The organism is Streptomyces sp. 3-6, from assembly GCF_056323165.1.
On sequence record NZ_JBWHZP010000002.1, the window covers coordinates 115,344 to 173,014 of the forward strand.

50 protein-coding genes and 1 pseudogene (2 of these 51 cut by a window edge) are annotated in these 57,671 nt (G+C 75.1%); 16 read left to right on the top strand and 35 right to left on the bottom strand.

Going from position 1 to position 57,671, the window contains the following annotated elements; translation table 11 throughout:
* The 6 genes from AC02VZ_RS04715 to AC02VZ_RS04740 all read right to left on the bottom strand — a co-directional run.
* On the bottom strand, positions 1-184 hold the beginning of the coding sequence (locus tag AC02VZ_RS04715; protein ID WP_476474591.1) for a beta-ketoacyl-[acyl-carrier-protein] synthase family protein. The gene continues 1,043 nt to the left of window position 1, outside the view; only the first 184 of its 1,227 coding nucleotides appear in the window; it begins with the start codon at positions 182-184; its stop codon lies off the left edge, out of view.
* Positions 181-531, bottom strand: a complete 351-nt coding sequence (locus AC02VZ_RS04720; RefSeq protein ID WP_432058346.1) for an acyl carrier protein — start codon at positions 529-531, stop codon at positions 181-183. The genes AC02VZ_RS04715 and AC02VZ_RS04720 overlap by 4 nt, the downstream gene beginning before the upstream one ends.
* On the bottom strand, positions 495-1,598 hold the full coding sequence (locus tag AC02VZ_RS04725) for an NAD-dependent epimerase/dehydratase family protein (protein ID WP_476474592.1): 1,104 nt from the start codon (positions 1,596-1,598) through the stop codon (positions 495-497). The genes AC02VZ_RS04720 and AC02VZ_RS04725 overlap by 37 nt, the downstream gene beginning before the upstream one ends.
* A 258-nt stretch (positions 1,599-1,856) precedes the next feature.
* On the bottom strand, positions 1,857-3,431 hold the full coding sequence (locus tag AC02VZ_RS04730; protein ID WP_432058344.1) for an AMP-binding protein: 1,575 nt from the start codon (positions 3,429-3,431) through the stop codon (positions 1,857-1,859).
* Entirely contained in the window at positions 3,428-4,369 is a 942-nt protein-coding gene (locus AC02VZ_RS04735; protein WP_432058343.1) for an alpha/beta fold hydrolase, read from the bottom strand. Before AC02VZ_RS04735 ends, AC02VZ_RS04730 begins: the two co-directional genes overlap by 4 nt.
* Positions 4,366-5,394, bottom strand: coding sequence for a 3-oxoacyl-ACP synthase III family protein (locus tag AC02VZ_RS04740; RefSeq protein WP_432058342.1), 1,029 nt, complete (start codon positions 5,392-5,394; stop codon positions 4,366-4,368). Before AC02VZ_RS04740 ends, AC02VZ_RS04735 begins: the two co-directional genes overlap by 4 nt.
* Positions 5,395-5,547: 153 nt before the next feature.
* Here AC02VZ_RS04740 and AC02VZ_RS04745 point away from each other — a divergent pair, with 153 nt between their 5' ends.
* Positions 5,548-12,918 carry an SDR family NAD(P)-dependent oxidoreductase gene (locus tag AC02VZ_RS04745; RefSeq protein ID WP_432058341.1) on the top strand — a complete coding sequence of 2,457 codons (7,371 nt, stop codon included), beginning with the start codon at positions 5,548-5,550 and terminating at the stop codon, positions 12,916-12,918.
* A gap of 50 nt (positions 12,919-12,968) precedes the next feature.
* Here AC02VZ_RS04745 and AC02VZ_RS04750 read toward each other — a convergent pair whose 3' ends face one another.
* Positions 12,969-13,340, bottom strand: coding sequence for a PIN domain-containing protein (locus AC02VZ_RS04750; protein ID WP_432058340.1), 372 nt, complete (start codon positions 13,338-13,340; stop codon positions 12,969-12,971).
* Positions 13,341-13,421: 81 nt separating this feature from the next.
* Between AC02VZ_RS04750 and AC02VZ_RS04755 the strand changes: the two genes are divergently transcribed.
* Positions 13,422-14,507, top strand: coding sequence for a PLL family lectin (locus AC02VZ_RS04755; RefSeq protein ID WP_476474593.1), 1,086 nt, complete (start codon positions 13,422-13,424; stop codon positions 14,505-14,507).
* 184 nt (positions 14,508-14,691) lie between these two features.
* Here AC02VZ_RS04755 and AC02VZ_RS04760 read toward each other — a convergent pair whose 3' ends face one another.
* The 5 genes from AC02VZ_RS04760 to AC02VZ_RS04780 all read right to left on the bottom strand — a co-directional run bounded on the left by AC02VZ_RS04760 (position 14,692) and on the right by AC02VZ_RS04780 (position 21,835).
* Positions 14,692-16,821 (bottom strand): 3-hydroxyacyl-CoA dehydrogenase NAD-binding domain-containing protein, encoded by a 2,130-nt coding sequence (locus AC02VZ_RS04760; protein WP_476474594.1) that lies wholly within the window; start codon positions 16,819-16,821, stop codon positions 14,692-14,694.
* Complete coding sequence (locus AC02VZ_RS04765; RefSeq protein ID WP_432058894.1) at positions 16,818-18,035, bottom strand: thiolase family protein; 1,218 nt, start codon at positions 18,033-18,035, stop codon at positions 16,818-16,820. The genes AC02VZ_RS04760 and AC02VZ_RS04765 overlap by 4 nt, the downstream gene beginning before the upstream one ends.
* A gap of 194 nt (positions 18,036-18,229) precedes the next feature.
* Positions 18,230-19,519, bottom strand: coding sequence for an HRDC domain-containing protein (locus AC02VZ_RS04770; protein WP_432058895.1), 1,290 nt, complete (start codon positions 19,517-19,519; stop codon positions 18,230-18,232).
* Positions 19,520-19,693: 174 nt separating this feature from the next.
* The gene (locus tag AC02VZ_RS04775) at positions 19,694-20,356 is read right to left on the bottom strand and encodes a helix-turn-helix transcriptional regulator (protein ID WP_006130493.1); all 663 of its coding nucleotides are present in this window, start codon (positions 20,354-20,356) and stop codon (positions 19,694-19,696) included.
* Positions 20,357-21,160: 804 nt separating this feature from the next.
* Positions 21,161-21,835, bottom strand: a complete 675-nt coding sequence (locus AC02VZ_RS04780) for a DUF3000 domain-containing protein (protein WP_432058896.1) — start codon at positions 21,833-21,835, stop codon at positions 21,161-21,163.
* A gap of 191 nt (positions 21,836-22,026) precedes the next feature.
* On the opposite strand from AC02VZ_RS04780, the gene hemE reads away from it, so the two are divergent.
* On the top strand, positions 22,027-23,094 hold the full coding sequence (gene hemE / locus AC02VZ_RS04785; RefSeq protein WP_432058897.1) for a uroporphyrinogen decarboxylase: 1,068 nt from the start codon (positions 22,027-22,029) through the stop codon (positions 23,092-23,094).
* Positions 23,095-23,462: 368 nt separating this feature from the next.
* On the opposite strand, the gene AC02VZ_RS04790 is transcribed toward hemE, so the two are convergent.
* Entirely contained in the window at positions 23,463-23,858 is a 396-nt protein-coding gene (locus AC02VZ_RS04790; protein WP_476474595.1) for a RidA family protein, read from the bottom strand.
* Positions 23,859-23,995: 137 nt separating this feature from the next.
* On the opposite strand from AC02VZ_RS04790, the gene AC02VZ_RS04795 reads away from it, so the two are divergent.
* Positions 23,996-24,970, top strand: coding sequence for a helix-turn-helix transcriptional regulator (locus AC02VZ_RS04795; protein WP_476474596.1), 975 nt, complete (start codon positions 23,996-23,998; stop codon positions 24,968-24,970).
* A gap of 275 nt (positions 24,971-25,245) precedes the next feature.
* Positions 25,246-25,602 (top strand): hypothetical protein, encoded by a 357-nt coding sequence (locus tag AC02VZ_RS04800; RefSeq protein ID WP_476474597.1) that lies wholly within the window; start codon positions 25,246-25,248, stop codon positions 25,600-25,602.
* Between the two features lie 345 nt (positions 25,603-25,947).
* Here AC02VZ_RS04800 and AC02VZ_RS04805 read toward each other — a convergent pair whose 3' ends face one another.
* Positions 25,948-27,348 (bottom strand): FAD-dependent oxidoreductase, encoded by a 1,401-nt coding sequence (locus AC02VZ_RS04805; RefSeq protein WP_432058114.1) that lies wholly within the window; start codon positions 27,346-27,348, stop codon positions 25,948-25,950.
* Between the two features lie 225 nt (positions 27,349-27,573).
* Positions 27,574-28,662 carry a DUF4349 domain-containing protein gene (locus AC02VZ_RS04810; RefSeq protein WP_432058115.1) on the bottom strand — a complete coding sequence of 363 codons (1,089 nt, stop codon included), beginning with the start codon at positions 28,660-28,662 and terminating at the stop codon, positions 27,574-27,576.
* 167 nt (positions 28,663-28,829) lie between these two features.
* Here AC02VZ_RS04810 and hemG point away from each other — a divergent pair, with 167 nt between their 5' ends.
* Positions 28,830-30,287, top strand: coding sequence for a protoporphyrinogen oxidase (gene hemG / locus AC02VZ_RS04815; RefSeq protein WP_432058116.1), 1,458 nt, complete (start codon positions 28,830-28,832; stop codon positions 30,285-30,287).
* Between the two features lie 5 nt (positions 30,288-30,292).
* On the top strand, positions 30,293-31,021 hold the full coding sequence (gene hemQ, locus AC02VZ_RS04820) for a hydrogen peroxide-dependent heme synthase (protein ID WP_432058117.1): 729 nt from the start codon (positions 30,293-30,295) through the stop codon (positions 31,019-31,021).
* Here the strand turns inward: hemQ and AC02VZ_RS04825 are convergent, their stop codons facing one another.
* The 15 genes from AC02VZ_RS04825 to AC02VZ_RS04895 form a co-directional block, all read right to left on the bottom strand.
* Positions 31,022-32,659 (bottom strand): alpha/beta hydrolase, encoded by a 1,638-nt coding sequence (locus tag AC02VZ_RS04825; RefSeq protein ID WP_432058118.1) that lies wholly within the window; start codon positions 32,657-32,659, stop codon positions 31,022-31,024. It abuts the gene before it with no gap.
* Positions 32,660-33,310: 651 nt separating this feature from the next.
* Positions 33,311-34,687, bottom strand: coding sequence for an MbnB/TglH/ChrH family RiPP precursor modification enzyme (locus AC02VZ_RS04830; RefSeq protein WP_432058119.1), 1,377 nt, complete (start codon positions 34,685-34,687; stop codon positions 33,311-33,313).
* Positions 34,688-34,977: 290 nt separating this feature from the next.
* A complete protein-coding gene (locus AC02VZ_RS04835) occupies positions 34,978-36,276 on the bottom strand; it encodes an ArsB/NhaD family transporter (protein ID WP_432058120.1) in 1,299 nt (432 codons plus the stop codon).
* Between the two features lie 518 nt (positions 36,277-36,794).
* A complete protein-coding gene (locus AC02VZ_RS04840) occupies positions 36,795-37,091 on the bottom strand; it encodes a gas vesicle protein K (RefSeq protein ID WP_432058121.1) in 297 nt (98 codons plus the stop codon).
* Entirely contained in the window at positions 37,088-37,297 is a 210-nt protein-coding gene (locus tag AC02VZ_RS04845) for a gas vesicle protein (protein ID WP_432058156.1), read from the bottom strand. Before AC02VZ_RS04845 ends, AC02VZ_RS04840 begins: the two co-directional genes overlap by 4 nt.
* A 35-nt stretch (positions 37,298-37,332) precedes the next feature.
* Positions 37,333-38,229, bottom strand: a complete 897-nt coding sequence (locus AC02VZ_RS04850; RefSeq protein WP_476474598.1) for a GvpL/GvpF family gas vesicle protein — start codon at positions 38,227-38,229, stop codon at positions 37,333-37,335.
* Entirely contained in the window at positions 38,222-38,569 is a 348-nt protein-coding gene (locus tag AC02VZ_RS04855) for a gas vesicle protein (RefSeq protein WP_432058123.1), read from the bottom strand. The genes AC02VZ_RS04850 and AC02VZ_RS04855 overlap by 8 nt, the downstream gene beginning before the upstream one ends.
* Positions 38,566-38,883, bottom strand: coding sequence for a gas vesicle protein GvpG (locus AC02VZ_RS04860; RefSeq protein WP_432058124.1), 318 nt, complete (start codon positions 38,881-38,883; stop codon positions 38,566-38,568). Before AC02VZ_RS04860 ends, AC02VZ_RS04855 begins: the two co-directional genes overlap by 4 nt.
* A 4-nt stretch (positions 38,884-38,887) precedes the next feature.
* Complete coding sequence (locus AC02VZ_RS04865; protein ID WP_476474599.1) at positions 38,888-39,643, bottom strand: GvpL/GvpF family gas vesicle protein; 756 nt, start codon at positions 39,641-39,643, stop codon at positions 38,888-38,890.
* 2 nt (positions 39,644-39,645) lie between these two features.
* Positions 39,646-40,221, bottom strand: coding sequence for a gas vesicle protein GvpJ (gvpJ, locus tag AC02VZ_RS04870; RefSeq protein WP_476474600.1), 576 nt, complete (start codon positions 40,219-40,221; stop codon positions 39,646-39,648).
* Positions 40,222-40,256: 35 nt separating this feature from the next.
* A complete protein-coding gene (locus tag AC02VZ_RS04875; RefSeq protein ID WP_432058127.1) occupies positions 40,257-40,577 on the bottom strand; it encodes a gas vesicle protein GvpO in 321 nt (106 codons plus the stop codon).
* Positions 40,578-40,912: 335 nt separating this feature from the next.
* Positions 40,913-41,641 carry an aminoacyl-tRNA hydrolase gene (locus AC02VZ_RS04880; RefSeq protein ID WP_476474601.1) on the bottom strand — a complete coding sequence of 243 codons (729 nt, stop codon included), beginning with the start codon at positions 41,639-41,641 and terminating at the stop codon, positions 40,913-40,915.
* 46 nt (positions 41,642-41,687) lie between these two features.
* Positions 41,688-41,912: a hypothetical protein gene (locus AC02VZ_RS04885; RefSeq protein WP_476474602.1), complete on the bottom strand. Its 225-nt coding sequence runs from the start codon at positions 41,910-41,912 to the stop codon at positions 41,688-41,690.
* A 17-nt stretch (positions 41,913-41,929) separates the two neighbouring features.
* The gene (locus tag AC02VZ_RS04890; protein ID WP_476474738.1) at positions 41,930-42,805 is read right to left on the bottom strand and encodes a polysaccharide deacetylase family protein; all 876 of its coding nucleotides are present in this window, start codon (positions 42,803-42,805) and stop codon (positions 41,930-41,932) included.
* 218 nt (positions 42,806-43,023) lie between these two features.
* The gene (locus AC02VZ_RS04895; RefSeq protein ID WP_476474603.1) at positions 43,024-44,547 is read right to left on the bottom strand and encodes an FAD-dependent oxidoreductase; all 1,524 of its coding nucleotides are present in this window, start codon (positions 44,545-44,547) and stop codon (positions 43,024-43,026) included.
* A gap of 97 nt (positions 44,548-44,644) precedes the next feature.
* Here AC02VZ_RS04895 and AC02VZ_RS04900 point away from each other — a divergent pair, with 97 nt between their 5' ends.
* A complete protein-coding gene (locus AC02VZ_RS04900) occupies positions 44,645-45,112 on the top strand; it encodes an ArsR/SmtB family transcription factor (protein ID WP_476474604.1) in 468 nt (155 codons plus the stop codon).
* On the top strand, positions 45,109-45,594 hold the full coding sequence (locus AC02VZ_RS04905; RefSeq protein ID WP_432058132.1) for an SRPBCC family protein: 486 nt from the start codon (positions 45,109-45,111) through the stop codon (positions 45,592-45,594). The genes AC02VZ_RS04900 and AC02VZ_RS04905 overlap by 4 nt, the downstream gene beginning before the upstream one ends.
* Positions 45,595-45,692: 98 nt before the next feature.
* On the opposite strand, the gene AC02VZ_RS04910 is transcribed toward AC02VZ_RS04905, so the two are convergent.
* The 3 genes from AC02VZ_RS04910 to zapE form a co-directional block, all read right to left on the bottom strand.
* Positions 45,693-47,039: a PhoX family protein gene (locus tag AC02VZ_RS04910; RefSeq protein ID WP_476474739.1), complete on the bottom strand. Its 1,347-nt coding sequence runs from the start codon at positions 47,037-47,039 to the stop codon at positions 45,693-45,695.
* 169 nt (positions 47,040-47,208) lie between these two features.
* Positions 47,209-47,997 (bottom strand): slipin family protein, encoded by a 789-nt coding sequence (locus AC02VZ_RS04915; protein WP_476474605.1) that lies wholly within the window; start codon positions 47,995-47,997, stop codon positions 47,209-47,211.
* A 221-nt stretch (positions 47,998-48,218) separates the two neighbouring features.
* On the bottom strand, positions 48,219-49,370 hold the full coding sequence (zapE, locus tag AC02VZ_RS04920; protein ID WP_476474606.1) for a cell division protein ZapE: 1,152 nt from the start codon (positions 49,368-49,370) through the stop codon (positions 48,219-48,221).
* Between zapE and AC02VZ_RS04925 the strand changes: the two genes are divergently transcribed.
* The 4 genes from AC02VZ_RS04925 to msrB all read left to right on the top strand — a co-directional run bounded on the left by AC02VZ_RS04925 (position 49,369) and on the right by msrB (position 53,102).
* On the top strand, positions 49,369-50,217 hold the full coding sequence (locus tag AC02VZ_RS04925) for a pyrimidine reductase family protein (protein WP_476474607.1): 849 nt from the start codon (positions 49,369-49,371) through the stop codon (positions 50,215-50,217). The two genes, zapE and AC02VZ_RS04925, sit on opposite strands and share 2 nt — an antisense overlap.
* Before the next feature lie 492 nt (positions 50,218-50,709).
* A complete protein-coding gene (locus tag AC02VZ_RS04930; RefSeq protein WP_432058136.1) occupies positions 50,710-51,183 on the top strand; it encodes an indole-3-glycerol phosphate synthase in 474 nt (157 codons plus the stop codon).
* A 108-nt stretch (positions 51,184-51,291) separates the two neighbouring features.
* Entirely contained in the window at positions 51,292-52,680 is a 1,389-nt protein-coding gene (murC, locus tag AC02VZ_RS04935; protein ID WP_476474608.1) for a UDP-N-acetylmuramate--L-alanine ligase, read from the top strand.
* A 14-nt stretch (positions 52,681-52,694) separates the two neighbouring features.
* Positions 52,695-53,102 (top strand): peptide-methionine (R)-S-oxide reductase MsrB, encoded by a 408-nt coding sequence (msrB, locus tag AC02VZ_RS04940; protein WP_432058138.1) that lies wholly within the window; start codon positions 52,695-52,697, stop codon positions 53,100-53,102.
* A 74-nt stretch (positions 53,103-53,176) separates the two neighbouring features.
* Here msrB and AC02VZ_RS04945 read toward each other — a convergent pair.
* Both AC02VZ_RS04945 and AC02VZ_RS04950 read right to left on the bottom strand, forming a co-directional pair.
* A pseudogene (locus AC02VZ_RS04945) lies at positions 53,177-54,600 on the bottom strand (sensor histidine kinase).
* Positions 54,597-55,286, bottom strand: coding sequence for a response regulator transcription factor (locus tag AC02VZ_RS04950; RefSeq protein ID WP_432058140.1), 690 nt, complete (start codon positions 55,284-55,286; stop codon positions 54,597-54,599). Before AC02VZ_RS04950 ends, AC02VZ_RS04945 begins: the two are co-directional and overlap by 4 nt.
* 404 nt (positions 55,287-55,690) lie before the next feature.
* Here AC02VZ_RS04950 and AC02VZ_RS04955 point away from each other — a divergent pair, with 404 nt between their 5' ends.
* The 3 genes in view from AC02VZ_RS04955 to AC02VZ_RS04965 are tightly spaced (each overlapping or abutting the next) and all read left to right on the top strand, a layout consistent with a single transcriptional unit that may run on beyond the window.
* Positions 55,691-56,860: an ABC transporter ATP-binding protein gene (locus AC02VZ_RS04955; protein ID WP_476474609.1), complete on the top strand. Its 1,170-nt coding sequence runs from the start codon at positions 55,691-55,693 to the stop codon at positions 56,858-56,860.
* The gene (locus tag AC02VZ_RS04960) at positions 56,857-57,582 is read left to right on the top strand and encodes an ABC transporter permease (protein ID WP_476474610.1); all 726 of its coding nucleotides are present in this window, start codon (positions 56,857-56,859) and stop codon (positions 57,580-57,582) included. The genes AC02VZ_RS04955 and AC02VZ_RS04960 overlap by 4 nt, the downstream gene beginning before the upstream one ends.
* Positions 57,579-57,671: the 5' portion of an ABC transporter permease gene (locus AC02VZ_RS04965; protein ID WP_432058143.1), read on the top strand. Its footprint extends 573 nt past the window's final position; 93 of the gene's 666 nt are visible here — the first part of the coding sequence; it begins with the start codon at positions 57,579-57,581; its stop codon lies off the right edge, out of view. Before AC02VZ_RS04960 ends, AC02VZ_RS04965 begins: the two co-directional genes overlap by 4 nt.

A 57,671-nucleotide genomic window follows, 5' to 3' on the forward strand; every position in this document is an offset into this window, starting at 1 on the left:
CGCGCCGGGCGAGGGCGTCGGGGGACAGCGGGACCCGGCAGGAGAAGTCCACCGGCAGCCCGGCCAGTGCCGGATCGCGGGTCGCGGTGCCCGTGCCGCGGCAGACGGTGTCCCAGGTGGTGGCGGCGTCCACCCCGGCGGGGGTGACCAGGCCGAGGCCGGTGACGGCGACCGGTGCGGTCACGAGTGCGCCGCCGTCACCGCGCCGCCGGTGGCGCTCGCCCGGTCCGCCGGGCCCGCGCCGCCGGTGCCGTGCGGGCCGACCGCGGCGCCCGCGTCGCCGGTGCCGACCGTGGTGCCCGCGCGCAGGGCGTCGAGGTGCTCGACGATCCGCGCGAGGGTCGTCCCGCGGGAGGCGTGCTCGGCGTCGATCTTCACTCCGAGGCGTTCGTGGAGGATGAGCACCAGCTCCGTCAGGGCCAGGGAGTCCAGGTCCAGCTGGGCCAGGGTGAGCTCGGGCCGGATCTCCTCCTCCGGGACGCGGAACGCGCTGGTCAGGACGGAACGGAGGGTGGCGTAGGTGTCGGGCACGGCTTCTCCTTGCGGTCGTTCGGGTCGTGCGGGTCGTCGGGGTCGTTCAGGCCGTTCGGGTCGTTCGGGCCGTTCGGGGCGGACGCGGCGAGGCGGGCGAGCTCCGCGATCCCGGCGTCGAACCCGACCGGTGGTGCGAAGCCCAGGTCGCGGCGGGCCGCGGTGAGGTCGAAGTGGTGCGGGTGCAGCAGGTCCGCGACCAGGAAGCGGCTCAGGGCCTGGGTGCGGGTACTGCGGGCCGCGCGCAGCAGGGTCTCGGCGACCGCGGCTCCGGCGGCGGCCGGCCGGGCCGGTACCGCGCACCAGCGGGCGTCGATGCCGGCGGCCCGCAGGAAGTGGCGGGTGACCTCGCGCAGCGGGCGGGGGTCGCCCTGGGCGATGAAGTAGGCGCGGCCGCCGACGGTCCGGGGTGAGCACCGCAGCCGGTCCAGGGCCAGCAGGTGGGCGTGGGCGGCGGTGCGGACGTGGGTGGTGTCGACGAGGTTGCCGCCGTCGCCGGGCATCGGCAGCAGGCCCGCCCGCACGGTGCGCGCGAGGGCGGGGGCGAAGTGCGGGTCGCCCGGCCCCCAGATGATGTGCGGGCGCAGCGAGACGGTGGCCAGCTCCGGACCGTGGGCGGCCAGCACCAGGGCCTCGGCGCGGGCCTTCGTGGCGGGGTAGGCGGCCAGGTGGCAGGGGGCGGGGGGCAGGCTCTCGTCGACACCCTCCAGGCCGCCGGGCCGGAAGACGACACTGGCGGTCGAGGTGTACACGAGCGTGCGGACGGCGTGCGCCCGGCACTGCTCGATCACGTGGCGGGTGCCGACGACGTTGGTGGCCCAGTAGGGCCGCGGCGGGCCGCTGACCCCGGCCAGGGCGGCGTTGTGCACCACCGCGTCGCACCCGGCCACGGCGCGGGAGACCGCGGCGGGGTCGGCGAGGTCGCCCAGGTGCTGGCGGACGCCCAGCGCCGCCAGCGCGGTGCTGGGGCGGCGGCCCAGGGAGGAGACGACGTGGCCGCGCGCGCTCAGCTGCCGGCAGATCTCCAGACCGAGGAAGCCGCTCCCGCCGGTGACCAGTACGTTCAACGGAGTCGGCCTTTCCTGTGGATGCACTGCGGGTGCACTGCGGGTGTCCTGCGGGTGTCCTGCGGCTGTCCTGTGCGGGGCACGGAGGGTGGGCCGGGGGACGGCGTGCGGTCGCCGGGGCGGCTGCGGTTGGCGCACCGGGCGTGGGCACCGGACCGGGTGCGGCCGGCGGCCCGGGTGGGGCCGCTTCCGGGGTGTGCGGGGCACGGGGGGCGGGCCCCCGGCGCGGGCCGCCGCTCCGGCCGGTGACCGGTGCCGTCACCGGGTCCGCCCGCGCAGGCGTTTCGCCGCCCAGCCGGCCAGCCGCATGCGGTCGATCTTCGAGTTGTGCCGGGGGTCGGTGGGGAAGCCGCCGCGGACCAGCACGGCGCCGACGCGGTGCCCGTCCGGATGGTCCCTCAGGACCGCCCGCACCGCCGCCACCGCGGCGGCGCGGGGCGTGGAGGGGAGGGGCTCCACGCACAGCACGGGCAGTTGGCACACCGCCGTGCCGACCCCGACGAGGGCGGTGCGGCGGACTCCGGGCGCGGTGTCCGCCGCGGCCTCGATGTCCTCGGTGGCCAGGGTGAAGCCGGTCCCGGTCACCAGGTGGGCCCGGCGGCCGAGGAACCACAGCCGGCCCTCGTCGTCGAGCCGGCCGAGGTCCCCGGTGCGGTGCAGCACGCCGTCGTCCGTGGGGCTCTTGGTGACGGCGTCGGCGTCCGGGCGGGCGTGGTAGGCGGGGCTGACGGTCGGGCCGGTGACGGCGATCTCGCCGGCTCCCGTCGCGTCGGCGTCCAGGATCCGGGCGCGGATGCCGGGCAGCGGCCGGCCCAGGCAGGTGCCGGAGTGGCCGGCGGGCGGCCGGACGCGCGCGGCCCGCAGGTCGTGGTCGCCGATCGCGGAGACGGGCAGGCACTCGGTGGCACCGTAGACGCTGAGGATCTCGGCGTCGTCCGGCACGGCCCCGCGCAGGGCGTCGACGAGGCCCAGGCGCAGCGGGGCGCCGAAGGAGAGGACCTGCCGGACCGAGGGCAGGGTGAGGGCGTGGCGGGCGCAGTGACGGGCGATCAGGGTGAGCACGGCGGGGGAGGCCAGGACGACGGTGGCCCGGTGCCGCAGGATCGGCCCGACGAGTTCCTCCGGGGCGGTGCGGGCCGGCGCCAGGTGGTGCACGGCCGGGGCGACGGTGGCCAGGCCGAGGAGCGGGCCGAGCAGGGCGACCGGCAGGAACCCGGCGAGGAGCACGTCGTCGTCCCGGGGGCCGATCAGCGTGGTGAGCGCGTCGAGCTGGCCGGTCAGGGTGGAGTGGTGGTACTCCGCGCCCTTGGGCCGTCCCGTGGAGCCGGACGTGAAGGCGATCAGGGCCGGCCCGTCGCCGCCCGGCTCGCTCACCGGCGCGAGCGGGCCGCCGGCCGGGGTGCGGGTGGCCAGCCGCCGTCCCACGGGGAGCGGGGCGGTGCCGGTGACCAGGGAGATCCTGACGTGCGGACGGCCCCACCCCAGGATCCGGCGTCCGAGGTGGGCCGGCGGTTCCCCGACGAAGACGTCCGGCCCGACGTCCTCCAGGCAGCGGCCCACCTCGGCGCGCGGTTCGATCAGTACGGGGACGGCGCCGAGGAGGCCGAGGGCGTAGGAGACGGCGGTGAGGTCGTGGGCGTCGCGGGTCATCACCACGGCCTTGTGACCGGGCCGGACACCCGCCTCGTGCAGGGCCCCGGCGATGTGGTGGCAGTGCCGCACCAGTTCACCGCGGCGGGTGGTCCTGGAGGTCCCCTTGCGGGTCTCGACGAGGGCGATCGCGTCGGGCCGGCCGGCCAGGCGGGCGGCGATGCCGGGAACGGTCGCGGTCACGGTGTCTCCTGGAGCAAGTCACGGATGAGGCCGCCCAGTTCGGCCGTGGCGTCCTCCATCACGAAGTGCCCGGCGTCGGGGAAGCGGTGGATCTCGGCGTGCGGGTGACGGCGCGCCCACTCCCCGAGCAGGGCCGGCGTGAAGACGGGGTCGCGCATGCCCCAGCCGACGAGCAGCGGGAGACCGGCCGGGACCGCCCCGCCCCCGGGAGGTTCGAGCAGCTCCCAGGCGGGGTCGGCGGGCCCGCGCGGGATGGCCCTGACCGCGTCGGTGACCGCCCGCCGTTCCGCGCGGCGGGCGGTGGGCCGCAGCAGGGCCCGGCGTTCGGCGGGGAGCAGCGGGCGGTGGACCCCGGCCCGTGCGGCGATGCGGGTGAACGCGTTGGTGGCGTGGACGAGTTCGGCGACCGGGCGGTGGTCGCGGATCCACCGCAGGTACCACGGCAGCCGGAAGCCGTCGGGGAAGGGGAAGCCCACGGTGTTGCAGACGACCATCCGGGCCACCACGTCCGGGTTCCGCCGTGCCCAGGCGATGCCGAGCGGGCCGCCCCAGTCGTGCAGCACGAACGTCCAGCCCGTCTCGGGCAGGCCCTCGTGGCGCACCAGGTGGCGGTGGAGGATGTCCAGGTGCTCCAGCTGGGCGTCGTACGGGTCCGGCACCCCGTCCGCCGGCCGCAGGTGCCGGGAGAGCCCGAAGCCGGGCAGGTCGGGGGCCAGGCAGCGGGCGTGCGGGGAGAGCCGGCGCAGCAGTCCCCGCCAGACGTAGCTCCACGACGGGTTGCCGTGCAGGAACAGCACCGGCTGCCCGGAGCCGACGTCGAGGTAGTGCTGGCCGGTGACCGGGACGCGCCGCCAGTGCCGGGGCGCGGGATAGCCCGGCATCAGCCGTTCCAGGAGGCCGGGGTCCGTCGCCGGGGCGTGGCCGGCGCGCGCGCTCACCACCGGACGAGGGCCAGGCCGAAGCTGAAACCGCTGGCCAGGCCGATCATCGCCACCAGGTCCCCGCTCTCGATGCGGTCCTCGGCCCGTGCCTTGACCAGTTGCAGGGGGAGCGAGGCCGCCGCGCAGTTCCCGTGTTCGGCCACCGCGGGCATGCACCGGTCCTCGGGGAGGGAGAAGGTGTCGATCACCTCGCGGTACTGCGGCATGGCGATCTGGTGGAAGGCGATGAAGGCGTAGTCGCCGGCCTGCGCGGCCTTCAGCTCCTCCCCGGCGGTGTCCAGGATCCGGGGGAGCACGTCGAGGGCGCCCTGCCGGAGGTCCCCGTTCAGCCGCAGGGTGGTGTGGTCGTCGTGGACGGAGAGGTGGTGCATGCTGCCTCCGCCGGCCACCGTGCAGGACTGCCAGGCGGCGGAGTTGCTGACGAACCGCAGGGACAGGATGCCGGGGTCGCCGTCGCCGGCGGGGCCGGCGGTGAGCACCATCGCGGCCCCCGCGTCGGAGGCGGTGTAGCCGGGCAGGGCGCGCAGCAGGTCCTCCCGGTCGGGGGCGTGCCAGCGGGTGGCCAGGGTGGAGGGTTCCCCGCAGGCGATGAGGACCGTGCGGTAGCGGCCGGTCTCGATGAAGGAGGCGGCCACCTCCATGGCGTTCAGGAAGCTGTTGCAGGCGTTCTTGACGTCGAACACCGGGCAGGTGGCGCCCAGTTTGACCGCCACGAGGTGGGCCGTCGCCGGTTCGATCAGGTCCTGGCAGGTCGAGGCGAACAGCACCAGACCGATGTCGTCGATCGTCAGACCCGCCCGGTCGAGCGCCGACCGGGCGGCCGTCACGGCGAGGTCGGAGGCGTTCTCGCCGTCCTCGTGGACATGGACGCCGCGCACCCCGGTGAGGTCCTCCAGCAGGCCGGGCGGCGGGGCATAACCACCCGTCTCGGTGATCTTGACCCGGATTTCCTCCAACGTCCGGTAACGGGACGGAAGATGAGCGGACACGGCGGCGATACGGGCACGGATGGCTTCGGGCACCGCGTCACCGTAGCCAGCCCCTGCGCCGGAATGCCGACTGTGCCGGGGTTTACACCCCAACGGGTGAACTGTGCTGGTTTTCCTGCCCTGTTGACCCTTTCCGTCCGCTTCAATCCGCTGGACAGCCGGTGATCAGTGCAAAGGGGCGGGAACGTGGCGACGCAGCAGCATGAACGGGCCGTGGCAGTGGTGGGCGTGGGGTGCCGGCTCCCCGGCGGGATCACGGACCTGGACGGCCTGTGGTCCGTGCTGCGCGACGGACGGGACATGGTCGGCGAGATGCCCGCCGACCGCCTGCCCCGGGACCGGACGGTCGACCCGGGGACCGTCCGGCCCGGCCGCAGCTACACCGCCGCCGGCGGCTTCCTCCAGGACGTCGCCTCGTTCGACGCCGCCTACTTCGGCATGTCCCCGGCGGAGGCCCGGCACATCGACCCGCAGCAGCGGCTGCTGCTGGAGATGGCCGTCGAGGCCCTGGACGACGCCGCCCTCCCCGCCGGGTCCCTGGTCGGCACGGACACCTGCGTGTACGTGGGCATCTCCGACACCGGCTACGGCGTGCACCTGTCGATGATGCCGGACCACACGAGCCCGCACACCATGCCCGGCGCCACCCTGTCCATCGCGGCGAACCGGCTGTCGTACGCCTTCGACCTGCGCGGGCCGAGCATGGCCGTCGACACGGCCTGCTCCTCCGCCCTGGTCGCCCTCGACCGGGCCTGCCGCACCCTGCGCGAGGGCCCCGGCCGCGTCGCCCTGGCGGGTGGCGTCAACGTGCTGTCCAGCCCTCACTCCTTCGCCGGGTTCTCCTACGCGGGCATGCTGTCCCGGCGCGGACGCTGCGCGGCCTTCTCCGCCGACGCCGACGGCTTCGTCCGCGCCGAGGGCGGCGCCGTGCTCGTCCTCAAGCGCCTGACGGACGCGGTGGCGGACGGTGACCGGATCCACGCCGTCCTGGCCGCCACCGGCAACAACACCGACGGCCGCAGCACCGGCATGATCGTGCCCAGCGCCGAGACCCAGGAGGCGCTGCTGCACACGGTCTACGCGGAGGCCGGCATCGACCCCGACGACCTGGTGTACGTCGAGGCCCACGGCACCGGCACCCAGGTCGGCGACCCGGCGGAGGCCGAGGCCATCGGCCGGGCGCTGGGCCGGCGCCGCCGCGGCGGCCCGCTGCCGATCGGCTCGGTGAAGTCGAACGTCGGCCACCTGGAACCCGCCTCCGGAATGGCCGGCCTGCTCAAGGCCATCCTGGTGCTGCGCCACCGGCTGGTACCGGCGTCCCTGCACGCCCGCCCGCTCAACCCCGGGATCGACTTCGACGGACTCGGACTGGCCCCCGCCGTCGACCCCGTACCGGTGGAGGTGGAGGAGCGGTCCGCGGTGGGGGTGAGCGCCTTCGGCTTCGGCGGAGCCAACGCGCACGCCGTCCTCACCCCGCCCCCCGCCGCCCGGGAGACCGGGCCGCGACCGGTGCCGGACGGGCGCCCGCTGCCCCTGCTGGTCTCCGCACGGTCCCCCAAGGCCCTGAAGCAGATGACCGCCCGCATGGCGGACCGGCTGCGCGAGACGGGACCCGAGGAGTTCTACGACCTCGCCCACACCGCCACCGTGCGGCGCACCGCCCACCCCCACCGCGCCGCCGTCCTGGCCGCGGACCCCGGGGACGCCGCCCGCCAGCTGGACCGGCTGACCGCGGGAGAACCCGCCCGCGGAGCCACCGTGCGCGCCGGCGAGCGGGACGGCGTCGCCTTCGTGTACTCCGGCAACGCCTCCCAGTGGCCGGGCATGGCCGCCGACCTCCTGGAGGGCGAACCGGTCTTCCGCGAGGCGGTCGAGCGGGCCGACGCGGCCCTCGCCCCCCACCTGGGGTGGTCGGTCGCCAAAGAACTGGCCCACCCGTCACCCCCGAAGTGGCAGCGCACCGAGGTGGCCCAGCCCGCCCTCTTCGCCGTCCAGGTGGGCCTGACCGCACTGCTCGCCTCGCACGGGGTGCGCCCGCGGGCGGTGGCCGGACACAGCGTCGGCGAGGTCGCCGCCGCCCACGCCGCCGGCGTCCTGACCCTGGAACAGGCGGCGCTGGTCATCGCCGAACGCAGCCGCACCCAGGGCGCCACGGCGGGCCGGGGCCGCATGGCCGCCGTCGGTCTGCCCGAGGCGGAGGCCCGCGAGGAACTGGCCCGCCACGGCGGCGCACTGGAGATCGCCGGCATCAACAGCGAGCGGGACGTGACCGTCGCCGGGGACGCCGACGCGCTGGCCGCCTGGGGCGCCGAACTCGCCGGGCGGGGCGTCTTCTTCCGCGAGCTGGACCTCGACTACGCCTTCCACAGCCGGGCCATGGACCCCATCAGGGAGCCCCTGCTCGACGCGCTCGACGGCCTCCGGCCCGCCCCCGCCACCGTCCCGTTCCTCTCCACCGTCACCGGCACCGCGTTGAACGGCCCCGAACTCGACGCCGCCTACTGGTGGCGCAACGTCCGCGAACCCGTCCGCTTCGCCGAGGCCGCCGGCCTGCTCGCCGACGGCCACGCCGGTGTCCTCGTCGAGATCGGCCCGCACCCGGTGCTGCGCCCCTACCTCCGCCGCACCGGCGCCACCTGCGTCGCCACCCTGCACCGCGACGGCGACGGCCCCCGCGAGACCGCGGCCGCCGTGGCCGCCGTCCTCGCCGCCGACACCGCCACCGACTGGCGCCACCACTTCCCCCGGCCGGGCCGGGTCACCGACCTGCCCGCCTACGCCTGGCAGCACGAACGGCACTGGCACGGCACCGCGCACGACCTGGTGGCCCGCACCAGCGGCAGCGGCGTGCTGGACCATCCGCTGGTGGGCGAGCGGATGCCCGCCCCGCACCCGGTGTGGCACGGCACCGTCGAACCGCAGCTCGTGCCCTGGCTGGGCGACCACCGCATCGGCGACGACGTCCTCATGCCGGCCGCCGCCTACGTGGAGATGGCCCTGAGCGCCGGCCGGCGGGCCCTGGAACGGCCGGTCGAGGTACGGCACCTGGAGATCGGCCGCCCGCTGTCCGTGCCGTGGCCCGACCCGACCCCCCTCGCCCTGCAGACCGCGGTCACCCCCGACGACGGCGCCGTGACCGTCAGCGTCCGCGAGGAACACGGCGGGGAGTGCCGGCCCGTCGTACGGGCCCAGGTCCGCACCCTGCTCGGCACGGCCCCCGCCCCGCTCGACGTCGACGCGCTGCGCGCGCGCTGCGACCGCGCCGTCGACGGCCCGGACTTCTACCGCACGTGCCAGGACATCGGCCTGCACTGCGGACCCGGCTTCCAGCTCATCGACCGCGTCGACGTCGGCGCGGACGAGGTCCTCGTCAGTTACCGGCTGACGCACGACGCCGACGCCTACACCGCCCACCCGGTCCTGCTCGACGCGCCGCTGCAGGCCACCGTGGCCCTCGCCGGGGCGGAGGCGGGGTCCGCCGCGTTCCTGCCGACCGTCTTCAACGCCGTACGCGTGTGGCGCACCCCCGCGCCCACCGGCGTCGCGCACCTGCGCCGCCGCAGCCGCAGCGCCAACGAGATCTGCTGGGACATCACCTACGCCGACCCCGACGGCACGGTCACCGCCGAGATCGACGGCTGCCGCACCCGCCGCGGCCACCTCGGCGAGCACACCCCGCTGACCGTGCAGCGCACCGTGCTGCGGGCCGCCCCCCGCCGGACCGAGCCCGCCCCGCCCTCCCCGCTGCCCGCGCCCACCGAGGTCGCCCGGGCCGCCGGGCCGCGCATCGCCGCCGCCCGCGCCGCCCTGGAGACCAGCGGCCACCGCCGGTTCACCGACGCCGCCCGACGGGCCGGCGCCCACTGCTGGGCCGACACCCTCCACGGCCTCCTCGCCGACCCCGCGGCCCCCTTCACGATGACCGACCTGGTGGCCGGGGGACTCCAGCCCCGGCACCGGCGCCTGGTACGGCTGATGCTGCCCCTGCTGGCCGAGCACGGCCTCGCCCGGCAGGCGGGGGAGAGCTGGCAGCTGACCGGCGCCCAGACCCACGCCGAGGCGTCACTGCGCGAACTGGTGGAGGACCACCCCGCGTTCGGCGCCGAGACGCTGCTGCTCAACCGGCACCTGCGCCGGCTGCCCGAGGTGGTCCGGGGACGCACCGACGCGCGTGAGCTGCTGCCGGCCGGGGACAGCGCCCACGAACAGCTCCACGAGACGGGACCGGCCCACCGTTTCACCCACCGGGCCGTGCAGGCGCTGCTCGGCGACATCGTGGCCCGCTGGCCCGCCGACCGCCCGCTGCGCGTGCTGGAGTTCGGCGCGACCACCACCGCCCTGACGGCCGCCGCCCTGCCCGCGCTGCCGGCCGACCGGACCCGCTACACCTGCGCCGCCACCACCGAGGGCGTGCTCGCCCGCGCCCAGCACCGCTTCGCCGCCCACGACGTCGTCGAGCACCGGATCCTGGACCCGGACGCCGACCCGATCGGCCAGGGCCTGCCCGCGGGCGGTTTCGACCTCGTCCTCGCGGGCGACGCCCTGCACGCCACCACCGACCTGGCCGCCACCCTGCGCCGGCTGCACACTCTGCTCGCACCCGGCGGACACCTGCTGGCGACCGAACCGCACCAGGCCCCGCTCCAGGCCCTCCTGGCCGGCACCCGGGACGACTTCTGGGAGCGCGGCGACCACACCCTGCGCCCGGTGTCCCGCGTCCTGAACCGCGAGGCGTGGGCACCGCTGCTGCGGCAGTGCGGCTTCTCCGGTGTGGCACAGACCGGGCCCGAGGACCGTTCCGTCCTGCTCGCCGCGGCGGACCACGACCGGGAGCCGGACGCCGGACTGCCACGCCCGCTGCCCGGCACCGCCTGGGTGGTCGCCGTCGAGGACGAGACCGAGACCGCCACCGCGCGGGCGCTGGCCGCCCACCTCGGCCGGGCGGCCGTCGTCCCCGCGCCCGACGGGGCCGCCGCCTGGCGCGAGGTGCTCCCCGCGGACTCCGCACCGCACGTCGTCCTGCTGCTCGCCGCCCCCGGGCCGCACGACGTCGCCCCCCGGACCACCCGCCGGGTGGCCCTGCTGCGCTCCCTGGCCGCGGCCTGCGACAGCCCCGACGGCGGCACCGGCCCCCGGGTCTGGCTCGTCACCCGCCCCACCGGCCTCTTCCCCGCCCCGGAGCAGCCGTCCCACCCGGTCGACGCGGCCGTCTGGGCGGCCTGCCGCACCCTCGCCAACGAGCGCCCCGACCTGCGGCTGCGCCGCCTGTCCTGCCACCGCGCCGAGGACCCCGGCACCGACGCCCGCCGCCTGGCCGCCGAACTGCTCACCCCGGAGGACGACACGGACACCGCCGAGGACGAGATCGTCCTCACCGCCGGCGGCCGGTTCGTCCCCCGGCACGTCCAGCACCCGGCACAGGAGCCCCCCGCCGTCCCCGCCGGCACGCCGTACGTCCTCGAAGCCCGCGATCCGGGCCTGCGCCGGCGGCTGGTCTGGCGGCAGACGGACCCGTGCGAACCCGGACCGGGCGAGGTGGCCCTGGAGATGCGGGCGGTGGCCCTCAACTACCGCGACCCGATGCGGGCCAACGGCCTGCTGCCGCCCGAGGCGGTGGAGAACAGCCCGCTCGGGCGCGGACTCGGCACCGACGGCGCCGGCGTCGTACGGGCCGTGGGCCCGGGCGTGACGAACCTGAAGCCCGGCGACCGGGTGTGCGGCCTGATGCCCGCCGCCCTCGCGTCCCACGCGACGACGTTCGCCTCCGCCGTCGTCCCCATCCCCGACGGACTGGGTTTCGCGGAAGCGGCGACCTTCCCCGTCGCCTTCCTGACCGTCCACCAGACCCTGGTCCACCAGGCCCGCCTCGCCCCCGGGGAGACCGTGCTGGTGCACGGCGGAGCCGGAGCCGTCGGCCTGGCCGTCCTGCAGATCGCCCGCTGGCAGGGCGCCCGCGTCATCGCCACCGCCGGCACCGAGACCAAACGGGACCTGCTGCGCACCCTCGGCGCGGAGCACGTGCTCGACTCCCGCGGCCTGGACTTCGTCCCCCGGGTACGGGAACTGACCGACGGTCACGGCGTCGACGTCGTGGTGAACTCCCTCAGCGGCGAGGCCATCACCCAGGGCCTGGACCTGCTGCGCCCGAACGGCCGCTTCATCGAGCTGGGCAAGCGGGACATCTTCCTCAACAACCCCATCACGCTCCGCCCGTTCGACCGCAGCCTCACCTTCATCGGCTTCAACCTCGACGCCGTCATCGACTCCCCGGCCCTGGGAACGCGGCTCCTGGAGGACTTCGCGGCGGAGGCAGCCGCCGGCACCTACCGGCCGCTGCCCCACACGGTCCACCCCGCCGCCCGGGTCGACGAGGCGTTCCACCTCCTCCAGCACTCCCGGCACACCGGCAAGGTCGTCGTCACCTTCGACCCCCTGGACGAACCCGTCCCCGTGGAACCCGCCCCCGCCGCCCTCCGCCCCGACCCCGAGGGCACCTACCTGATCACCGGCGGGCTGAGCGGACTCGGCGCCGCCACCGCCCGCCACCTCGCCGACCGCGGCGCCCGCCACCTGGCCCTGCTCTCCCGCGGCGGTCCCGACGCCCCCGGGGCACCCGCCTTGCTGCGGGACCTGGCCGACCGGGGCGTCCACGCCACCGCCCACGCCGCCGACGTCACCGACGAGGCCGCGCTGCGCCGCGTCCTGGACGCCGTCGACGCCACCGGGCACCCCCTGCGCGGCGTGGTGCACGCCGCGATGCACCTGGACGACGCGGTGCTGGCCGACCTCACCGACGACCGGATCACCGCCGTCCTGGCCCCCAAGGCGGCGGGCGCCGCCCTGCTGGACCGGCTCACCGCCGACCTCGACCTCGACCTGTTCCTCACCTACTCCTCCGTCTCCGCCGGCATCGGCAACCCGGGGCAGGCCGCCTACGCGGCGGCCAACGCCTACCTGGAGGCCCTCACCCGGGCCCGGCGCGCCACCGGCCGGCCGGGGACGGCGCTGGCCTGGGGGCCGATCGGCGAGACCGGCTACGTCGCCCGCAGCGGCATGGGCCCCGCGATGACCGCGCGCGGCCTGGACCTGCTCACCCCCGCCGAGGTCCTGGCCACCGCCGACCGCCTGGTGCCCGCCGGGACCGATGTCGCCGGGGCGGGCCGCTACCGCTGGGGCGCCGCCCGCCATCTGCTGCCCGCCCTGGCCACCCCCCGGTTCGCCGCGCTGGTCCCGACGTCCGCCGGGCCCTCCCCGGACGCCCGCGACGAGCTCCTGAGCACCCTCGCGGGTCTCCCCGCGGACGAGGCGGTGCTCAGGATCACCGAGACGGTCACCCAGCTCCTCGCCGGTGTCCTGCAGACCGCCCCCGATGCCCTCGACCCCACGCTCAACGTCACCGACTTCGGGCTCGACTCCCTGCTGGGCACGCAGTTCCTGGTGCAGGCGCGGGAACTCTTCGGTGTCCGTATCGGGCCGGCCGACCTGGCCACCGGCCGCACGCTGACCCACCTCGCCCGGCTGATCCACCAGCGCCTGGGCGCGGACACCGAGGGGTAGCCGGCACCGGGCGTCGCCGGTGTCAGCGGGGCCACCGGACGCCGCCGGTCTCAGCGGGGCGCGGACCGCGGACCGGCGACGTCCGCGCCCAGCGCGGTCACCCGGCGGCGCAGCTCGCGGTCGGCGGTGATCACCAGGACGGGGCGGTCGCCCGCCCGGGACACCAGCTCGACCATGTGGTCGTCCCCGCTGCCGGGCGCCGACTCCACCCGGACGCCCGGCACCGGCTCCACCCCGCGAGCCGCCCCCTCCACCACCAGGACGATGTCCAGCGGTCCGGTGCGGCCGGGCAGTCCGTCGGCGGCCAGGCGGTCCCGCAGCCGTTCGGCGGCGCCGCGCCGGTCCCGCCACCAGCCGTCGGGCACGGAACCGACCACGTTCGCGGCGTCGACGATCACGAGCGGAACGGTGCTGTCGTTCATGCGCTCAGGGTCCCACGGACACCCCCTGCGGGAGCCCGGCCCCCGGCGTCGCACTCGAACACGCTTGCATAAAGTGAAGAGGTGAACGGCGACTGGCTCCTCCGCGGCCGAGACGGCCGCCTCACCGTGTACCTGCCGTCGGACGACGCCGTCCTGTGCCGCGCGGAACTCGCCCCCGGCGGCCCCTGGGAGCCGCCCCGCCGGATCGGCGGCGACCAGCGTCTGCTCCCGGGGGCGGCGGTCGGCCGGGGCGCCGACGGCTACACCCACCTGGCCGCCTGGCGGCCCACCGGGAACGGGCAGGCCGGCCTGGTCCACTCCACCCACTTCCGGCCCCGGCTCGCGCCCCTGGACTGGCAGCCCGTCGGGCACCCCGACACCAAGGGCGGGCGCACCGGCACACCGGCCGTCGCCGTCGACGCGCGGGGCCGGGCCCACGTGGTCGCGCCCACCGCGTCGGGCGGGCTCGCCCTGCGGGTGCAGAAGGAGAAGGGCGGCTGGGAACCCTGGCGGCCCTCGCGGCGCGCGGACGCCGCAGGGGACGACGGAGCCGGCCGGGACAGCGCCGCCGACGGCGCCGACGCGGACGCGTCGCCGGGCGTCCGCGGCGCCCCCGTGGCCGTGACCGCGGGCTCGGGCCGCGTCGAGGTGTACGCGGCCGTGCCGGGCGGCCTCCGGCGCTGGACCCAGGACGAGCCCGCCGGACCGCTCGTTGCGGCGGAGCGCGTCGACGTGCCGGTCCGGCCCGACACCCTGCGGGCCCTGGCCACCTCCGAGGGGCACACCACCTGCTACTTCACCGACGAGCACGGCGAGTTGTGCGCCTGGCGGGCGGGAACCGATCCGGTCCCCCTGCTCGCCGCGGCCGGCCCCGGCCCGGTCTCCGCGGTGCGCTGCACCATCCAGGGCCACGACTGCACGGTGCTCGCCCAGCGCTCGGCGAGCGGCCGGGTCGCCTTCGCCGCGTACCCCACCGAGCAGGAGGCGGCCGGCGCCTGGTGGACCGAGTCGGGCCCCGCGCTGCCCGCCGACGCCCGGGTCGCGCTGGCCCTCGACGCGCACGAGGAGCTGGTGGCGGCCACCCTGTCGCCGTCCGCCGGCACCCTGCGGCTCACCCGCCGCAAGGACGAACCGGGGCTCGCACTGCGGGCCTGGCAGGAGGTCTGACCGGGCGGCGGTCCGGCGGTCCGGCGCGCGGGCTCCGGAGGACCGACCCGGCGCGTCCGCGGACGACAAACCGACGAGAAGCCCACGACAGGGCGACGACAGGCCGACGACAAAGGGGCGGGCCGCACGGATGGTCTCCGTGCGGCCCGCCCCTCACTGCCGGGTGCGGCTCAACGCCGCGGGGTCACGCCGGGACGCTCGCCACGCCCGGGGCGAGGAACCGCTTGCCGTTGACCCGCTCGGACACGCCCTCGCGGTCCAGGTACGGCGTGATGCCACCCAGGTGGAACGGCCAGCCGGCGCCGGTGATCAGGCACAGGTCGATGTCCTGCGCCTCGGCGACGACACCCTCGTCGAGCATGAGCCCGATCTCCTGCGCCACCGCGTCCAGCACCCGCGCCCGCACCTGCTCCTCGGTGAGGACGGTGTCGCCCTGCTGCAGCAGCGCGGCGACCTCGGGGTCCAGCTCCGGCTTGCCGCTGTCGTAGACGTAGAAGCCGCGCTTGCCGGCCTCGACGACCCGCTTGAGGTTCGGGGAGACGGTGAAGCGCTCCGGGAAGGCCCGGTTGAGCGTCTCGGAGACGTGCAGACCGATCGCCGGCCCGACCAGCTCCAGCAGCACCAGCGGCGACATCGGCAGACCGAGCGGCTCGACGGCCTTCTCGGCGACCTCGACCGGGGTGCCCTCGTCGATGACGTTCTGGATCTCGCCCATGAAGCGGGTCAGGATGCGGTTCACCACGAACGCCGGGGCGTCCTTGACCAGCACCGCGGTCTTCTTCAGCTTCTTGGCGACACCGAACGCGGTGGCCAGCGAGGCGTCGTCGGTCTGCTCGCCCCGCACGATCTCCAGCAGCGGCAGCACCGCGACCGGGTTGAAGAAGTGGAAGCCGACGACCCGCTCGGGGTGCTTCAGCTTCGACGCCATCTCCGACACGGACAGCGAGGAGGTGTTGGTGGCGAGGATCGCGTGCGCCGGGGCGACCGCCTCGACCTCGGCGAACACCTGCTGCTTGACGCCCATCTCCTCGAAGACCGCTTCGATGACGAAGTCGGCGTCCGCGAAGCCCTCGGCCTTGTCCAGCACACCGGTGACCAGGGCCTTGAGGCGGTTGGCCTTGTCCTGGTTGATCCGGCCCTTGCCGAGCAGCTTGTCGATCTCGGCGTGGACGTAGCCGACGCCCTTGTCGATGCGCTCCTGGTCGATGTCGGTCAGCACGACCGGTACCTCCAGGCGGCGCAGGAACAGCAGCGCGAGCTGGGAGGCCATCAGACCGGCGCCGACGACACCGACCTTGGTGACCGGGCGGGCCAGGCTCTTGTCCGGGGCGCCCGCGGGGCGCTTGCCGCGCTTCTGCACCAGGTTGAACGCGTAGATGCCGGACCGCAGTTCGCCGCCCATGATCAGGTCGGCGAGCGCCTGGTCCTCGGCGTCGTAGCCCTTCTGGAGGTCACCGTCCTTGGCGGCGGCGATGATGTCCAGGGCGCGGTAGGCGGCGGGGACCGCGCCGTGCACCTTGGAGTCCGCGATCGCGCGGCCGCGGGCGACGGCCTGGTCCCAGCCCTCGCCGCAGTCGATCACCGGGCGCTCCACCGCGATCTCGCCCTTGAGGACGGCCGCGGTCCAGATCAGCGACTGCTCCAGGAAGTCCGCGCCCTCGAAGATCGCGTCCGCGATGCCGAGTTCGTGGACCTGCTTGCCCTTGAGCTGCTTGTTCTGGTTCAGGCTGTTCTCGATGATCACCGAGACCGCCTTGTCGGCGCCGATCAGGTTCGGCAGCAGGGTGCAGCCGCCCCAGCCCGGCACCAGGCCGAGGAAGACCTCGGGCAGGGAGAACGCGGGCAGCGCCGCGGACACCGTGCGGTACGTGCAGTGCAGACCGACCTCGACGCCACCGCCCATGGAGGCGCCGTTGTAGTACGCGAAGGTCGGCACGGCCAGCTTCGACAGCCGCTTGAAGACGTCGTGGCCGCCCTTGCCGATGGCCAGCGCGTCCTCGTGGCGCTTCAGCAGCTCGACGCCCTTGAGGTCGGCGCCGACCGCGAAGATGAACGGCTTGCCGGTGACGCCGACGCCGACGATGTCGCCGTCCGCGGCCTCCTTCTCGACCTGGTCGATCGCGGCGTCGATGTTCGCCAGCGACTGCGGGCCGAGCGTGGTCGGCTTGGTGTGGTCGTGACCGTTGTCCAGCGTGATCAGCGCGAACCGGCCCGCGCCCAGCGGCAGGTCGAAGTGGCGTACGTGCGCCTGGGTGACGACCTCGCCGGGGAACAGCTCGGCCGCACCCTTCAGAAGCTCTGCGGTGGTGCTCACTTGTCCCCCTCGAAGTGCGGGTTCTCCCAGATGACCGTGGCGCCCATGCCGAAGCCGACGCACATGGTGGTGAGGCCGTAGCGGACCTGCGGCTGCTCCTCGAACTGGCGGGCCAGCTGCGTCATCAGCCGGACACCGGAGGAGGCCAGCGGGTGGCCGAAGGCGATGGCGCCGCCGTACTGGTTGACGCGCGCGTCGTCGTCGGCGATGCCGTAGTGCTCCAGGAACGCCAGCACCTGGACGGCGAAGGCCTCGTTGATCTCGAACAGGCCGATGTCGGAGATCGACAGCCCGGCCTGGGCGAGGGCCTTCTCGGTGGCCGGGATCGGGCCGTAGCCCATGACCTCGGGCTCGACGCCCGCGAAGGCGTAGGAGACCAGGCGCATCTTCACCGGCAGGTCGTGCTCGCGGGCGAAGTCCTCGGAGGCGATGAGGGAGGCGGTGGCGCCGTCGTTCAGGCCGGCCGCGTTGCCCGCGGTGACCCGGCCGTGCACGCGGAACGGCGTCTTGAGGTTCGCCAGGTTCTCCAGCGTGGTGCCCGGACGCATCGGCTCGTCGGCGGTGACCAGGCCCCAGCCGGTCTCACCGGCCTCCTCGTTGGTGCGGCGCACCGAGACCGGCACCAGGTCGGCCTGGATCTTGCCGTTGGCGTACGCCTTGGCGGCCTTCTCCTGGGAGCGGACCGCGTACTCGTCGGCGCGCCGCTTGGTGATGCTCGGGTAGCGGTCGTGCAGGTTCTCCGCGGTCATGCCCATGAACAGGGCGGACTCGTCGACCAGCTTCTCGGAGACGAACCGCGGGTTGGGGTCGACGCCCTCGCCCATCGGGTGGCGGCCCATGTGCTCGACACCGCCCGCGATGGCGACGTCGTACGCGCCGAAGGCGACCGAACCGGCGACCGTGGTGACGGCGGTCAGGGCGCCGGCGCACATGCGGTCGATGGAGTACCCGGGGACCGAGGTGGGCAGGCCGGCCAGGATCCCGGCCGTGCGGCCGATGGTCAGGCCCTGGTCACCGATCTGCGTGGTCGCGGCCACGGCGACCTCGTCGATCTTCTTGGGGTCGAGACCGGGGTTGCGGCGCAGCAGCTCCCGGATCGCCTTCACGACGAGGTCGTCGGCGCGGGTCTCGTGGTAGATGCCCTTCGGGCCCGCCTTGCCGAACGGGGTGCGGACGCCGTCGACGAAGACGACGTCCCTGACGGTACGAGGCACGATTGGCTCTCCTCCAGGGTGCGGGATGGCACTGCTGCGAACGCCGGCACTGAGCGCGCGCTCAGGCCCATGCTACTTGTGGGTAACGTAGCTGCCCAGTCCCGCTGCTCCAAGCGGCGAAGGTCACACCCGCGCGGCGGACGCGCCGCGGCCCCCGGACGGGAGCGCGGCGACTGCGCGTCCTTCGCTCGCGGCTACGCGTCCTTCGTTCTCAGCGCGTCCACCAGGACCGGGGTCACCAGCTCCACCTGCCACGGGCGGGCGCCGTGCCCGGCGAGGGCGGCGCCCACGGACCCGGCGTCCACGTCCGCCGGGGGCTCCCAGCAGACCCGGCGCACCGTGTCCGGCGTGATCAGGTTCTCCTGCGGCAGGTTGAGCCGCTCGGCCAGGGCCGTCACACCGGCCCGCGCCGCGGACAGGCGGGCCGCGGCGGCCGGGTCCTTGTCCGCCCAGGCGCGCGGCGGCGGGGGACCGTTCACCGGCTGGCCCGGCTGGGGCAGCTGGGACTCGCTCAGCGCCTTCGCCCGGTCGACGGCCGCCTGCCACTGCTCCAGCTGGCGCCGGCTGGTGCGCTGCCCGAAGCCGTTCAGCGCGCCGAGCGCCCGGGCGTCGGCGGGCAGGGCGAGGGCGGCCTCGACGATGGCGGAGTCGGAGAGCACCTTGCCCGGGGAGACGTCCCGGCGCCGGGCGATCCGGTCCCGGGCCTGCCACAGCTCCCGCACCACGGCCATCTGACGGCGCCGGCGCACCTTGTGCATCCCGGAGGTGCGCCGCCACGGGTCCTTGCGGGGCTCGGGCGGGGGAGCGGAGGCGATGGCGTCGAACTCCTGCCGCGCCCACTCCAGCTTGCCCTGGCGCTCCAGCTCCTTCTCCAGCGCGTCCCGCAGGTCGACGAGGAGTTCGACGTCGAGGGCGGCGTAGCGCAGCCACGGATCGGGCAGCGGGCGGGTGGACCAGTCGACGGCGGAGTGGCCCTTCTCCAGGACGTAGCCGAGCACGTTCTCCACCATGGCGCCGAGACCCACCCGGGGGAACCCGGCCAGGCGTCCGGCCAGCTCGGTGTCGAAGAGACCGGTCGGCCGCATCCCTATCTCGCGCAGACAGGGCAGATCCTGGGTGGCGGCGTGCAGCACCCACTCGACGCCCGCCAGTCCTTCGCCCAGACCGGAGAGGTCGGGACAGGCCACGGGGTCGATCAGCGCGGTCCCGGCGCCCTCGCGGCGCAGCTGGACCAGATAGGCGCGCTGGCCGTAGCGGTAGCCGGAGGCGCGCTCGGCGTCCACGGCGACCGGACCGCTGCCGGACGCGAACGCGGCGACCACGTCGGCGAGGGCCGCCTCCTCGGTGACGACGGCCGGGATGCCGTCGCGGGGTTCCAGCAAGGGGATCGGCGCCTCCGTAGCAGAAGATCGGCCGTCGTCCGGAGGGGCGCCTCCGGTGGTTCGCAGTGAGCTGTCTGCTGCGGTGTCGTGGGCGTCGGTCACCTGTCAAGAGTATCCGGGACGCGGCGGAGCCCGCCGACGGAACGTTCCGTCGGCGGGCTCCGGGGGGGTCGGGAACCGGTCAGGGCGGTGAACAGGACGGTGGGGGGAACGCGGGACGGCGGGGAGGGGACCCGGGGGAAGAAGGACGGGAAGGACGGGACGGCGGGGGCGGGGTCAGTGGATGATGCCGGTGCGCAGGGCCACGGCCACCATGCCCGCGCGGTCGCCGGTGCCCAGCTTGCGGGCGATGCGGGCGAGGTGGCTCTTGACGGTCAGCGCGGACAGGCCCATCGAGACGCCGATCGCCTTGTTGGACTGGCCCTCCGCCACCAGCCGCAGCACCTCGACCTCACGGCCGGACAGCTCGCGGTAACCGCCCGGGTGGCTCGGGGCACCCGGGGGGCGGCGGTGCAGCCGCGCGGCGGCGGCACCGATGGGGGCGGCACCGGGACGGGTGGGGAGCCCGAGGTTGGTGCGGGTGCCGGTGACGACGTAGCCCTTCACTCCGCCGGCCAGCGCGTTGCGCACGGCGCCGATGTCGTCGGCGGCGGACAGCGCCAGCCCGTTGGGCCAGCCCGCGGCGCGGGTCTCGGAGAGGAGGGTGAGGCCGGAGCCGTCCGGCAGGTGGACTTCGGCGACGCAGATGTCGCGGGGGTTGCCGATGCGGGGACGAGCCTCCGCGACGGACGAGGCCTCGATCACGTCACGGACACCGAGCGCCCACAGGTGGCGGGTGACGGTGGAACGGACGCGGGGGTCGGCCACGACGACCATGGCGGTCGGCTTGTTCGGGCGGTAGGCGACCAGGCTTGAGGGCTGCTCGAGGAGAACGGACACCAGGCCTCCTGGGGTGCGGGACGGGGCCGGCTCGTGGGGGGTGAAGCCGGGACGAACCGTGCTTTCAAGGTCACAGTCGTCTTCGGCATCGAACCCGGTCTCCTTTAGAAAATGATCACTTTTCAGTGAGTAGTAATCCGTTCAATTCGGACACACTGTCGATCATTCGAAGACCGAACGGTTTCGGTCCGCGTCACAACGCTTCCGAAAGTGGCCGTATCGACAAAGTGACGTGCGCGGAGCGACTCGGATGCCTCGGCAGGGAAGAACGTGGAGGGAGGCCCTCGGGGACGGATGAACGGCTGGGAGGGATCGGAGGGAGGGGAGGGAGGGTCCTCGGGGGTGGACCTGGGGAGCCCGTCGGGGATGGACCTGAGGGAGCCCCCGGGGCGGGCCGGGTCCCGCCCGTAGGGGATGGGCGGGAGGGGACCTTCGGGGACGGCTCGGGGGAGTTCGGCGGGGGCGGACGGGAAGCCGACCTCCGGCGACGCGGCTCGGGGAAGCCCGTCGAGGACGGACCGGAAGGACCCCCCTCGGGGACGGACCAGAAGGAGACCTCCGGTGACGGCCCTGGGGAGCCCGCGTCGGGGACGACGGACCGGAAGGGAAGGGGCCCCCTCGGGGACGGCTCGCGGGAGCCCGTCCGGGACGACCGGGCCGGAAGGGGCCCTCGGGGGACGACTCGGGGGAGCCCGTCCGGGACGAACTGGACGGGAAGGGACCCCTCAGGGGCGGATCGGAGGAGGGAGCCGCCGTGGACGCACGGACGGACGGGAAGGAGACCTCCGGCGACGGGCCGGAGGATCAGTGCGACTGGGGTCCCCTGCGCTGTGGGAGGGTCACCACCGAGGCGTCCCCCGACGCGGCCGGCGGCAGCCCCGCCACCTGGGCCAGCAGGTCGCACCACGACACCAGGTGGGTCGCGGTGTCCGGCACTCCGCCCCGGCCCTCCCACGGGGTCCACGAGGCGCGGATCTCGATCTGCGAGGCCGGCGGACGCTCCGACAGGCCCCCGAAGTAGTGCGAGCCGGCCCGCGTGACCGTGCCGCTCGGCTCGCCGTACGACAGGCCGCGCGCCGACAGCGCCCCGGTCAGCCAGGACCAGCACACCTCCGGCAGCAGCGGGTCCGCCGCCATCTCCGGCTCCAGCTCGGCGCGCACCAGGGTCACCAGCCGGAAGGAGCCCTGCCAGGCGTCGTGCCCCGCCGGGTCGTACAGCAGCACCAGCCGCCCGTCCGCCAGGTCCTCCTCCCCGTCGACCACCGCCGCCTCCAGCGCGTAGGCGAAGGGGGCCAGCCGCTTGGGCGCGGGGGTGGGGTCCACCTCGATCTGCGGCCGCAGCCGCGCGTTGCGCAATCCCTCCACCGCCGCCCGGAAGGGCGGTGGGAGCGCGTTCCCGTGTCCGGGGTCGTCCCCGGTGCCCTTCCCTTCGTCCATTCCGCCAGCGCCGTCCGACAGTCGTCCCTGAGCCGCAGCCATGCCGGGAAGATTAAGGGGAAGCGGGCCCCGGTGCAGGGAGGGACACCCGGCCCGCCGGACGCTGTCCGGATCATGGTCGGCGGGCGGTCGACGCCCCGGTGGGTGACCGGCCGGCCGACCGGGCGGGTGACCCCGGCCACCCGGGACGCCCGGCGGCCGGACCACCCCCGCGCCATGGGACACTGGCCGGTGTGAGTGCCAACCTGCGCCCGACGGGCGACCAGCCGACTTCGACGTACGACAGTGCCTTTCTCAAGGCGTGCCGGCGTGAGCCGGTGCCCCACACGCCGGTGTGGTTCATGCGCCAGGCCGGTCGCTCACTGCCCGAGTACCGCAAGGTGCGCGAGGGCATCGGCATGCTCGAGTCCTGCATGCGCCCCGACCTGGTCACCGAGATCACCCTTCAGCCGGTGCGCCGCCACCGGGTCGACGCGGCGATCTACTTCAGCGACATCGTCGTCCCCCTCAAGGCGATCGGCATCGACCTCGACATCAAGCCCGGTGTCGGACCGGTCGTCGAGCAGCCGGTGCGCACCCGCGCCGACCTCGCCCGCCTGCGCGACCTCACGCCCGAGGACGTCCCCTACGTCACCGAGGCGATCGGCCAGCTCACCCGCGAGCTCGGCAGCACCCCCCTGATCGGCTTCGCCGGGGCGCCGTTCACCCTCGCGAGCTACCTCATCGAGGGCGGCCCGTCCCGGACGTACGAGAACGCCAAGGCGATCATGTACGGCGACCCGGAACTCTGGGCCGACCTGCTCGACCGCCTCGGGGCGATCACCTCCGCCTTCCTGAAGGTGCAGATCGAGGCCGGCGCCTCGGCGGTCCAGCTGTTCGACTCCTGGGCGGGCGCGCTCTCCCCGGCCGACTACCGCCGCTCGGTGCTGCCCGCCTCGGCGAAGGTGCTCGAGTCCGTGGCCGGCTACGGAGTGCCGCGCATCCACTTCGGCGTCGGCACCGGTGAGCTGCTGGGCCTCATGGGCGAGGCCGGCGCCGACGTCGTCGGCGTCGACTGGCGCGTCCCGATGGACGAGGCCGCCCGCCGCGTCGGCCCCGGCAAGGCGCTCCAGGGCAACCTCGACCCGACCGTGCTGTTCGCCGGCCGGGAGGCCGTGGAGGCGAAGACCCGCGAGGTCCTGGCCCAGGCCGAGGGCTTGGAGGGCCACATCTTCAACCTCGGCCACGGCGTCATGCCGAACACCGACCCGGACGCCCTGACCCGGCTCGTGGAGGACGTCCACACCCGCACCGCGCGCTGACCCACCGACCACCGGGCCGCCCGCGCCCCGGTGGCCGTCCCCGCGCGACCGGTGACGCCCCGTCTGTCCGACGGCTCACGGCGGGCGCGGCAGCGCCCCGGGTACAACTGCGCACCCGCACCGCTCGCCCACGGACCTCGGGCCACTCCCGGCCCGGGGCCCGCGCCGTCCGCCGGCGCCGTTCCGGCCGCGGACCGCCGGGTGAGGGGACTCGGTCCTGGCAGCAGTGGCCGCGTCGCGCACACCGAAGCGCCGGCCTCACCGGTGTGAGGCCGGCGCTCGGTCGCGTCGCTCGGCAGGCGGGTGACCAGCCGCCGGCCGCCCGTGCCGGTTCGACGGGCCCGAGCAGTGGCGAAGGCGGGGTCACGTCACGCGACGGCGGTGCCCTCGAGCTCGATCATCTGACCGGGGATCGCCAGCCGCGTCACACCGAGCATGGTGGTGGTCGGCGCGACGCCGGCGGCTCCCAGGCGGCCCGCCAGCACACCGTAGTGCTGGAAGAGCAGATCGACGTCGGTCGTGTAGACGTTCAGCCGGACGAGGTTGGAGAGGGTCATGCCCGCCTCGGTGAGCACCGCCTCGATGTTGTCGGCGGCCAGCGCCAGCTGCGCGGCCATGTCACCGTCGTGTTCGGGCTTGCCTTCCTTGCTCATCGCCGTCTGGCCCGAGATGTACAGGGTGCGCGAGTGCCCGGAGACGACCTCGCCCTGGTTGAAGCCCATCTCGACCGACCACGACACCGGGTTGACCGCGTTACGTTCCATCGCCGCACCTGCTCCATTCGGTTCACTGACACTGCGTACGCCCATCGCTTCGGCAACCGCCGCGCTCTGACGTCGTGCGACGAACCCTGCCAAGAAAACGTGACATCCTTGGTCATGTATGTCGCTAGGGTTTTCCCATGCGCGCCGACCGGTTGGTTTCCCTGGTCCTGTTGCTGCGTCAGCGAGGCCGGATGACCGCGGAGACACTCGCCCGTGAGCTGGAGGTGTCGACCCGGACGGTGCTGCGCGACATGGAGGCACTCTCCGCCGCGGGGGTCCCGGTCTACGCGGAGCGCGGGCGGCACGGCGGGTTCGCGCTCCTGCCGGATTTCCAGACGGCGCTCACCGGCCTGAACCACGACGAGGCGCTCGCCCTCGTGGTCGCCGGATCACGGCGCGGCGCGCAGCTGTTCGGTCTGGGATCGGCGCTCGCCTCGGCCGTGCTGAAAGTGGTCGACGCGCTGCCCGAGGGGCTGCGGCACACCGCCGCCGGAGCGGCCCAGCGGCTGCTCATCGACCCGGAGACCGACCTCCTCTCGCGTCGCGTGGCCCCCGAGGAGGTCTCCGACTCCATCGCCGCCGAGGTCCGGCGCGCGGTGTTCGCCGGGCACAGACTGCGCATCTACTACGAGGCCGTGGGCCGGCCCCCGAAGTGGCGCACGGTGGACCCGATCGGTCTGGTCACCGTCAGGGACCAGGGCTACCTGCTGGCCAAGCGGGACTCCGAGGACCGCACCTACCGGTTGAGCCGGATTCTGGCAGCCGAGGAGCTCGACGAATCCGCGCAGCGTTCGGACACGGTCGACCTGGACCGGGCCTGGCGCGAACGCAACGTGCGGTTGCGGACCGGCGGCGACAACACCGTCGTGGTGGTCCGCGTGGATCCCGCGCGCCGGGAGCACCTGGTCGCCACCGCCCTGGCGGTCCGCTCCGAGGAGACCGACGAGGACGGCCGGCTCCGGCTGCACGTCGTCTTCCAGGACCCACGGCACGCGGAATGGGCGCTGTGGCAGCACGCCATGGACGCCGAGGTGGAGGCCCCGCAGTGGCTGCGCACCTCCCTGCACCACCGCGCAACGATGATCGCGGCCCGCTACGGGCCACGCACCTGAAAGCTCCGTCCCCCTGCGAGGCCGAACGGGCCCCCGGCCTTGACGCTCGTCCGCGCCACCGGCGAAGGCCAAGCCCTCGCGGCGTCACAGCGCCGTGTCCGAACTCACCGGGAAACCTCGAACGACCACATTCCACCTGTGCCCGGACGACCGTGGGGGAATCCGAAAGCGGGACGGTGCTGAACACCGCCGTCCGGTGGTGCGTATCCCTCCTCGACCGGCCGCGGCACGGGGAAGGTGCCGTGGGGCCGTTGGCCCGACGTGAGGAACAGACGATGAACGACCGTGGTACGGCTGCGATGCACGCGCTGCCCGACGGCGAGGCGGAACTCACGCTCGTCGTGCGGCTGCCCTGGGAGGACGTCGCCCGACTCGGCCAGGAGGCGGGGCGGCTGGCCGCCCAGATGCAGCGGCCGGTGACCCTGGACGAGGCGGTCGGGCACCGCCTGCGGTCCGCGCGGGCCGCCGCCGCGCACGCCAGACCGGCCGGGGAACAGCCGCCGCCCGCAGCGCCCCCGGCGTCGTCCGGGGCGGCACCGGTCGCGTCGTCCGGGTCGGTGTCCTCGCTGCCGTCCCGCCCGCCGTCCGAGCAGGCCCGGCAGGCCATCGAGCGGATCAACGGCTCGGCGTAGCCAGGCCGCCCGGGCCGCCGCTCCCTTTCCGTCCCCGTCGCCGGTGCGGGGCCGCTGGGACGGGCGGGTGCGCCACGTCGACCGTCGGAAGGGGTGGCGCCGGCACTGGTGGGGGAGGACACGGTCCGTGTCAGCGCCGGGGCGCCCGGTCGGCTCGCGCCGTGATGCGGTCCGAGGTGTCGCCGGGCCGCACGGTGGTCCGCCCGAGCCGCGGGCGGGCGGACCACCGGGTGATCCCACGGCGCGTGGCGTCGCAGCGGCCTGCGGGCGGACGCGAAGCCCGTCACCGTGCCGCGCCCGGCTGTCACTGTCCCCTGCCGCGCTCGGCCGAGGTCGCGGGAGCCGTCACCGCCCTCCGGCCCGCACCTTCGACGTGGCCTTCCTCGCCGCCACCTGCACCGGGTCCCAGGTCGGGGAGAACGGCGGGGCGTAGCCGAGGTCGAGGGCGGTCATCTGCTCCACCGTCATCCCGGCCGTGAGGGCGACCGCGGCGATGTCCACGCGCTTGCCCGCGCCCTCCCGGCCGACGATCTGGACGCCGAGCAGGCGGCCGGTGCGCCGTTCGGCCAGCATCTTGACCGTCATGGGGGAGGCGCCCGGGTAGTAGCCCGCCCGGCTGGTCGACTCGATGGTGACGGTCTCGAACCGCAGGCCCACCCGCAGGGCGTCCTTCTCCCGCAGGCCGGTCCGCGCGATCTCCAGGTCGCAGACCTTGCTGACCGCCGTCCCGACCACGCCGGGGAACGTGGCGTAGTCGCCGCCCGCGTTGGCGCCGATGATCTGGCCGTGCTTGTTGGCGTGCGTGCCCAGCGGGATGTGCCGTTCCTGGCCGGAGACCAGGTCGAGCACCTCGACGCAGTCGCCGCCCGCCCAGATGTTCTCCTGGCCGCGCACCCGCATGGACCGGTCGGTGAGGAGCCCGCCGTACCGGCCCAGCGGCAGTCCCGCGGCCCGCGCGAGCTCCGTCTCCGGACGGACGCCGATGCCCAGGACGACGACGTCCGCCGGGAACTCGGTGTCCCCGGTGGCGACCGCCCGGACCGCGCCGTCGTCCCCGGTGAGCAGGCCGGTGACCTCGGCGTCGTTGACCATCGTGATGCCCATGCCCTCCATGGCCCGGCCCACGAGCGTGCCCATGTCCGGGTCGAGGGTGGCCATGGGCCGGCGGCCGCGGTTGACGACCGTCACCTCGTAGCCCCGTTTGATCAGCGCCTCGGCCATCTCGACGCCGATGTACCCGGCGCCCACGACCACCGCGCGGCGGCCCTCGGTGCGGGACAGCGTGTCGAGCAGGGCCTGGCCGTCGTCGAGGGTCTGCACCCCGTGCACCCCGGGGGCGTCGATGCCGGGCAGGTCCGGGCGGATCGGCCGGGCGCCCGTGGCGATCACCAGCTTGTCGTACGACGTCCAGGACTCCGCCCCGGAGTCGACGTCCCGGGCGCGCACCCGCCCCCCGTCGACGTCGATCTCCGTGACCTCGGTGCGCAGGCGCAGGTCGATGTCGCGCGCCCGGTGCTCCTCGGCGGTGCGGGCGATGAGCCGGTCGCGGTCCGGCACGTCGCCGCCGACCCAGTACGGGATGCCGCAGGCCGAGTAGGAGGTGAAGTGGCCGCGTTCGAACGCCACGATCTCCAGTTCGTCCGGCCCCTTCAGTCTCCGTGCCTGCGACGCCGCGGACATCCCCGCGGCGTCGCCGCCGATCACGACCATCCGTTCCCGCGCACCGCGCCCCTGACTCGTGTTCATGCCCCCACGCTACGGCGGCCGGTGCCGGAAGCGGCCGTCGGCTCCGTCCTCGCCGCCCGGCCTCGGGCTCAGCCGCCCCTGCGGGCCCGGCCGGGGCTCAGCCCCACCGGTCCGGCCGCCGCGCCCGGTCCGCCTGCCGTGAACCGCCGGGCGGGTCCTCCCGCCGAACCGCCGGGTTCGGTCTCCGTCTCCCGCCCGGCTCGGTCCTCCGCTTCCCCGCCCGGCTCAGTCCTCGCCGCCCGACTGCTCCGCCCGCTCCGACTGCTCCGACCGCTCCGGTTGCCCGCCGACGCGGGCGACCGGCGGGGCGGTCGGCAGCGGGCCGGGGGCGGCGCCGGCGGGCGTGGGGCGCGGGCGGCGCGGCAGGCGCGGGCGCACGGCCCACCGCCACAGCAGCGCGAGCAGCGCGAGCGCCGCCGCGAACGGCAGGACCGCGCCGAGCCCCACGGCGATCCAGCGCAGCAGGGTGAGGAAAGCGTTCCAGCCGCCCGCGAGCGCGTCCAGGAAGCCGGGGTCCTCGTCCTTCCCGGCCGGCTCCTCCGCCCGGTTCTCCGACAGGGTCAGGGTGAGGGTGGCCAGGCCGGTGCGGTCCTTCAGGGACGCCTGCCGGGCGAGCAGGGCCTCCAGGTCGGCCTGACGGGTGCTCAGCTCCCCCTCCAGGGTGACCACGTCGCTCAGCTTCGTGGCCCGGTCCATCAGCTCGCGCACCCGGGCCACGCTGGCGCGCTGCGTCTTGATGCGGCTCTCCACGTCCACCACCTGGTCGGTGACGTCCTGGGCCTTCGCGGTGCGCCGCACCAGGGTGCCGGTGCCCTCCAGGGCGGACAGCACCTCGGTGTACTCGGCGACCGGCACGCGCAGCACCACGCGGGTCCGCTCGTGACCGTCCCGGTCCCGGTCCGTGGTCTCGTCGCCGATGTAGCCGCCGGCGTCCTCGGTGGTGGTGCGGACCTGTTCCAGCGCCTCGGGGACGTCGTCGACCCGCACGGTCAGGGTGGCCGTGCGGATGACGTGCTGCGCGCCGGCGCGCGGCGGGGCGGTCGACCGGGCGGTGTCGGACGTGCCGCCGGGCGCGCCCTGCCGCGCGCCCTCGGGCGCCGCCTTCTCGTTCGCCCCGGCGTGCGATCCGGCGCCCGCTTCGGTATCTGCCCCGGCGTGCGCCCCCGCGTCGGCCGGTGCGTCGGCGCGCGTGCCGGCGGCGCCGTCCGCACCGCCCCCGTCGTCGCCCGCGCCGCATCCGGTGACGGCGAGGGCCGCGGTGAGCAGGACCCCGGCCAGGGCGTGGGCCGGCCGGGCGGACGTGTGGATGCGCATCTGGTGCTCCCCCTGGGTGGTGATCTCCGACAGTCCTTCGACGCCACCGGGGCCCGGAACGTTTGCCGCCCCCGGTCCCGAACCGGTCCCGAACCGGTCACGGCCGGGACTCGGCAGGGCCACATGGCCCTGGTGGGGGAGCCGGGCGCGTCTGAGAGGGTGGGGGCATGAGCGCAACGAGTACCGGTCCCCGGCAGCGGGTGGTCGTCGTCGGAGGAGGCATCGCCGGACTGGCCGCCGCGCACCGGCTCCAGGAGCGTGGAGCGGACGTGACCGTGCTGGAGGCCGCCGGACGGATCGGCGGCAAGCTGCTGCCCGGCGAGATCGCCGGCGCCCGCGTGGACCTCGGCGCCGAGTCGATGCTCGCCCGCCGCCCGGAGGCGGTGGCCCTCGCCCGCGAGGTGGGCCTCGCCGACCGGCTCCAACCGCCCGCCACCGCGACCGCCTCGCTGTGGACCCGCGGCGCCCTGCGCCCCATGCCCAAGGGCCACGTCATGGGCGTCCCCGGCACCGCCGCCGCGCTCGCCGGGGTGCTGTCCGAGGAGGGCCTGGCCCGCATCGGACGCGACGCGGAGCTGCCGCGCACCGAGGTCGGCGACGACGTCGCGGTCGGCGCCTACGTGGCCGCCCGGCTCGGCCGGGAGGTCGTGGACCGCCTCGTGGAGCCGCTGCTCGGCGGCGTGTACGCGGGCGACGCCTACCGGATCTCGATGCGCTCGGCGGTTCCGCAGCTGTTCGAGGTGGCCCGCACCCACACCTCGCTCACCGAGGGCGTCCGCGCGATCCAGGAGAAGGCCGCCGCCGCGCCCCGGACCGACCCGGTGTTCATGGGCATCGAGGGCGGGATCGGCGCCCTCCCGCCCGCCGTCGCCGCGTCCCTGCGCTCCCGCGGGGCGGAGATCCGCACCGGGACGCCGGTGACCGGGCTGCGCCGGGAGCCCGGCGGCGGCTGGCGCGTCGTCACCGGCGACGGGCACCTGACCGCCGACGCGGTGGTCGTCGCCGTGCCCGCGCCGGCCGCGGCCCGGCTGCTGCGCGCGGAGGCCCCGGCCGCCGCCGCCGAACTGTCGGGCGTCGAGTACGCCTCCATGGCGCTGATCACCCTCGCCTACCGCCGCGACGAGGCCGCCCTGCCCGACGGGAGCGGCTTCCTGGTGCCGCCGGTCGACGGCCGCACCATCAAGGCCGCCACCTTCGCCTCCCGGAAGTGGGGCTGGATCGACGCGGAGAACCCGGACCTGCTCGTCGTGCGCACCTCCGTCGGCCGGCACGGCGAGACGGAGATCCTGCGCCGCGACGACGCCGACCTCGTCGAGGTCTCCCGGCACGACCTGTCGGCCGCCACCGGCCTGGACGCCGAGCCCGTGGCCACCCGGGTCACCCGCTGGGACGACGGCCTTCCCCAGTACCCCGTCGGCCACCACGCGCGCGTGGCCCGCGTCCGCGAACACCTCGCCGCCCTGCCCGGCCTCGCCGTCTGCGGGGCGGCCTACGACGGCGTCGGCATCCCCGCGTGCATCGCGAGCGCCCACGCCGCCGCCGACCAGATCCACGAGGACCCGCGCGCTGTGCGGGACCTCACCGCCGACCCGGTGCAGAGCCTCCACACAGGAGCAGGAGAATGAACGGCATGAGTGACGACGCCACCACCCCCGCCGACCGCATCCCGAACAAGGGCAAGCTGGCCAGGGACCTCAACGAGGTCATCCGCTACACCCTGTGGTCCGTCTTCCGGCTGAAGGACGTGCTGCCCGAGGACCGGAGCGGCTACGCGGACGAGGTCCAGGAGCTGTTCGACCAGCTCGCCGCCAAGGACGTCACGATCCGCGGCACCTACGACGTGTCGGGCCTGCGCGCCGACGCCGACCTGATGATCTGGTGGCACGCCGAGGACAGCGACCGGCTCCAGGAGGCGTACAACCTCTTCCGCCGCACCCGTCTGGGCCGCGCCCTCGAACCGGTCTGGTCGAACATGGCGCTGCACCGCCCCGCCGAGTTCAACCGCTCGCACATCCCGGCGTTCCTCGCCGACGAGACGCCTCGCAACTACGTGAGCGTCTACCCCTTCGTGCGCTCCTACGACTGGTACGTGCTGCCCGACGAGGACCGCCGCCGGATGCTCGCCGACCACGGCAAGATGGCCCGCGGCTACCCGGACGTGCGCGCCAACACGGTCGCCTCGTTCGCGCTGGGCGACTACGAGTGGATCCTCGCCTTCGAGGCCGACGAACTGCACCGCATCGTCGACCTCATGCGTCACCTGCGGGCCTCCGAGGCCCGACTGCACGTCCGTGAGGAGATCCCGTTCTACACGGGCCGCCGCAAGGACCTCCCCGAGCTGGTCGCGTCCCTGGCCTGATCAGACGGCGGGCCGCGCGGGCTCCGGCCCGCCGGCCCGCCCGGCCGGCACCCTCGGGACCGGCTCCGGGCGCGGCGCGCACGACGCCCGCCGCCCCGGCACCCGGCCGTGCAGCAGGTACGCCTCCAGGTGCCCGTTGACGCAGGCGTTCGGGCCGCCCGCGATGCCGTGGGTGCCCGCGCCCTGTTCGGTCACCAGCGCGGAACCGGCCAGCCGGCGGTGCAGCTCCAGGGCCCCCGCGTAGGGGGTGGCCGCGTCCCGTTCGGCGGCCAGGATGAGGGTCGGCGGCAGTTCCCCCGGCCCGGTGCGCACGTCGAGCGGCTGCTGCCGGGGCGCCTGCCAGAAGGCGCACGGCAGGTTGGCCCACACGTTGTCCCACGTCTCGAACGGCGCGGTGCGCGCCAGCCGGGTGTTGTCCCGGTCCCACACCGCCCAGTCCGTCGGCCAGGGCGCGTCGTTGCACTCCACGGCGAGGTACACCGCCCGGGCGTTCTCGTTCTCCGCCGCCGCCTCCGGATGCGGCTCGGCCTGCTCGACCAGCGGGCGCGGATCGCCCTTCAGATAGGCGGACAGGGCGTGCGCCCGGTGCGGCCAGTGGTCGTCGTAGTACCCGGCCTGCAGGAACGCCCCCTGCAACTGCCCCGGCCCGACCGTCCCGCCCGCCGGCTCCCGCGCCAGACGGGCGCGCACCTCGTCGTAGCTGCGCTGCACGGCCCGGGCGGTGGTGCCGAGCCCGTACACGGCGTGGTGCCGGGCGACCCAGTGCCGGAAGTCCGCCCAGCGGTCCTCGAAGGCCGCCGACTGGGCGAGGTTGTTGCGGTACCAGATCCGCTCCGGGTCCGGGTCCACCGCCGAGTCGAACACCATGCGCCGCACGTGGCCGGGGAACATCGTGGCGTACAGCGCCCCGAAGTAGGTGCCGTACGAGGCGCCCAGGAAGGTCAGCCGGCGTTCGCCGAGGGCGGCCCGCAGCACGTCGAGGTCGCGGGCGTTGTTCAGGGACGTGTAGTGGCGCAGCGCCTCGCCCGTGCGCTCGGCGCAGCCCCGCGCGTACGCCCGCGCCCGGGCGACGCGGGCGCGCTTGTACGCCTCGGACGGGTGGACCGGCGCGGCGGTCGGCCCCTGCACCGAGGAGCCGGGTTCCACGCAGGACAGCGGGGCGGAGGGACCGACCCCGCGCGGGGCGTAGCCGACCAGGTCGTAGGCGGCGGCGAGGCGCTTCCACTCAGGGACCATGCCCATGAGGGGGAAGTACAGGCCGTTGCCGCCCGGCCCGCCCGGGTTGTAGACCAGGGCGCCCTGGCGGGGCACCGCCCGCCGGTCGTCGCCCGGGTCCTTGCCGGTGGCGCGGATCCGGCTGACGGTGAGCTCGATCTGCTGCCCGCCCGGCCGCGCGTAGTCGAGCGGGACCCGCACGGTGCCGCACCGCAGGGCGCCCGGCAGCTCCTCGGCGTCCGGGCACCTGCCGAAGGTGACGCCCTCGGCGGCGGCGCGCGCGGCGGCCACCGCGGTGCCGCGCAGCTCGGCGGCGCCCGGGCCGCCGGGTGCGGGGGCCGCGGGGGCGCCGCCGGCCGGAGCGGCGGCCAGGGCGGTGAACAGCAGGGTCCCGGCGGCCACATGGACGGCGGCTGGTCTCATCGAGTGTCCCTTCGGCGCACGACGGCGTGACGGGCGGGAGGATCCCGGCCCGTCGGAAGGGATGCTTCGGACGGGGGCGGCGCGGGGCAAGCACCCGCCCCGGGTGTCGCGGTCCGTGCCCCCGCGCGCCCCCGCCGTACCGTCCGGACACCGTCGGGCGGTGGTCGCGGTGTGCGAAGGCCGCACGCAGGTCCGGTTCGTCCACCGCCCGGATGCCGCGCACGGCGACCGGGGTGAGGGCGGGCGCGCTCGTCACCCGCGCGGTCGGCGTCGGGGCGCGGGGTGCGGCGTGCGGGGTGCCCGGCAGCCGCTGCCCGGCCGACGACGCCCGGCGCGCCTACGGGTGCACCTCGGCCCGTGCTGTGCCCGGGCAGTTCGGGCCGCGGGTGAGCGGCAGCGCGAACCACAGGGGAATCAGGCGCCGGGACGCCCGGCGGGACGGGCACCAGCGGCGCGGTCACCGCCGGGACGGGCACCACCGGCACGGCCGGCCGCACCTGCCGCACCGCGTCGGCGATGCAGGGTGGCGGCCGGGCCGGGCACGGCGAGGACCGTGCCGCCGAGCCGGTCGGCGGCGCCGCACGGACGGAGTGGTGCCGGTCCATGACGTTCCGTTTCCGGTCGGCCCCGGCCCCTCTCCTCCGCCTTCCGTCACGTCCCCGCGCGGGCCCCGGTTCCGCGGCGCAGCAGGACCCGGCGCGTCGCCCGGGCGAGACGCACCGCCGGGCGGCCGGAACGGGGCCGGGGGCCGGACCGCTCCAGCCACCAGTGCCGCAGTGCGCGGCGCGCCCGGGCGTCCTCGGGGCGGCCGGCCACCAGGAGCTGCCCGGCGAAGTCCAGGGCGTCCTGCCGGTAGCCGCCGGTCATCGGGTGGGCCTGCGCGTAGGCGAGGAACGCGGGCCGGTACAGCCCGCCCAGCAGCCCCGGCAGTTCGGGCGCCACCTTGGCGACGACGTCCGCCCGCTTCGCGGCCAGCGCACGGGCCTGCACGCCGACCCGCGTCCCGTCGAACCCCTCGGGCGCCGGCGTCCCGGCGACGAGCGCCGACAGCAGCGCGGTCTGCGCCAGTGCGAGCCGTTGCCGCGCGGGGCCAACTGCCGTCGTCCGGCCGTCCGGCTGCGGGTCCGGCTCCCGGTCCGGCGCGGGGACGGGGACCGGGGGAGCGGGCGGGGCGGGCCGGGCGGCGCGGGACCGCAGGGCCGCGCCGTCGGCCAGGGCCCGGCGGATCGCCCCCAGTTCGGCCCGCAGTTCCTCGGGGGCGGGGAAGTTCTCGTCCCGTTCCAGCAGCACGCCCGGGGGCGAGGTGCGGGAGGCGAGGTCGGTGAGGATGCCGAGCACCTGCTCCGGGACGGGGTGGGCGTGGCTGTCGTGCCACACGCCGTCCCGCTCGAAGCCGCCGGCGACGTGCACGTAGGCGATGGCCTCCAGCGGCAGCCCGGCCAGGGCGTCGGCCGGGTCCTCGCCGCGGTTGACGTGGTTGGTGTGCAGGTTGGCGACGTCGATGAGCAGCCGCACGCCGGTGCGGTCGGCCAGCTCGTACAGGAACTGGCCCTCGGTCAGCTCCTCGCCGGGCCAGGAGAGCAGGGCCGCGATGTTCTCCACGGCGAGCGGCACCGGCAGGGCGTCCTGGGCGATGCGGACGTTCTCGCACAGCACGTCGAGCGCGTCCCGGGTGCGCGGCACGGGCAGCAGGTGCCCGGCCTCCAGCCGGGGGGAGGCGGTCAGCGGTCCGCCCGCCCGGACGAAGGCGATGTGCTCGGTGACCAGCGGTGCCCGGAGGGCGGCGGCCCGCTCGGCGAGCGCGTCGAGCCGCCAAGGGTCCGGCGGCTCGGCGCCGCCCAGGCCCAGGGAGACGCCGTGCGGCACGACGGTCACCCCCCGCTCGCGCAGCCGCCGCAGGGACGCGGGCAGGTGTCCCGGACAGATGTTCTCGGCCACCACCTCGACCCAGTCGATCCCCGGCATCTCCTCGACGGCGTCCGCGATCTCCGGCCGCCAGCCGATGCCCGTCCCCAGGTGCTGCCGCATCGTCCCCTCCTCACCCGGCTCTCCGGCGTCCGGGGAGCCGGCCCCCGGTGTGTCCCGGCCCCCGCCGGACGTCCGTCGCGGACGTGTCGGGGATATGGCCCCGCCGCGGGGAACCGAACCGTCCCGGTGCGACCTTCAGAGGAACATTTGAGCTTCCCGGTCCGGCCGGGTGCCCCCGTGCGGCCGGGCTTCTCCTGTGGCTGAACGCCCGTGCGGCTGCGTGCCCCTGTGCGAAGGGCGTGTGAGCGGACGGGCGGACGCGACGACCGCGTCCGCCCGCCGCGCCGGCCTCAGGCCAGGGCGAAGTAGCGCAGCCACACGTACACGGCGGCCAACGACACCGTGACGGCGGTGACGACCAGTCCGTAGCGGCTGAACTGCCAGAACGAGATGTGGTGGCCGGAACGCTCGGCTATGCCGATGACGACCACGTTCGCCGAGGAGGCGATGATCGTCGCGTTGCCGGCGAGGTCCGCGCCGAGGGCGAAGGACCACCACAGCATGCCCGCCTCCGAGGTGCCGCCGGCCGCGTTCACGATCTCCTCGACGATCGGGCTCACCGACGCCACGAAGGGGATGTTGTCGATGAGCGCGGACGGCACCACCGAACCGAACACCAGGGCCATCGAGGTGGCGAACAGGTTCCCGCCGGTGGCCTCGGCCGCCGCCTCGCCCAGGTCGCCGATGACGCCCATCTTCACCATGGCGCCGACCATGACGAACAGTCCGGTGAAGAACGCCAGCGTCTCCCACTCGACGTCCTTCACCACCTCACCGGGGTTCAGCCGGGAGACCGCGAGCAGCAGCAGACCGCCGCTGATGGCGATCACCGAGGGCTCCAGACCCAGCCAGGTGTGGAGCACGAAGGCGACCATCACCAGGCCCATCACGACACCGCTGATGACGAGCAGCCGGGCGTCCTTGATGGCGTCGCGCGGGTCGAGTTCCATCACGGACGCGACGCGCTCGGGGTCGTAGGTGAACGCTTTGCGGAACATGACCCGGGCCATCAGGATGAACACGATCATCAGCACGATGACGATCGGCGTCATGTGGATCAGGAAGTCGTTGAAGCTCAGACCCGCGCGCGAGCCGATCATGATGTTGGGCGGGTCGCCGATGAGGGTGGCGGCGCCGCCGATGTTGCACGTCATCACCTCGGCGATGAGGTACGGCACGACGGGCAGCCCGAGGCGGTTGCAGACCAGGATCGTCACCGGCGCGACCAGCAGCACGGTCGTGACGTTGTCCAGCCAGGGCGAGAACACGGCCGTCACCAGGATGAGCAGCACCATCAGCCGGTACGGTTTGCCCCGCGCCTTGCGCGCCGCCCAGATCGCGATGTACTCGAACACCCCGGTCTGTTTGAGCACCGCGACGATCAGCATCATCCCGAGCAGCAGGATGATGACGTCCCAGTCGATGCCCGCGTCCTTGGAGAAGAAGGCGTGCTCGGGGTCGGTGGCCCCGATGAGCAGCATCAGCACACCACCGCCGAGGGCGGCGGCGACCCGGTGGACCCATTCGGTGGCGATCAGCACGTAGACGGCGACGAACACTGCGATCGCCGCCCACGTCAGAACGCTCAACGCGCCACCTGCCCGGCACCGGCCGGACCGGGTACGGATCGGAGTGGCAGCGGTGGCAGCAGTGGCGGCAGCAACGACAGGGGCGACAGCAGCAGGGGTCCGGGAACCGTTCGGGAGTGATCAGGGCGCTGTGGCGCTGCGCGCATGAGTGCGGAGCTCCTCTCGTCGTACGGGCCCGCAGCACTGCCGTGTACAGACAGGACCCCACGACGCCGCGTCCCCGATCGGGGAGCGGACGGACAGGACGGCGCGGCGCTTCGGCTGTCGCAACCGAGGGCGCCGGCAGACCCGCATGACGAGCGTTCGCCCTCACCGCACGACGGACTGTGCTGGGGCGGTGATGTGGCTCCACCTTCTCCCGCGCGCGGGAATGATGACCATCAGGGTCGGCACCCAGATGGCGTGGGGGAGAACATGTAGCGGCCAATGAGGGTCAGTCCCCATTGACAGCCAAATCCCCTCTTGGCGGGCCCGAACGGGGCATCCGGCCGGACTCAGTGTGGCCCACGGCGGGCCGTTCAGTCCCCCGATTCGTCGGACAGGAGCATCCCCAGGGGGCCGAGGTCGAGGTTGAGGTCGGCCCGGGTCAGGCCGTGCTGCGCGCACAGCTCGTCCATGCGCCGGTCGAGCAGCATCAACGCCGTGCCCAGTCGGTCCTCCTGTTCCGCGCTCAGGGTTCCCTCGTCGAAGCGGCGCACGGCCTGACGCTCCATGAGCTGGCGCAGCAGTTCCACCACGGTGAGCACCAGGGCGGCGAGGTCGTTCGTGACCCGCTCGGGGTCCAGGTCGAGGGTGCGGTCGCGGCGCCCCGTCACAGCGGCCCGCTGTCCGGCCAGGGGGCGGGGACGCGCTCGCTCACCGACGCCAGCAGGGCGTGCAGCGAGATCCGCACCAGGGGCACGTCGGCGATGACCAGCACCAGGTCCCCGCTGACCACGACCCCGGTCGCCAGGACGCGGTCCAGGAGGTCCACGAGGGGCACGCCGGCCGGGGCGTACGGGGCGGGGGTGTCCCAGGGCACGGGAGCCGGGCCGGGGCTGCGCGGGTCGACGGCGGTCACGCGGGGACCCCCCGGTGCCCGGCCGGCCGCGCGGTGCCGTGGTCCGGCCCGCGGCCCGCGTCCGGGCCGTCCGGCGGGTCCTCCCAGCGGGCGAAGGAGTACGGGATCCACGGTCCGGACGCCTCGACGCGGGCGCCACGCGCCGGGCCGTCCGCGGTCAGCCGGGCGAGGGCGGCGGTGAACCGGGCGCGCTCCGCGTCGTCCACCAGGTAGGCGACGTTGAGGAGTTGGGGGGCGCTGCGCCCGGTCAGCCGCTCGTCCTGCGGGCGGTGCCGCACGGCCGCGACCGCGTGGGCGCGCAGCGCGGTGTCGACGGCCTCCGCCGCGGCCAGTGCCCTGCCGTGGGCGTCCTGCCGGTCGCGCTGCCGCGAGCTGGCCCGGCTGAGGTAGGCCCGCCCGCCGGTCGCGCCGCCGGTGGGGGCGGGGCCGCCGGCCGCGCCGGGGGAGCGGGGCGCCCGGTCGGCGCCGTGCACCTTCACCGCCCATTCGGTGCGGTGGCGCAGCCGGTCCAGCAGGGCACCCAGCGGCGCCTCCCGGCATGCGAGGGCCTCCCGGGCACTGCCGTCGCCGTGGTACAGGGTGGCGAGCGGCAGCGGCACCACCGGCCCGCGGCCCGGCCCGTACGCCGCCTCGACGGCGCGGTGGTGGGCGCGGGCACAGCGCTCCAGGTCGTCGGGCCGGTTGAGCCGCTCGGTCAGCGCCTCCCGGCCGAACAGCGCAACGGGGACGTCCTGCACGACGAGGCTCAGCTGCCCGGCGCGCAGCACGCGCAGCGGACCGCCCTCCTCGTGGCCGGCCGCCGTGGCCAGCGCGGCGGCGTCCGGCGGGGTACGGGTGACGGCGAACGCGCAGACCAGCAGATCCGGCTCCGGCCCGCCGGGGAGGTCACTCACCGACGGCCTCCGGTGTCTGTGCCACGGACTCCTCCAGGGCTTCGAGCCGCGCCCGCAACTGTGCGTTCTCCTCGGCGAGCGCGTCCCGCGCGGCCCGGGACGACAGCGCCGGGTCGGTCTCCCACCAGTCGATGCCCGCCTTCTTCGCGGTGTCCACCGAGGCGATGAACAGGCGCAGCCGGATGGTGAGGAGTTCGATGTCCAGCAGGTCGATCTTGATGTCACCGGCGATGACGACGCCCTTGTCCAGCACCCGTTCGAGGAGGTCGGCGAGGCTGCCGGAGGGAGGGCCGTAGGGCTCGGTCCCGGCGAACGTGTGGCCGTGGTCGAGGGCGGTCATCGCGGCCTCCGCGGACGGGACCGGGCGGCGGCCGAGAGGGCGAGGGGATCGGACGCGGTGGTGCGGACGGCGCGGCGGCCGGAGTGGTGGGCCGGGCGTTCCAGAAGTGTCAGCAGGCGCTCCTCCTCCCGCTCGAAGGCGTCCTCGTCGATCTCGCCCGCGTCCAGGGCCCGGTTGAGGGCGCTCAGGCGGGCCTGCACGGCCCGCGGGTCGTGGTGCTGACGGCGGGCCTCCTCCAGGACGTGGTCGGCGATCCACGCCGTGCCCCGCACGGGCGCCAGCGGCAGCAGCAGCAGTCCGGTCACGATGCCCACCGCGTCACCGCCCGTCCGGGGCGGGAGTCGGCTCGACGAAGCTGTAGCAGGGCAGCGGTCCGGTCACGTGCAGCGTCAGCCGGTCCCCGCAGGCGCGGGCCGCTTCCGCCACCGCCTCCCGGAACCGGGCCTCGTCGGCGGCGGGCAGCAGGAACGAGGTGCTCAGCACCCGCTCGTCGTCGGTGGTGCCGTGCACCGTCCGCTCGGCGAAGGGGGCCAGACGGTCGAGCACGTCCCGCGCCGCGCGGTGCGCCTCGCGGCGGACGCCCCGTGCGATCGCCTCGCCGAGCCGGACGTTGGCCTCGTAGTCGGGACGGCGCCGGGTGCGGCGGGCGAGATCGCGCAGTGACGCGTCGCGCCGCACCACGTCGGCGAAGCAGCCGGGCACGACCGTGCCCTTGACGTTCAGTTCCACGCGCCCGCGCACCTCGGCCAGTTGCCGCGTCAGCCGGTCGGCGTCGTCGCGCAACTGCCCGAGCAGGGTGTCGGAGCCGGGGCTGAGCACCGCGAACCGCATGGGCAACAGCGGTCCCTGGGCGGCCAGTTCCTCCAGGACCGCCTGGTGGGCCAGCAGGGCGCGGCGCCGGGGCCGCAGCCGCGCGGGCGCGGCCGACACCGCCGCGCACAGCCCCGCCCCGGTCAACAGCCGCACCGGGGCGCCGTCCACGCCGGGCCGGCGGGGGGCACGGACACCGGCGGGCGCGATGCCGTAGACGTACAGGGCGTCCTCGGCCGTGGTCGCGGCGGTGGTGGTGGGCACGCTCACTCCTCCTCGGTCTCCGTGCGCCGGCGCGGGCGGGAACGCGGACGGTCGTCGCCGTCACCGTCGTCGGAACGGCGGGAGGCCGGACGGCTCCGGGTGCGCTGCGGGGCACGGGACCGGGAGCGGGGACGCGCCGCCGGCTCCTCCTCGACGGCGTCCTCCGCCCCGGCGTGAGCCTCGTGGTCCGCGTAGTCCTCGTCGTCCTCGGGCTCCCCGGAATCGTCCGGCGTGAGGGCGTCGCGGACCTTGTCGGTGAGGGAGTGCGCCTTGCGCCGGACCCCGCGGGTGGCGCCCTTGCCGACCGCCTTGGCGGCCGGACCGCCGAACAGCTCGGGCACCGTCTTGGACCGCGCGTCGTACTCCAGGTCCAGGCGGTTGCACGCCTCCGCGAACCGCAGGTAGGTGTCCACGCTCGCGACCACGATCCGGGCGTCCACCTTGAGGATCTCGATGCCGACCAGCGAGACGCGCACGAAGACGTCGATCACCATGCCGCGGTCGAGGATGAGTTCCAGAACGTCGTAGAGGGTCCCGGCGCGGGGCGCGCAGACGACCTCGTCGTCGTAGGTGATCATGCGGTCGTCCTTCCGGTCACGGGCCGGGGCACCGCTCACTGGTCCTGGGCACCGCGCCGGTAGCGCGCGATCCGCCGGTACTGGAGCAGGTCGCCCGCCGGGTCGAGTCCCACCTCGTAGGTGGCGAGGAGACTGGTGGTGTCGGGGATGCGAGCCACTTCCAGCACGTCCACGTGCACGGTCCAGCCGTCGTCCTCGCCGCGGCGGACCGCGGAGACGCCCTCCAGGCGGTGCCGGATCAGGTCGCCGAGCTGCTCGGCCGCGCGCCGGGCCGCGTCCCGGGCCGTACGGACCTCGGGGTCACGCGTGGTGGTCCGCGCGGACGTGCCGCGCCGTCGCTCGCCGGTTTCAGTCACGCTGCCCACTGTCACCCCGCGGAGCGGGGCGCGCACGTGCGGTTGAGCCGTCCGGGGCGGTCCGCGGGAGCGGCGGTGAGGCAGGGCGTGCGACGGGGAAGGAGGCCTGCCGCACGGCGGGACGGGGCCCGCCGTGCTGCGGGTGGAGCCCTTCCGGCCCGGCGCGACGGGCCTCCGGGACGGGGGTGACGGGCCGGGGTGCTCGGGACGCCGGGTGGAGAGGGGGCCTGCCGCTGGACGGGGCGTCCCGGGGGCGACGTCCTGGGACCAGGAGAAGGGCCGGCGTGCGGGGCCGCGTACGGGGACGGCGCGTGGGGGCCGCGCGGGCGGGCCGGTCAGCCCAGGGCCGGGTGGTCCGCCACGACGGTGCAGGAACCGGGCGCGATCTCCGTGAAGCCGGCGTCGTGGACGCGGGGGAGACGGCTCGCGTGGAGGGCTTCCCAGCGGGCCGGGCCGGCGGTGCGGACGGCGAGGGGGAAGCCCGCGGCGTGCCAGGCGGCGCGGGCGTCGTCGCCGAGCGCGTACCACGCGAGCTGGGCCGCGTGACCCGCCTGGGCCATGGCCTTGCCGGCCGACATGTCCAGGTCCGGGTTCAGCCACAGCACCGGGTCGGCCGGGTCGGCGGGCGCGGGTGCCCGCGGGTCGTCCAGGTCGGTGCCGGAGACCTGGAGGCGGGCCAGGTCCTTGGGCCACCCGTCGAGCGGGACCGGCGGGAAGACGCGGACCTCGGCCGACGCCCCGGTCACCGTCAGGCCCGGCAGGGTCTCGGCGCGCCGCCACTCGGCGCCGCGGGCCCGGCGCACCACCTTGCGGATCCGGGCGTCCTGCCAGGAACGCATCGCCCCGGCCCACTCGCCCTCGCCCGTCGCCCGCTCGTCGGTCAGCATCAGCAGGACGGCGCGGGCGGCCGTCTCCAGCGCGTCGGTGCGGGCCGGCGGCGCCGCCCGTTCGATTCGGACCACGAGGGGCAGGACGAACTGCGGCGCGGTGTCGCGGTCGTGCGAGGCGTCACGGTGCGAGGCGTCACGGAAAGGGCTGTCGGCGGGCTTCTGGTCGGTGCTCACGGACCCAGTCTGCCAAGTGTCGGCGGACCGCCGGCGGGCCGCTCCGTCAGCCCGAGCAGGAGGTCCGCTCGGCCTCGCGCCACTCGCAGACCGGGCAGAGGGTGATGCCCTTGTAGGACTCGGGGTACTCCGTGGGCTGCCGGCACAGCACGCACTCCGCGAACGGCGGGCCGTCCGCGCGGGGCGGCCGGGACGCGTCGATCAGGCAGTAGTCCGAGTCGGCCGCGGTGTCCGTGTGTGGGGTCCCGCTACGGGTCTCGATGTCGGTCATGTGTCCAGCGTAGGACGTCAGCGGCGGCCGGCGCGGGCGGCGATGAGGTCGGAGACCCTGACGAAGCGGTAGCCCTTCGCGCGCAGCGCGGGGACGACCGTCCGGACCGCCCGCTCGGTCGCCGGGGCGGCGCTGCGGGTGCAGTGCAGGACCACCACCGACCCCGGGCGGACGCCCTCCAGCACCTGCCGGGCGACCGCGTCGGGGTCCGTGGCGAAGGCGTCGCCGCCGACCACGTCCCACTGCACGGCCGTGACACCGGTCGGGGTCAGCGCCTTCAGCGCCGCGCGGTCGTAGCAGCCGCCGGGGAAGCGGAAGTACGGCATCGGGTCGGCGACGCCGACCTCGCGGAACACCGCGTAGGCCCGCTCCACGTCGGCCCGCATCCGCTCACGGGGGACGGTCGGCAGGCCGTAGCAGTCCCCTGTGAAGGCGTAGTGGCTGTAGGAGTGGTTGGCGACCTCGAACAGCGGGTCCCGGCCGAGGGCGCGGGCCTGCTCCGGGTACTCCTCGGCCCACCGGCCGGTCATGAAGACCGTGGCCGGGACCCGGAGCCGGCGCAGCGTGTCGATCAGCGCGGGGTTGTCGAACCGTTCCCCGGCCGCCGCCCTCGGCCCCTGGTCGGCGGTCATGTCGGCGTCGAAGGTGAGGGCGACGGTCCGTCCCGCGGAGCGCGGGGCGTTCTCGAACACCGGCGTCAGTCCCGCCGGGCCGGGGGCCAGGGTGGGCCGCGGCGCCGGGGGCTGCTCCGAGGAGTCCGCGGAGGCGGAGGCGGAGGCGGAGGGCGAGGGGTGGGCGGGCCGCACCTCGGACGCGGGGCCCGGGCCGGCGCAGGCGGCCAGGGCGGCGGCCAGGACGCAGACGGCGGTCACGCGACGCTGTGCTGGTGTGATCACCGTACGAACGTAGGAGCGGCAGCCCGCCGCCCGGGCCGACCCGCGCCCCGCCACGGGCGGGGATCACCCGACCGGCCCCGGGCCGGTCCCGGGCCGCCCTCGTCCCGACGACGCGGGCGGCTGCCAGAGCCCCGGGCGGGCCGGGATACCCTCCGGACACCCGGCGGCCCTCCTGTCCGGAGAGCGGTTCGCCGAACGCCCGGCCGGACTCTCCGTCAGATGTCCCGCTGCTCCAGCGGCTTCGTCGCCGGGCCCTGGATCACCTTGCCGTCGGTGCCGAAGCGGGAGCCGTGGCAGGGGCACTCCCAGGCGCGTTCCGCCGGGTTGAAGTCGACCAGGCAGCCCAGGTGGGTGCAGCGGGCCGAGACGGCGTGCAGGGAGCCCTCCTCGTCCCGGTACACGGCGAGCCGGTGACCGTCGACGCGGACCACCGCTCCCTCGCCCGGCGGCAGGGACTCCACCGGCGGTGAGGGGCGCAGCCGGTCGCCCACGAAGTGCCGGGCCACCTCGGCCTGGGTCCGCAGGAGGGACGGCGCCTCCCGCACCGCCGGTGCCAGCCGGCGCGGGTCGTACAGCCCGCTCCACGCGCACTCCTCGCCGGTGATCTGCGCGGTGAGCAGCAGGCCCGCCATCATGCCGCCGCTCATGCCCCAGCCGTTGAAGCCGGTGGCGACGTAGGAGTGCCGGGCGCCGTGGTGCAGGGGGCCGACGAGGGGGACGGTGTCGGTGGGCGTGTTGTCCTGGGTGGCCCAGCGGTGGGTGATCTCGGCGTCGGGGAAGTGCTCGCGGGTCCAGTCCGTCAGCCGCTCGAAGCCCTCCCGGGTGTCGCCGGTCCCGGGGGTGAAGTGCTCCCCGGTGATCACCAGCAGGCGCCGGCCGCCGTCCTCGCCGTAGGGGGCGGTGCGCACCGAGCGGGTGTTCTCGTCCGGCGTGATGTACATGCCCCCGGGGTCCTGCTCCGTCGGGAGCGTCCCGGCGACGACCAGTTCACGGCGGGGCGAGAGGCGGGCGAACAGCAGGGCCCGGTCGAAGATCGGGTAGTGCGTGGCGACGACGACGTCACGGGCGGTCACCGTGGGCCCGTTCGTCGTGGACACCCGGCACGGGTCGCCCTCGTCGAGGCCGGTCACGGTGGTGTCCTCGTGGATGCGTCCGCCGCGTGCGACCAGGTCACGGGCGAGGGCCAGCAGGTAGGCGCGCGGGTGGAACTGGGCCCCGCCGGTCACCTCGACCGCGCCCGCGACCGGGAACGGCAGTCCGGTCTCCGTCACGAACGAGGCCGGCAGGCCCGCCTCCCGGGCCGCCCGCGCCTCCGCCTGCAGCTCCTCCACCCGGCTGCGGTCGCGGACGAACGTGTAGGCGCTGCGGCGCTCCCAGTCGCAGTCGATGCCCAGCTCCGCGACGACGTCGGCGGTGTGCTCGATCGCCTCCGACTGAGAGCGGGCGTAGAGCCGCGCCCCCTCGGCGCCGCGCGTGCGGCGGAGCTTGTCGTAGATCAGCGTGTGCTGGGCGGTGATCTTGGCGGTGGTGTGGCCGGTGACCCCGGCGGCGATCCGCCGGGCCTCCAGCACCGCGACGCTGCGTCCGGCCCGGGTCAGCTCCCAGGCGGTGCACAGCCCGGCGATCCCGCCGCCGATCACGGCCACGTCCACGTCGAGGTCGTCGGTCAGTGCGGTGTACCGGTCGCCCGGTGCGGTCTCGATCCAGTACGAGCCGCTGACCTGCTGGTTGTCCGTCATGGGCGCCGAGTACCCCGGTGCGCGGGGTTTCAGCGGGTCTCCGTGTCCCCGGGCGTGCCGTTGCACCCGCGAGCGGGCGGGCGTAACGTACAACCATATGGTTGTACATGAGGGAACCGCAGGGACCACGGCGGCCGACGAGGCGGCCGACGCGCGCGTGGACCGGATGCTGAGGGCACTGGCCGACGCGACGCGGCGCGACATCCTCCGGCGCTGCTCGGGGGACGAGCTGTCCGTGTCGGGTCTCGCCGGGGCCTACCCGATGAGCTTCGCCGCGGTGCAGAAGCACGTCACCGTGCTGGAGCGGGCCGGCCTGGTCACCAAGCGGCGGCAGGGGCGGGAGCAGCTGGTGCGCACCGACCCCGACGCGGTGGACCGCGCGCGCCGGGCGCTCGACGAGCTGGCGAGCGCCTGGCGGGCCCGGGTGGACCGGATGGCGGACCTGCTGGAGAGCGACCCGGAGGCGGCCGGACCATCCGGCCCCGGCCGCCCCGGCCCCGACCCTGGCCCCGGCCCCGGACCGGCCCCCGGTCCCGGCGGCACGACGAGAGGACACCACCGATGACCGTGACGAGCGTGGACAAGGACCTCGACGGACTCACCCTGACCGTGGTCGCGGACTTCACCGCCCCCGTCGAGCGGGTCTGGGAGCTGTGGGCCGACCCGCGGCGGCTGGAGCGCTGGTGGGGCCCGCCGTCCTACCCGGCGACGTTCGAGGAGCACGACCTGACGCCCGGCGGCGAGGTCCGGTACTTCATGACCGGCCCCGAGGGGGAGAAGTTCGGCGGGTGGTGGCGGATCACCTCCGTCACCCCGCCCGCCGTCCTGGAGTTCACCGACGGCTTCTCCGACGCGGAGGGCAGGCCCGACCCCGAGATGCCGACCACGGCCGTGCGGATGACGCTCACCGCGCGGGACGGCGGCACCCGGATGGAGCTGCGGTCGGTCTTCGACACCCGCGAGCAGATGGAGCGGCTCGCCGAGATGGGCATGGTGGAGGGGCTGCGCGCCTCCGTCGGGCAGATGGACGACGTGCTGGCCGGCTGATCCGTCCGCACACCAGCCCGCCAGCCCGCGCGCACGCCCGCACGCGCGGGCGCCCGCCGGCGGGGCCGGGGCAGCGGTGCCCCGGCCCCGGCCGCGCGTCACCTCCGCCAGGGTCCCGTCACCGCGAACGTCGTCCCCGGGTCGTAGCAGTTGACGTACATCGTCCGGCCGTCCGGGGAGAAGGTGACCCCGGCGAACTCGCCCCACTCCGGCTCCTCGGGCGTGCCGGTGTTCTGGCGGTTGCGGGCCAGTTCGTAGACCTCGCCGCGCCGGGTGACGCCGTAGACGTGCTGGGCGCCGCCGCCGTCCTCGCAGACCATCAGGCCGCCGCTCGGGGCGAGGCAGATGTTGTCCGGGGACTCGCCGGGCAGCTGCACGTCCGTGTCCGGGCCGAAGACGATCACCAGGGTCAGCCGGTGCCGGTCCGGGTCGTAGCGCCAGATCTGCCCGTAGTGGTCGCCCGCCGAGCCCTCCGCGCTGCGGGCGAACGACGACACGAAGTACACCGACCGGTCGCCCCAGTAGCAGCCCTCCAGCTTCTGCGCGTGGGTGATGCCGCCGCGGCCGAAGTCCTGGAACCGGATGGGCGTCCCGGCGGCCAGCGGGTCGGGTACGTCGACCCACTCGACGCCGTCGAAGCGGGCCCCGGTCTCCTGGATCGAGGACAGGTCCGGCACGCCCGGCACCCGCATGGCCTGGAGCCGGCCGCCCGCCCGCAGCGAACCGGTGCCGCCCAGCGGCTTGTGGGGCAGGAAGCGGTAGAACAGGCCGAAGGGCCGCTCGAAGGCGTCCTCGGTCTCGTAGACGATCCCCCGCCGGGGGTCGACGGCGACGGCCTCGTGCTGGAAGCGGCCCATCGCGGTCAGCGGCACGGCGCCGGTGCGGCGGGGGTCGGCGCCGTCGACCTCGAAGATGAAGCCGTGGTCCTTGGCGTAGCCGTTGGTGCCGGCCTTGTCCTCGGCCTCCTCGCAGGTCAGCCAGGTGTTCCAGGGCGTCGGCCCGCCCGCGCAGTTGACGGCCGTACCGGCGATGGCGACCCGCTCCGAGCGGACCCGGCCGGCCGCGTCCAGGGTCAGCGAGGTGCAGCCGCCCTTGGCCTCCGGGTCGTAGGTCAGGCCGTCGATCACCGGCACCGGGTGGCGGCCGTTCGCGCGGTTCTCGTGGTTGCGCACGAGGTGCACCCGGCCGCGCCGGCCGGGCAGGGCGGCCATGCCGTCGTGGTTGGACGGCACCGGGCCCTCACCGGAGCGCAGCGGGTCGCCCTCCCGGGACAGCACCCGGTAGCGGAAACCTTTCGGCAGGTCGAGGAGGCCGTCGGGGTCGGGCACCAGGGGGCCGTAGCCGCCGTGCCCGAGCGCCTGCGCGGCGGCGCTGTCGGTGAACAGTTCGGAGAGTGCGCCGGTGAAGGCGATGCCGACACCCAACGCACCGGAACGGGCGAGCAGTTGACGCCGGGTCGAGCCCGCGGGGACGGACTCGGGGGCGGGGGTGGCACCGGTGCTCGGGGAACCGGTCTCGGTCATGGGGGGAACCTTCCTGCTGGCGGACAGGAACAGTGACCCCGCCGTGTCTATCACCTGGCGCGGGCCGCGGGAACCACGCGCGGCACACGTGTCACGTCCCGGGAGGCGGCGGCGCCTGACCGCCCTGCGCCCGCTCCACGAACCGCAGGAGTTCGACGGGGAAGGGCAGGACGAGGGTGGAGTTCTTCTCGGCGGCGACGGCCACGACCGTCTGGAGCAGCCGAAGGTGCAGGGCGGAGGGGGTGTCCTCCATCTGCTGGGCGGCCTCGGCGAGCTTCTTCGACGCCTGGAGTTCGGCGTCGGCGTTGATGATGCGGGCCCGGCGTTCGCGGTCGGCCTCGGCCTGACGCGCCATGGAACGCTTCATCGTCTCGGGCAGGGAGACGTCCTTGATCTCGACCCGGTCGACGTGCACGCCCCAGCCCACCGCCGGGCTGTCGATCATCAGCTCCAGGCCCTGGTTCAGCTTCTCCCGGTTGGACAGCAGGTCGTCCAGGTCGCTCTTGCCGATGATCGAACGCAGCGAGGTCTGCGCCATCTGCGAGACCGCGAACCGGTAGTCCTCCACCTCCACCAGGGCGTCGGCGGCGTCGACCACCTTGAAGTACACCACCGCGTCCACGCGCACCGTCACGTTGTCCCGGGTGATGCCCTCCTGGGCCGGCACCGGCAACGTGACGATCTGCAGGTTCACCTTGTGCAGCCGGTCCACGAACGGAACGATCATCGTGAACCCGGGGGTGCGCACCCCGCGGTGCAGCCGGCCCAGGCGGAAGACGACCCCGCGCTCGTACTGCTTGACGACCCGCGCCGCGGCGGCGACGTAGACGACGCCCGCGGCCCCCGTCGCCGCGACCGCGGTGAGCAGTTCCTCGACCATGACGACCACCCGTCCAGAGGTCTGTCGGTGCCGGTGCGCGCACGCCCGTGCCGGTCGTCCCACGATAGGCACGGGCCGTGGCGCGGGGCCACGGCGCGGGACGTGCGGAACCGGCACCCGCGGCGGCGGCGGATGTGCGGGACCGGCCGTCGGGGCGGGAGCGGGCCGGACGGGGCCGGGGCCGGGGGAAGGGTGCGGTGTGCGTCCCGGCGGGCGGGGGCTCAGCGGTCCCCGGTGAGGCGTCCGGCGTCCCGGGCCAGGGCGGTGAGCCGCGAGATGGCCCGGAAGTACTTCTTGCGGTAGCCGCCCTTCAGCATCTCCTCGCCGAACAGCCGGTCGAAGGGCAGCCCGGAGGCGAGGACGGGGATCTCGCGGTCGTAGAGCCGGTCCGCGAGGACCACCAGCCGCAGCGCGGTCGACTGGTCCGGCACCGGCCGGACCCCGGTCAGGCACACCGCGCGCAGCCCGTCGGTCAGCGCCCCGTAGCGGCTGGGGTGGACCTTCGCCAGGTGGTCCAGCAGGTCGGGGAAGGCGTCCAGCGAGGCACCCTCGGTGACCTGCGCGGTCTCGGTGACCAGCTCGTCGGAGTACGGCGGGGGCGCCTCGGGCAGGCCGCGGTGGCGGTAGTCCTCGCCGTCGATGCGCAGGGCGCGGAAGTGGGCGGACAGGCCCTGGATCTCGCGCAGGAAGTCGGCGGCGGCGAACCGGCCCTCGCCCAGCTTGCCGGGCAGCGTGTTGGAGGTGGCGGCGAGCGCCACGCCCGCCTCGACCAGCTTGCCGAGCAGGGTGGAGACGAGCACCGTGTCGCCCGGGTCGTCGAGCTCGAACTCGTCGATGCACAGCAGCCGGTGCCCGGAGAGGGTGCGCACCGTCTGCTGGAAGCCGAGGGCGCCGACCAGGTTGGTCAGCTCCACGAACGTGCCGAACGCCTTGAGCGAGGGCTCGGCGGGTGTGGCGTGCCAGAGCGAGGCCAGCAGGTGGGTCTTGCCGACGCCGTAGCCGCCGTCGAGGTACACGCCGCGCGGGCCGGCCGGGGCCTTGCGGGGCGCCTTGCCGAAACCGAACAGCCGCCGCTTGCCGGAGCCGTCGGCGGGGGTGCCGCCGAGCCCGGCGGCGAACTGCTCCAGCACGCCCACCGCCTCCGTCTGGCTGGGCTGGTTCGGGTCCGGTATGTACGTGGCGAACCGGACCGCGTCGAAGCGGGGCGGCGGCACCATCTCGGCGACCAGCCGGTCCGCGGGCACGTGCGGCTCGCGGGCGCACAGGGACAACGGGGCCAGGCCCGTCGGGGGACCGGACGGGGAGGCGGCGGAGGACGCGGAGGAGGACGACACGGTTCCCCATGCTACGGGGCGTGGAACACTGCACCGCATGCGACGCCTGTTCCCTGTGACCCACGAAACAGCAGCTCCCGACGGTGCGGCCGGTGACCCCGGCACCCGGATGGCCCCGGACGCGGACGGCGCGGAGCACGGCCCGGACGGCTCCGGCCGCGAGTGGAGCCTGGCCGAGCTGGCCGCCGCGTACGCCTACCCGGAGCCGGGACCGGACGGCCGGGAGCCGTGGCTGCGGGCCAACATGGTGTCCACCCTGGACGGCGCGGCCCAGCACGACGGCCGCTCGCAGCCCATCTCCTGCCCGGCCGACATGCGGATCTTCGGCACCCTGCGGGCGCTCGCCGACGTCGTGGTCGTCGGCGCCGAGACGGTACGGCAGGAGGGGTACCGCCCGGCCCGCGCGCGGGCCGACTTCGCGGCGGCCCGGCAGGCGGCCGGGCAGGGGCCCGCGCCCGCGATCGCCGTGGTCAGCGCGAGCCTGGACCTGGACTTCTCGCTGCCGCTGTTCGTCTCGCCGCTGGTGCCGACGCTGGTGCTGACGGGCGCGGCGGCGCCCGCGGACCGGGTCGCCGCCGCCGAGCGCGCCGGGGCCCGGGTGGTCGTCGCCGGCGAGGGCGCCGGGGCCGACCCGGAGCGCGTGGTGCGGGAGCTGGCCGGCCTGGGGCACATCCGGCTGCTGACGGAGGGCGGACCGCGGCTGCTGGGGCAGCTGGTGGCCGCCGGGGTGCTGGACGAGCTGTGCCTGACACTCGCGCCGATGCTCACCGCGGGGGACGCGCAGCGCGTCGCGGGCGGGCCGGCGGTGACGGTCCCGCGGCGGTTCGCGCTGACGTCGATGCTGGAGGAGGACGGCTTCCTCTTCACCCGCTACGCGCGGGCCTGACCCGGACCGCGTACGGGAGGCGGACGGCCGGCGCACGGTGCAGTCCGCCCGCCTTCCGCCCGGCCGTGCGTACGTCCGGCTGTCCGTCCGCTCGTCCGCACGTTCGTCCGGCTGTCCGCCCGGCCGTCCGCTCACCGGTCTGCACCTCGCCCGCCCGGGCGCAGACCCGCCGTGCCCTTTTCCCGCCGCCCGGGGCATCCGTCGGGCAGGTACGACCGGAAGACCATCGCAGGCCGGCCGGCAGTCGCCCGTCTGCCGACCGCAGCCGGCCGGCAGACGGCCCGCCGGGCCCCGGCGGTGACCGGAAACGGGTTCGAGAGGTACCGCGAAACCGTTGATCGAGCGGAATTCGCCGTTCCGCTTGGCTCGTCGCCGGGCACACTGAAACCGGTCGTACTCGTGCGATCACGGGGCAGGATGGTTTCCGCAGGGGGCGGCAGGCCCCGCGGAGGAGAGAGGGCCCGACGGTCCTCCGAAGGAGAAGGGGCGCTGGTGTTCACAAGCGTACTGATGATCGAGAAGGCCCTGACGTCCGCCGACGTGGAGTTCGTCACCACCTTGCACGGCGACGAGCCGGTCTCCTTCCACGTCCTGCTCCAGCCACGCGGCGAACAGGCGGACCGGCTCCTGCGGGCCATCGACGACGTCGCCCTCGGCGAACTCGACGAAGCCGTCCGCGAGGGCGAGACCCCCGAGGGCGAGGAGGCCCGGAGCATGGGCGAGCGCGCCCTGGAGGTGTCCCTGCGGGCCCTGCGCGCCTCCGGTGACCAGGCCCAGGGGCGCCTCGTCGAGGATCACCCGCTGGACGCGCTGAGAGCCCTGGTCGACGAGGTCGGCGCGGACGAGGTCATCGTCCTGACCGACCCGCACTACGTGGAGGAGTTCTTCCACCGCGACTGGGCCTCGCGCGCCCGCCACAAGGTGGGCGTACCGGTGCTGAAACTCTTCTCCCACAGCAAGGCATAGGCTGGGGCGGCGCCTTCCCGGCGAGGGTGCCCGTCCGTCACGGACGCGCGCCCGGCGCCGGGCGCGCGTCCCGTCGTCCAGCCCGTCGCACCACTGGGGAGAACACGCATGGCACCCGGCCTTCCTACCGCCATGGACCGACCGCACTTCATCGGCATCGGCGGCGCCGGAATGTCGGGGATCGCCAAGATCCTCGCCCAGCGCGGCGCCCGGGTGGCCGGCAGCGACGCCAAGGACTCCGCGACCGCCGAGGCCCTGCGCGCCCTGGGCGCCACCGTGCACATCGGCCACGCGGCGGAGCACCTGGCCGACGACGCCAGCTGCGTCGTGGTGTCGTCGGCGATCCGCGAGGACAACCCGGAGCTGGCCCGCGCCGCGGCGCTGGGCATCCCGGTGGTGCACCGCTCCGACGCCCTCGCCGCCCTCATGGACGGGCTGCGCCCGATCGCGGTGGCCGGCACCCACGGCAAGACCACCACCACCTCCATGCTGGCCGTCTCCCTGACCTCCCTCGGCCGCGCACCCTCGTACGCCATCGGCGGCGACCTCGACGCCCCCGGCTCCAACGCGCTGCACGGCACCGGCGAGATCTTCGTCGCCGAGGCCGACGAGTCCGACCGCAGCTTCCACAAGTACGCCCCCGAGGTGGCGATCATCCTCAACGTGGAGCTGGACCACCACGCCAACTACGCCTCGATGGAGGAGATCCACGCCTCCTTCGAGACCTTCGTCGGCCGTATCGTCCCCGGCGGCACCCTGGTGATCTCCGCCGACCACGAGGGCGCGCGGGAACTGACCCGGCGGCTGGACGGCTCGGTGCGCACCGTCACCTACGGCGAGTCCGCCGACGCCGACGTGCGCGTGCTGTCGGTCGTCCCGCGGGGCCTGCGCAGCGAGGTGACCGTCGACCTCGACGGCAGCACGCTCACCTTCACCGTGTCGGTCCCCGGCCGCCACTACGCGCACAACGCCGTGGCCGCGCTCGCGGCGGGCGTGGCCCTGGGCGTCCCGGCCGAGGAGCTGGCCCCCGCCCTGGCCTCCTACACCGGCGTCAAGCGGCGCCTGCAGCTCATGGGGGAGGCGGCGGGCGTCCAGGTCATCGACTCCTACGCGCACCACCCGACGGAGATGACCGCCGACCTGGAGGCGATGCGCGCCGCCGCCGGGGACTCCCGCATCCTGGTCGTCTTCCAGCCGCACCTGTTCTCCCGCACCCGCGAACTGGGCACGGAGATGGGCACCGCCCTGGCCCTGGCCGACGCCTCCCTGGTGCTGGACATCTACCCGGCCCGCGAGGACCCGATCCCCGGGGTCACCAGCGAGCTGATCATCGAGGCGGCGCGGGCGGCCGGCGCGGACGTCACCCCGGTCCCGGACGCGGCGGACGTCCCGGCGGTGGTCGCGGGAATGGCGAAGCCCGGGGATCTCGTTCTCACCATGGGAGCGGGCGACGTCACCGACCTCGGCCCGCGCATCCTGGACCGTCTGTCGAACTGAAGGGCCCCATCCTCATGCCGTACGACGTGGAGAAGCCGGACGAGCAGTGGCGCGCGGAACTGTCGCCGTCCGAGTACGCGGTGCTGCGCCAGGCGGCGACGGAGCCGGCGTTCACCGGTGAGTACACGGACACCAGGACCGAGGGCGTCTACTCCTGCCGTGCCTGCGGCGCGGAGCTGTTCACCTCGGACACCAAGTTCGAGTCGCACTGCGGCTGGCCGTCGTTCTACGACCCGCGGGACACCGAGGCGGTGGAACTGGTCGAGGACCGGTCCCACGGCATGGTCCGCACCGAGGTGCGCTGCGCCCGCTGCGGCTCCCACCTCGGCCACGTCTTCGAGGGCGAGGGCTACGCCACCCCCACCGACCAGCGCTACTGCATCAACAGCATCGCGCTGCGGCTCCAGCCGCAGGAGGGCTGACCGCACCTGCCGCGGCTCAGCCGCAGGAGGCTCACCCCGTCGGCCGACCGCACCACCGTAGACCCGGGCGCCGGTCAGCCGGGCAGGTCCCGGCGTCCGCCCCGGGGCAGCCGCACGGTGAACACCGTCCCGCCCGGCCCGTCGGCCAGCTCGACGGTGCCGCCGTGCGCCCGCACCAGCGACCGGGCCACCGACAGGCCTTGTCGACGCGGTAGAAGCGGTCGAAGACCCGTTCCCGGTCCTCCTCGGGGATGCCCGGACCCTCGTCGGCGACCCGGATCAGCACCTCGCCCGGCCCGGCGGTGACCGTCACCGACACGGGAGTCCCGGCCGGGGTGTGCACGGCCGCGTTGGTGAGGAGGTTGTCCAGCACCTGCCGTATCCGGTCCGCGTCCAGACACGTCACCAGCGGGCCGGGGTCCGCCGACACCTCCAGCGGGTGGCCGGGATGCCCGGCCCGGAACGCGTCGGCGGCCTGCCGGACCAGCTCCACCACGTCCACCGGCGCGGTCCGCACCGGCGCTCCCGCGTCCGCCGCGTCCAGCCGCGCGAGCAGCAGCAGGTCGTCGAGCAGCACGCCCATCCGGGCCGCCTCCGCCCGCAGCCGCGCCAGGTGCCGCTCGCGCTCCCCGGGCGCGTCGGCCGCCGCGTACTGGAACAGGTCCGCGTAGCCGCGCACCGACATCAGCGGGGTGCGCAGCTCGTGGGAGGCGTCGGCGACGAAGCGGCGCAGCCGCTGCTCGGCCTCCGCGCGCACCGCCAGGGAGCGGTCGATGTGCTCCAGCATCGTGTTGAACGCGGTGCGCAGTTCCGCCACCTCCGGCCCGCCGTCCCGGCCGTCGGCGCGCAGCGGCAGCCGGGCCGCCGACTCGGTCAGGTCGTGCGAGGCGATGCCGTGCGCCGTGCTCGCCATGTCGCTCAGCGGCTTCAGGCCCCGCCGCAGCAGGTGCCGCCCGGCCACCACCAGGGCCGCGAGCGCCAGTGCGAACACCACCACCTGCACCGTGATCAGCCGCTCCACGGTCTCCTCGACGTCCGTCACGGGCGCCGCGCTCACCAGCATCACCCCCGGCCGGACCTCGCAGCCCCGCAGCCGGTAGGTGCCCTCGCCGTCGATCCGCGCGGTGTGCGTCAGCTCGGTGTCGGAGCGCGCCATCGCCCGTGCCAGCGCGGTGAACGCCGCGGTGTCCTCGGGCACGTCCGCCGGCCGTCGCAGCCGCACCGCCTCGTCCGACACGTCGTAGACGGCCGTGTACCAGCCGTAGTACGGCTTGCGCCGCACCGTCCCGTGCGCCGCCGCGTCCTTGGCCTGCACGGTCTGCACCAGCTTGAGCTGGGTCCCCAGCTGCTGTTCCAGGTAGTCCCGCATGTACGCGGTGAGCGTGGTGCCGACGACCGCGAACACCGCCAGCGACAGCACGCCGAGGCCGAGCGCGAGCCGGGTGCCCAGGCGCAGCCGCCGGCGGGCGCCGGGCAGCCGGCCGGCGCTCCGCCTCACTCGGCGGCCTCGCGTATCGCGTAGCCGAAGCCCCGCACGGTCCGGATCAACGGCGGTCCGGTGTCGTCCAGTTTGCGCCGCAGCCGGCTCACCACCAGCTCCACCACGTTGGACCGGCCGCCGAAGCCGTACTCCCAGACGTGGTCGAGGATCTGCGCCTTGGTCAGCACGGCGGGCGAGCGGCGCATCAGGTAGCGCAGCACCTCGTACTCGGTGGGGGTCAGCGACAGCGGACGCTCGCCGCGCCGCACCTCGCGGGCGTCCTCGTCCATCGTCAGGTCACCCACCGACAGCACCGGCCGCCCGGGGCCCGGCCCGGCACTGCGGCGCAGCACGGTCCGCAGCCGGGCCATCAACTCCTCCACCGCGAACGGCTTGACGAGGTAGTCGTCCCCGCCCCGGGTCAGCCCCTCGACCCGGTCGGCGACGCCGTCCCGGGCGGTGAGGAACACCACCGGCACCATCGTCCCCGAGCGGCGCAGCCGGTCCAGCACGCCGAAGCCGTCGACGTCCGGCAGCATCAGGTCGAGCACCACGATGTCCGGGCGGAACGCGGCGGCCCGGCGCAGCGCCTCGGCACCGGAGTGGGCGGTGACCGCCTGCCAGCCCTCGTAGCGGGCGACGGTGGCGACCAGGTCGGCGATGGGCGGGTCGTCGTCGACGACGAGCAGGCGTACGGTGTCCACCCGCTCATACTGCGGTACGCGGCGCGCGGCGCCGAGGGGCTGCCGGGAGCCCCCGGGGACATCGACAGGAAAGCGACAGGAAGCGGCGGGGCGCGGACGAGAACCGCTTCACCGCCGGGAGGCCGGGAGGCCCGGAGGACCGTGGTGGCCGTTGCGGCCCGGGGGAATTCGGGGGCCGCCGGGCGGGCGCGGGCAGGAGGGGAGACCGGTCACGGGGGTGGGCGCGGGCCGGGGACGACCGGGGGGTTTCCGGACGGCCGGGCGGGGCAGGTGGCGTACCGCGCGGGGCACGCGCCGGGACCCCGCGCGGTCCGGCGTGCTGTCGGTGGCGGTGTCTAGACTCGTCCGGCGGCACACCGCGCGACCCTGGTCAGCATTTCCGCCACCGAAGGGCATTCGGCGTCTTGATACGGATCGACTCAGTCACGAAGCGGTACCCGGACGGCACGGTGGCGGTCGACCGGCTGTCGCTGGAGATCCCCGACCGCTCGATCACCGTCCTCGTCGGGCCCTCGGGCTGCGGCAAGACGACCACCCTCCGCATGATCAACCGGATGGTCGAGCCCACCGAGGGAACGATCCTCCTGGACGGCGAGGACATCCGGCACCGGCCGGTCACCGCCCTGCGCCGGTCCATGGGGTACGTCATCCAGAACGCCGGCCTGTTCCAGCACCGCACCATCGTCGACAACATCGCCACCGTGCCCCGCATGCTCGGCTGGGGCCGGCGGCGCGCCCGGGACCGCGCGGTTGAGCTGATGGAACGGGTGGGCCTGGACCCGTCGCTGGCCGAGCGGTACCCGTACCAGCTCTCCGGCGGCCAGCAGCAGCGCGTCGGCGTCGCCCGGGCGCTGGCCGCCGACCCGCCGGTGCTGCTGATGGACGAGCCCTTCTCCGCCGTCGACCCCGTCGTACGCAAGGGGCTCCAGGACGAACTGCTGCGCATCCAGGACGAACTGGGCAAGACCATCGTCTTCGTCACCCACGACATCGACGAGGCGATCACCCTGGGCACCATGGTCGCGGTGTTCCGCGAGGGCGGCCAGCTCGCCCAGTACGCGCCGCCCGCCGAACTGCTGTCCGCGCCCGCGGACGCCTTCGTGGAGGACTTCCTCGGCGCCGACCGGGGCATCCGCCGGCTGTCCTTCCTGCCCTCCGGCACGCTGGAACCGGTCATGGACGGCGTGGTGCCGCTGCACGCCCCGGCCGAGCGGATCGCCGCGGCGGACGCCGGCGCGGACCACCTGCTGGTCACCGACGAGGACGGCCGGCCGCTGGGCTGGGCCGCCCGCCGGGACCTGCTCGCGGGCGACACCGACCGGCTGCTGCCCCACGGGCGGACGTTCGTGCCCGGCACCGACTCCCTGCGGGTCGCCCTGGACCGGGCCGTGCTCTCGCCCACCGGCCGCGCGGTCGCCGTGGACGCCGACGGCCGGGTGACCGGCGTGGTCTCCCAGCAGGCCATCGCCGAGGCCGTGCGCGCCGGCCACACCGCGTCCGGCGACACCGCGTCCGGCGACCCCCGGCCGGCGGCCGGGGACGGCCGCCTGGGCACGGCCGGAGTGGCCCCGTGACCGGCTTCTTCGACATCCCCAGCGACCTCCAGCACAGCTGGGCCGGACTGATCGGGCTCCACCTGCGCGAGGCCCTGCTGCCGGTCGCCGCCGGACTGCTGCTCGCGCTGCCCCTCGCCCAGTTGTGCGTGCGCTTCCGCCGGCTGTACCCGCCGGTGCTGGGCTTCACGACCGTGCTCTACGCCATCCCCTCCCTGGCCTTCTTCGTGGTCCTCATCGACTACACCGGCCAGAGCGAACTCACCGTGATGATCCCGCTCGCCGTGTACAGCCTGGTGGTGCTCGTCCCGGCGATCGTCGACGGCGTGCGCTCGGTGCCCGACGAGACGCTGGCCGCCGCCACCGCCATGGGCTTCGGCCCCGTACGGCGGTACGCCCAGGTGCAGTTGCCGCTCGCCGTACCCGCCATCGCCGCCGGGCTGCGGGTGGCCACCGCGTCCAGCATCTCCCTGGTGAGCGTCGGCGCGCTGATCGGCAACCAGGGCGCCCTCGGCAACCTGCTCGCCGCCGCCCAGAAGTACGACCGCCCCGAACTCGCGGTGAACGCGGTCCTCACCATGGCCGCCCTCGCCATCGTCTGCGACGCCCTGCTGGTGCTGCTCCGCACGGTGCTGACCCCGTGGATGCCCCGCTCCGGACACGACGGAAGGCGCCGGCCGAAGGCCGCCGGGCGCGGTGCCCGGCCCGCGCCCGGACTGGAGTCCGGAGGTGGGGCCCGGTGAACGTCCTCTCCTTCGTCGAGGCCTTCTTCAGCGACCCCGCCCGGTGGCAGGGCTACGACGGCATCCCGCAACGCCTGCTGGAGCACCTC

What these genes read in the sequence shown, in the direction of transcription:
- AC02VZ_RS04825 (WP_432058118.1), bottom strand. Translation starts at nt 32,659, where the DNA reads ATGAGACCAGCCGCCGTCCATGTGGCCGCCGGGACCCTGCTGTTCACC.
- AC02VZ_RS04895 (WP_476474603.1), bottom strand. Translation starts at nt 44,547, where the DNA reads ATGACGGACAACCAGCAGGTCAGCGGCTCGTACTGGATCGAGACCGCA.
- AC02VZ_RS04915 (WP_476474605.1), bottom strand. Translation starts at nt 47,997, where the DNA reads ATGGTCGAGGAACTGCTCACCGCGGTCGCGGCGACGGGGGCCGCGGGC.
- AC02VZ_RS04805 (WP_432058114.1), bottom strand. Translation starts at nt 27,348, where the DNA reads ATGAACACGAGTCAGGGGCGCGGTGCGCGGGAACGGATGGTCGTGATC.
- AC02VZ_RS04905 (WP_432058132.1), top strand. Translation starts at nt 45,109, where the DNA reads ATGACCGTGACGAGCGTGGACAAGGACCTCGACGGACTCACCCTGACC.
- AC02VZ_RS04790 (WP_476474595.1), bottom strand. Translation starts at nt 23,858, where the DNA reads ATGGAACGTAACGCGGTCAACCCGGTGTCGTGGTCGGTCGAGATGGGC.
- msrB (WP_432058138.1), top strand. Translation starts at nt 52,695, where the DNA reads ATGCCGTACGACGTGGAGAAGCCGGACGAGCAGTGGCGCGCGGAACTG.
- hemQ (WP_432058117.1), top strand. Translation starts at nt 30,293, where the DNA reads ATGAGTGACGACGCCACCACCCCCGCCGACCGCATCCCGAACAAGGGC.
- AC02VZ_RS04795 (WP_476474596.1), top strand. Translation starts at nt 23,996, where the DNA reads ATGCGCGCCGACCGGTTGGTTTCCCTGGTCCTGTTGCTGCGTCAGCGA.
- AC02VZ_RS04810 (WP_432058115.1), bottom strand. Translation starts at nt 28,662, where the DNA reads ATGCGCATCCACACGTCCGCCCGGCCGGCCCACGCCCTGGCCGGGGTC.
- AC02VZ_RS04780 (WP_432058896.1), bottom strand. Translation starts at nt 21,835, where the DNA reads ATGGCTGCGGCTCAGGGACGACTGTCGGACGGCGCTGGCGGAATGGAC.
- hemG (WP_432058116.1), top strand. Translation starts at nt 28,830, where the DNA reads ATGAGCGCAACGAGTACCGGTCCCCGGCAGCGGGTGGTCGTCGTCGGA.
- AC02VZ_RS04925 (WP_476474607.1), top strand. Translation starts at nt 49,369, where the DNA reads ATGCGACGCCTGTTCCCTGTGACCCACGAAACAGCAGCTCCCGACGGT.
- AC02VZ_RS04800 (WP_476474597.1), top strand. Translation starts at nt 25,246, where the DNA reads ATGAACGACCGTGGTACGGCTGCGATGCACGCGCTGCCCGACGGCGAG.
- AC02VZ_RS04855 (WP_432058123.1), bottom strand. Translation starts at nt 38,569, where the DNA reads ATGACCGCCCTCGACCACGGCCACACGTTCGCCGGGACCGAGCCCTAC.
- AC02VZ_RS04900 (WP_476474604.1), top strand. Translation starts at nt 44,645, where the DNA reads ATGGTTGTACATGAGGGAACCGCAGGGACCACGGCGGCCGACGAGGCG.
- AC02VZ_RS04830 (WP_432058119.1), bottom strand. Translation starts at nt 34,687, where the DNA reads ATGCGGCAGCACCTGGGGACGGGCATCGGCTGGCGGCCGGAGATCGCG.
- AC02VZ_RS04750 (WP_432058340.1), bottom strand. Translation starts at nt 13,340, where the DNA reads ATGAACGACAGCACCGTTCCGCTCGTGATCGTCGACGCCGCGAACGTG.
- AC02VZ_RS04885 (WP_476474602.1), bottom strand. Translation starts at nt 41,912, where the DNA reads ATGACCGACATCGAGACCCGTAGCGGGACCCCACACACGGACACCGCG.
- gvpJ (WP_476474600.1), bottom strand. Translation starts at nt 40,221, where the DNA reads ATGATCACCTACGACGACGAGGTCGTCTGCGCGCCCCGCGCCGGGACC.
- murC (WP_476474608.1), top strand. Translation starts at nt 51,292, where the DNA reads ATGGCACCCGGCCTTCCTACCGCCATGGACCGACCGCACTTCATCGGC.
- zapE (WP_476474606.1), bottom strand. Translation starts at nt 49,370, where the DNA reads ATGCGGTGCAGTGTTCCACGCCCCGTAGCATGGGGAACCGTGTCGTCC.